The following is a 57,098-nucleotide window of genomic DNA, read 5'->3' on the forward strand; positions in this document are numbered from 1 at the left end:
AGGTTTGATCCTCCGGGCTTGCCACCGCATAGTTGATATCCGTAAAAGACCATGTCTTGCTGTATTCGGTTGCGCCTACCTGCCAGAGTGCGTCCGGGTATACCCGCTGGATGGGTACGATCTGCTGCACACTCTTCGGCAGGCGCACGGGGCGCGTTGGCAGCTGCACCTTGACCTTATCCTGCTTTTTTCTGAACATTCTTCATCTTCCCCTTTCCGGTATTTACAGGCTTTTTCTTTTTCTTCTTATCGCGTTCCCGCTCCTCTGCAGCCGCGCGGTGCAGCGTTTCGTACAGGCATACCGCCCTGTATACATACCAGCCGTTATGCCGGAATGTGGTGCGCAGCCACGCGCAGGCAAGCTGCTCAAAACACAGGCCATGATAGGACAGGAACCCTACCGCCGCCGGCAGTGCGGCGAGCAGGATGCACAGCACGCTCGCCGTTTCCTTGCCAATGAATGGGCGCAGCCCAAAATTCGCTGCGCCTGCAACCACCAAAGCTACAAAGCCCCATATCGTCTGGCGCATGCTCAGCCCCATGAACACGCCCTCGCGGTAGTTCCGTATTTCTTTATTAACCGGGCATTCCATGCCGTTTCAACCTCCTTCTTCTTTTCTTTACAATGCCAGCATATCTTTCACAACACGGTCCGCCGCGCTGACGATACCCAGCAAAATCAGCATCTGGAATATCACGCCGGCCATGTAACCCACCATCATACCGATGCTGCCATCACCAAAATCGACCGATGGCAGTTCGTTGCTTGATATAAAAGCGGAATACACGATACACGCCAGCACAACAACAGCAGCTTCCAGGCAAACACCGATAAAGCTCTGGATAAAGGTGCGCCCGTGCCGGCTGGTCAGTTCGCCGCCAAACGCGGAAAGCGGCAGCGGCGCCAGCGCGACATACAGGTATACGCGGAAAAACCGCCCATATACTTTTGTCAGCATCATCATGGACAGGCAGATAACAATGCCGGTAAAAACCAGCCCTACGACCCCTGAAATCACACTCTGGATGATGTTGGCGTCTTCCGCCGCCGTCCGTATTTCATCCGGCAGTGTGGCAGCTACTTCATGCAGGCTGCCAAGGCTCGCTGCTATGGAAGAAGTGATCCCGCCGGTGACCTCGAATATAAAATTGATAATTTCCAGCCCATAGGTGATCGCCGCCTGCGCGAGGACAAAGCGCAGGAACAGGCGGAACACCTGTTCCGGGTGCCGGAGCTCCCGGAACGAGGTGGACTGCTTAAAGAAGGACATCGCAAAGAACAGGATGAGCAGGCCATACCCGATACCTTGCAGCACAGAGAATATCTGCTCGATGGCAGGCCATATCGCGCCGCCCATAAATTCTTTGGGCGACTGCGTGACAATATCCCAGATTTGTGCCATGTAGCTGTTCCATGTCCCGAGCGCGCCCTCCAGTACATCTAACGCCCACATAGTTTTTCTTCAACTCCATTCTTGCTGTCAGCCGCCGGTGATAAGGTCCAGGATGTCCTTTGCGAACATGATCAGCAGGCCGCCTACCAGACACAGGATACCCTGTGTGCGCTGGGACGGGTCGTGCGACTGGATCGACATACCGACCTGCAGCACGCCCCAGCCGGATACCATCAGGCCAACCGCCTTGATGAGCGCAAAGATGAAATCCGAAAGCTGGTTGATCGCGCTCAGCGGGTCGGCGGCGAACGCGGGGATTACGGCAAAGCAGGCAACAGACGCAGCCAAAACGCCTTTGCGGTACAGGCTGCGCGTGCGGTCATATGCTTTTTTGCTTGCGAGAAGCATCGCCAGTTTTTTCATACGGTTTTTCATAGCAAAATTCTCCTTTTTGTTTCAGATGGAAAAATACTCAAATTCAATGCCGTCTACCATTTCTTTCCCCGCTTTCCATCCATCTGTCTGTGCGGATGGGCGGATTGGGTGACGCAGCGGCGGTATATAGGGTTTTGCTTTGCCGTCCGCAGTCAGCGCCAGCGCAGGGTGGCGCGTCAGGTCATACTTGAAATCGCATACCGGATGCTCGCCGCGGATAAAGAGCAGCGCGAATTTGTTGTCCAGCCCGCGCACCTCGTCTGGGGTCATCAGGTCATGGCCGGTCTGCTGGTAATTCCGCGTAAACGAACCGTGGCTCCCGCGCGTTTCACCGGTTGTGCGCGTATCAATGGTTTCTTTGCCAAGCAGTTCTGACACATATTTGTGGGTCACCTGCTCGTTGCCGCCCAAATAGAGGAAGGTATCGCAGTTGCCTGTGACGTTCTCCCATGTATCCTTATACATCCCCTTGAGCTGCGCGATGTTTTGCAGGATGATCGTGCAGGAAATGTTGTATTTCCGGCAGGTGGAAAGCGTCTGCTCAAAATCCTCCGGCAGCGGCACGTTTGCGAACTCGTCCATCAGGAACCGGACGTGTACCGGCAGTCTGCCGCCGTGCTTCTTTTCCGCACATTCGTACAGCTCCTGGAATGCCTGCATATATAGCATGCTGACCAGATAATTAAACGACTTGTCATTGACCGGCGTGATAACAAAGATCGCGCGTTTGCGTTCGCCAAGGGATGCGAAATTCATCTCGTCTGTATCCGTGATGTCCTGCATCTCGTCCAGCAGGAAATACGCAAGACGGGAGGTTGCCATCTGGCGGATCGTATCGCGTGTCTTTTCCGGGCTGGTAAGGAACGGCTTGTAATACTGCACGGCAATATGGTTCTCGCCCTTTTCCGCTTCCAGCTGCAGGAACAACTGGTCTGTGGGGCTTTGGGGTCCTTTCTCTTCCGCAGCTTCCGCATTGTTGAGCAGGTACATGACCGTGCCGAAGTTTTTATCTTCCTCCGCGCCTTCGTGGTAAAGGTACAGCATCAGCGCGGTGATCAGCGCGGTTTCCGCCTTCTCCCAAAACGGGTCGCTGCTGTTTGCGCCCTTTGGTGTGGTGTTGCGGATCAGCAGCGTAACCAACCGGATCACATCCGCATCAGAGTGGATATAGTCAAATGGGTTATAGCAGTCTGAGCGCCGCCTGTCCGAGAGGTTGAACACCTTAATGTCATATCCGCGCTTCAGGAGCAGCGGCGCGCAGTCCCGCAGCAGCTCGCCCGCGGGGTCGCACACAATATAGGAACAGTTGGCCTGCATCAGCCCCGGCTTTGCGAGCGAACGCGACTTGCCCGCGCCCGAACCGCCTACCACACAGATGTTCAAATTGCGCTGATGGCGGTAAACATCCAGCCCGATGCACACATTCTGTGTTAAGGGGAAATTCATATCACACGGCAGGCGCAGGGCCTTTTCCGCCTGCATCTTTTCCTGTTCTTCCGGCGTGGGCCGCTTGATATGCAAGCGCACGGGGAGGGAACGGAAGAAAGCGGCAATCTTCGATATCCGCGCTTTCAGGCGCTCCATAAATTTGGCGTGATACCGGTACTTTGCGCAAACCTGTTTTGCCTTGCCCCATACCGCAGAACCGTACTCCTTTCCCGGACGGCGCTTGCCCTGCCCATCCACGAACAGCAGCACGGCCACCAGATAAACCAGTAAGGCAATGAGTACAGCCCGCAGGCTGTACTCATTGATCACAATATGGAACGGCGTATCCATACACTGTGTCAGCGCATCCAGCCATTCGCCGACTGACCGCCCCGGCGCTGCCGCGCTGCCGCATAGCAGCCCGAACCACAGCACAGGGATGCCCAGCGCCACCCATAGGGCTGCGCCCGGCGTAGTGTTCTGATCTGGACGCATGGCAGTTACCTCTGGTAGCTGGACGCGGTCATAATGTCAGCATACGCCCAGTGGCCTTGCGGCACATCCGTGTAATAGACGCCGGACAGGTCGCTGGACGCAAGCGTGCGCCCCATCACGCGGTTGACCACTGCCGCTGCTTCCGCGCGGGTGATCGGCGCATCCGGGCGGAATGTGCCGTCCGGATAGCCATTTACCCAGCCGCGGCCGGCGCAGTATGCAATGGCGTCCGCTTCCGGCGTCCCGGCGTACACGTCGTAAAACCGTGCCGTGCCTTTATAACCGCCGGTCGTGTCGAGGCGGTACATCATTTCCACAAATTCCGCACGGGTGACCGACGCATAGGGCCGGAAGTACGAGGTATCCACGTCAACGACGCCGCCGTACACAAAAGCGTCCAGCGCATCCGTGTAGTAATCATCCGTCTGCACATCGCTGAAGCCGGCAGGGGGATAATCCGCATCCGCGTCTGCGTCCGTCATACGGACGAGCAGCTGCACCGCTTCTGCGCGCGTCATATTATCCTCCGGATGGAACTGCGTGCCATACCCAATGAAAAACGGCGACCTTACAGACCGGTCAATGGAAATCTTCCCATTCGAACCGCTGCCGGAGGAAACCTTTTCCGCTTCTGCCGAAATGGTTACATCCGCACGGACATTATCCACATAGACAGTCACCGTGCCGTTATTGCTGCGCTCCATGTCATATGCGATGCCATCAACGGCAATGATAGATGCGCCCGCATAGGCCGTTTCGGATTTGGAGCCGATTTTCAGCGTCACAGTATCGACCGTATAACCGCTATCCGGCTTGATGGTGAATTTCACATCCTTGCCATGGGATACGGTCGAGCCGGTATTTTTGCTGATCGTCAAATTGTTCGACTTTTGGATTGTTACACTGTGGCTGGTATTGATTCGGCTTGCCGTCGCAGATACACGCACCGGCTTATCAATATCGGTCACATAAAGATGCGTAACACCATCCTCATCGGTGGTCATGCGGTATGTTTCGCCGCTGACGCGGATCGAAGTCTCATCTGCATCTACGGTTTGGCTGCTATCGCCAATTTGCAGCGTAATACGGTCAAGCTCGTACTTATCTTCGTCCGTGACATAAATATCAAAATCTACATCCGTGCCAACCTCTACGCTGCTGCCGCAATTCTTGTCGATCTTCACCCCGGTACCGGCAGAGGTTGTCACCAGCAGATTATCACTGTCATAGACGCTCTCTGCGCTCACGGTGATATTGCTCTGCAGATCGGTAAGGTATACCGTGCAGGCGCTGCCGCTGCCGGATACGCGGTATGCGTTTGTCCCGACAAACACCGTATTGGTGTTCGGGGTGCTGTACGCAGTTTTTCCATCCGCTTCAAGGGTCAGCGCGTCGATGGCATAGCCCCGGTTTGCGGAAAAAGACACCGTGTAATTGCTCCCTTTTTTGACGATATCCTTGGACACCTCGCTGCTGATGCCACGCCCGGCATGGACTGTAACCAGCACCTCATCACTGTCCGGCTCGCGCTCAGCTGTTTTCAGCTCGATTGCAGCCGGGCTGGTGACGCCACCGCAGTACACAGTCAGCATACCCTCAGCGTCCATGGTGAAACGGTATCCCTGCGACTGCACATCGCAACCTTTGGAAAGCGCGACGATGGTCTTGTTTTGGCCAATCGTCAGGTCTGCTCTGGTAATGCAATACAGATTGCCGTCCGGCCTGGCTGTCATGGTGTAGGCTTCGCCCTTGCCCAGCTTGGTCAAACCAGACGATACGGTTGCGCCGCTCTGTGATGTGGCTGTAACCGTGTATTCCGAGCTGACGGCTTCTGCAGATAACGTGATGTCATCCTGTGCTGCAGGAATGGAAACCGTTGCGCGGATCACGCTCGTTCCCTGTGCGTCGATCTTGCTTTCGTATCGGATGGGATAGGCCGCGCCGTTCAGGGACAGCTCCCTGTCCATTTTCCCCACATCCGCATAATCCGTGTATGTCTCGTCCGTAAGCACGAGCCGCGTCAGGTCGTACCCCTCCTGCGGCGCAAACACAAAGGTTTTGCTGCTGTCCTCCACGCCAATCACATGGCGTCCTACAGACGAGACGGTATACCCTGTGCCGTTCTGCGCGGTGACGATACGCTCCGTCTTTTCATCGGACTGCATCACGGTCAATCCCTCCGTACTGCCGCCGGGGGCCGCTGCAACGGACGCCGGCGGGGGCGTCCCATCGCCGGGGAGCGGCTGGCCTGCTGCAAACGCCGCAGCGGTCTGGCTGAGCGCCAATGCCGCGGACATCACCGTGCTGATGATCCTCTTTTTGCTCATAACGCATACTCCTTTTTTTCTGAAATAAAATATGGGCGCATAGTGAACCATGCGCCCGTATATGGGGGCTTATGCTGGCAGCATTACCAGCCTGTCTGCGGCAGGACGGGCTTTGTAACCCGGTATATTGTCGTAGTCCATGCGTCGTTGGACATGATCCACTGCTGGTTGTGCAGCCCGCCGACGTCCGCCTTATTGACAAACGCCGTGCCGGCAACGGATGAACGTACCGTGCCATAGACATGCGGGTTTTCCACGCAGCGGAAACCTGCGGGGACATTGCCGAACACAAACATGAAATCTGTTACGACCTCGCCGGACTTGAGGCCGAGCACGGTGGGGTTGGCCTGAATGGTGCGGTTCTGCGCCGTGGACAGGTTATCCGCGAGCGTACGGTAATCGCGGTCCAGGTTCGTGCGGTACACGATCTTGTAACTCAGCCGCGCGTTGTATGTGCCGGTCACGATCTTGTCCAGCGTCACCGCCTGATACGGCAGCGTGTCGCGCCAGTAGAACGACTGGAGCTGCACCGTGGAATTGTTTGCGATGTGCGACACCGTCCAGTGGATCGGCTGGCCGGGGACAACCTGCTTCGGGCCGCTCTTTGCAATAGAGACATTGGTGTACACGCTCTCATTGAGCACTTCCAGCCGCACAATCTGGCTGGGGAACTCGATTTCCGCTTCAAAGGTTTCACCGGATGCGCCATAGTACGGCGGCGCTTTTGTCTCTTTGACCGTATAGCGTCCCAGCGGCAGCAGCTTGGAAACTGCGACGCCGCGCTCGTTGCTCACAATGGTGTCCACGACGTTGCCTGCCTTATCGTAGATCTCAAAAGTCGCGCCCTGCAGGAGGGTGCCGGCTGGCAGGCCGTTGATCGGGTTATCGTCCTTGGACTTCTTTGTGATCTGGATCTGGCCCTGCTGCGGCGTGTTTTCCCATACGATTTCCGTCGTTTCGCCCTTGGACACACGGAATGTGCGTTCCTGCTCATCGCGGATGTAACCGGGAGCCGCCTGCACCTCTTCGGCATAATATTTTCCTTCTTCCAATTCCTTCTCCAACTCAATGTATCCGTCACTGTCCGTGGTGTACTCGCCGATCAGGTTCTTGTGCGCGTCTTTGATGATAAACCGCACGCCGGGGATGCCTTTTTTCGTCACCGCATCAATTTTCTTAATGCGCACACTGGACATCTTCGCATTCTCAAATTCAACCGTGGCCAGCTCCCCGGCTTTCACAATAACGTTTTTGGATGTGCTGTCTAACCGGTAGCCGTCCGGCGCTTTGATCTCGGTCACGACATACACGCCGTCCTCCAGACCGGAAATGTTGACCAGGCCGGAGGAATTGCTCGTATATTCGCCGACCAGTTCGCCCGTGGCTTTTTCCACACGGAATTTTGCACCCGGTAGTGCTTCGCCAGTGTCCTTTACGATTTTGCGAATCTGCAAACCGTATGCCTTTTTGTTGGTGAATACCAGCTCCATACTGCCGCCGTCTTTGATCTCAAAGGTCTTAGGCGTGTCCTGCAGGATGTAACCGTCCGGCGCTTTGATTTCAGTCACGATATAGCTGCCTTCCGGTAAACCGTCCAGCGTGATAACGCCGTTTGCGTCGGTTTCGGCTTCCTTAACAAACTCACCATTGGACTTAGTAATCTTGAACACGGCATTTTTTAGCGGCTGACGGGTATCCTCGTCGATCTTCTTAATGGTGAAACCGCCCTTTTTCGTGTTGGTGAACGTGACCTCATAGGTCTGTCCGGCACGGATTTCAACCGTCTTGGGTGTTTCGTCGATGGCATAGCCGTCCGGCGCGGAGATCTCTGTGATGATGTATGTGCCGGTATCCAGCTCCGGCAGATGGATTACACCGTCCGCATCGGTCGTGACGCTTTCACGCACAACCGAGCCGTCTCCGCGTGTGATCTTGAATACAGCGCCTTGCAGCGGCTTCTTCGTCTGGCTGTCGATCTTTTTGATCAGCAGACCGGGCTTTTTGGTGTTCTCCAGCGTCAGGGTATAGGTTTTACCCTCCTCCAGCGAAACAGAGTGCGGTGTATCGTCGATCAGGTAGCCGCCCGGAGCGGTGATTTCCGTTACAATGTAGTCTCCAGCTTCCAACCCTTCAACGAACGCAGTACCGTCCTCGCCGGTGATAATATCCTCCTTGACCACATCACCATTTGCCTTGGTCAGCTTGAATACCGCATCTTTCAGCGGCTTGCGTGTTTCTGCATCAATCTTCTGAATGAGCAGACCGGGCTTTTTGGTGTTCTCCACGGTAAGCTCGGTGTCCTTGACCGTCGTATGCTCGATCTCCAGCACTTCATCGTTCAGGATGTACTCTTTCAAAGTCTTGACTTCCTGCACTTTGTAAGTGCCTGCGGGCGCATTTTTGATCTCAATGCGGCCATTTTCATCCGTGGTGTAATCGCCCAGCAGCACGCTATCCCGCCAGATTTTGAACTGTACGTCTGCCAGCGGCTCTTTCGTCTCGCTGTCGATCTTTTTCACAATGAAAGATTTCTGCTCGACGTTGTCCAGCGTCAGCACCAGATCGCGGTCTGTCGTGTGTTCGCCCTCCAGCACGACCGTACTCAGTTCATACCCAGCCAACGTATGCCGTTCCACAAATTTGTATGTGCCGGGGTCTGCATAGTCAATGGTAAACGTGCCGTCCGGGCCGGTCGTGAACATACCGATGCTCTTGCCGTCCTTGAAGCCCTCAAATACAACACCCTGCATCGGTTTGCCGGTATCAAGGTCAATCTTCTTTACGATAATATCCTTTTTGCGGGTATTGGGAATCGTGAAGAACGTCGGGTATTCACTGTTATTCTCAATCGTAAACGTCTTTTCATTGATGATGTACCGTGGATCAGTTACGACCTCCTTGGCCTGATAAGTACCCGGCTCTGCATACGGAAGCCAGATACGGCCATTTTCATCCGTGGTGTAGTTGCCCAGCAGCTTACCGTCTTTCCAGATCTCAAAGGTGACGCCTTGAATCGGCTTGTGCGTTTCCTCGTCGATCTTGTAAATACCAAAGTGTTTCTTAATGGTATTCTGGAAAATCAGCGTGGGAATCTCCGCCTGATCGCGAATCAGCTCTACAGTCTGCTCCGGGGCATCCAGATTGTAGTGTTCTTTATCACCGTCTACCTCAACAACACGGTATGTACCGGGCTGCAGGTTTTCGATCATGGCTTCGCCGTTCTCGTCTGTGGTAACAGAAGTGAGCTTGGCGTCATTGTAGTACACATCGAACTTCCAGCCCTGCAGGGGGACTTTGGTATCCTTGTCCTGCTTGATGATGCGGATGGACAGTTTCTTCGTGTTCGGGACGTTGACTTCGCGGATGATCTGCGTGGGGTCTGCGGACGGGTCAATGTAAACCTCATGCTCTACTTCGTCCTTTAAGTAGCCCTGCGGCGGTTCTACCTCAACCACCTGATAGAAGCCCTTGGGAAGATTGTAGACCTTGGCATAGCCGTTGACGTCGGTCTTGACCGTCTGCAGCACCTGACCGTCGCGGCGGATCTCAAAGGTAGCGCCCGCCAGCGGCTCCTTGCTGTCCTTGTCGTACTTGTAGATCTGGATACCGGGCAGCGGCGCATTCTTGAAAGTAAGCGTTACATCACGGGTATTATCCCAGCTGAAGGTCTGAATGTCGGCACCATCCGTGGCGTAGCCTTCCGGTGCTGCGATTTCATACACTTCAAAAGAGCCGGTAGGCAGGTCGCGGCCTTGGATTGTGAACTCGCCCAGCGCGTCCGTGGTGTAAGTGTTGACAAAATCGTTGTCAATGCCCTTGACCTCGAATTTTGCGCCCATCAGGTTGCGGTTATCCGCCGAACTGGTCTTATGCACCTTGAAAACGTGGTCATCGCTGTTGGCAAAGGTGTATTCCACTGTACCGCCCTTGCTGCCCGTGTTGATGACCTTGGACGGGAGCAGCTGATAGCCCTCCGGCGCTGCGGTTTCCTTAACGGTTACATCGGTATTCAGTGGTAGCTCTGGAAACACCGCTTCGCCATTACCATCTGTTGTGGCCTCACGTGGTTTTTCAATTCCTGCGTAAGTGATCTGGAACGTGCATCCTGCCAGCGGTGCACCGTTCTCATCTGTTTTTAGCACACGAAGCCGTACTTTATCATCCGTTGTATCTTGCTCTGCAAAACCAACTGATGCACTCAATTTTTGCACCGCCGGTTCCACCATGATGACCGGCTGCACGCCCGAACTGGTAGTGCTGGCCGAATACACGTTATATCGGTCTGCGTTCATGCTGACAAAAAACTGGGTCTCCAACGGCGTGCTGGCCGCGTCCATCTGTTCAGCGGTTGCTTTGGGGATGCAGAACAGGAACGTCTCGCCATAGGCCATGTCGTTGCCGTTCTTGTATAATTCCTTATTGCTGGTAACATTGGACAGCGTGAGACGCTGCGAGCCGCTGTCATCTATGCTTTTATTGCCCTGCGCATCCATGAGGAACGCGCCAGACGGCACGTTGTCCGCGCGGACGAAAATCTGGTTGCCGCGCACGAACGTAGCAGAAGCCGCCGCCATAGGCAGTACCATGTATGTCTGGCCATCAATCTGCTTCTCCGCAAACGTACCACCAGATACGATGCTGCCGCCGATGTCGATCGTACCGGTCTTTTGTGCGGCGGGGGCGTATTCGGTATTGCCGGGCGTGTAATTGATGGTAGCACCAACCCATGGTGCATGGCCTTTACCATTTGGCCCCCAAGTGTTGTAGAACTCATTACCATACTCCAGCATTTTAATAGCGGCAAACAACGTCAGCGCTTCGGATGTGGAGCTGGCGCTGAGCGTCTTGCCGGCAGCGCGGTAGCCAAGCGATGTGGAGCTGACGTAGCTCACGCCGAAGTTATTGTTGGCCGCAATCTGCGCGTCTCCCAGTGCGCACCAGATCGCCGCCTGTGACGCGCTGAAATACATATCCGCTGTGAAGTTCTCCTTGGTAATGGGCGCACCCGCGAAGGAGATAAATGTGTCCAGCGTCATGCGGGCGTCACTGCGCACGGCTACGCCGTACACGTGCATGTCCGATACGCGGCTGGTAACGGTATACGGCATACCGCCCGTACCCGGGTTGCCCTTGCTGTGATCTGCGCAGTATGCGCGGATCTCCGTGCCGTCTGACGCGGTGGTAAACATGGGCCAGACATTGCGCGGCGCGCCGTTCTGCTGGAACCATGCTTTATGCACGCCGCGGTCTGCAATGTTGTACACTTCGCCTACGTTGATCGTAATAGCGGACGCTTTGTTATCTTCCTCCGCCAGCGGCATGATCCCGCTGTCCACTGCACCGGCCAGCGGCGCGCTGGTGAGGAGGGTAAGGGCGGACAATGCGCCTGCCGTAACCCGTTTGAATAAGTTCCGTATCATTTTTTCCTCTCCTTTGTCTGGAATAAAAAAAAGCCGCCTTTCAAGGATGAAAGGCGGCGCACGCTGATGAATATTCACTTTTTTCATGATCTGATTAAAAGAAAAGAGCGATTAGGAGAAAACCTAATCGCTCTTTATCCCTAATTTTTACTTACATTAAGCAAATACCTGACAACAATAAATGCTTCCTGTCGATCCTACTGCATATCCGATACCTATTCTGGTAAAATCCTTATCCAGCAATGTATTTCGATGGCCTTCGGAAGTCATGAAGTTATTCATATGCCGTTCTACAACATTATTAAAATCACTGCTTCCGCCTGTAATATTTTCGCCACCTGCAATATCGTTGGCAGAAACACCAATGCTGTCAGCAAATTCTTCAATTTCATCCCATGTGGTATGTCTAAACTCCGTGGTGAGATGCTTTGCCCACCACTGCGCTCGTTGCATGATATTGGGGTCAATTTCCAGCTCAGCAACACCGGCCTTGCGGCGCTCCTCATTGATGGCCTCTACCATTTTCAGTTCCCAAGCACGGAGCATTTCTTCGGTTACAGCCGGAGTATCGTTGTTATCGCTGCCGCTTGTGACTTCCTGACCCAGCGCCTTGCGCAGCTCGTTCGCCCAGAACATGTTTACCGGATTATCGTCGAACGATACTGCATCCACAGGCGCGCCGGTCATCGCGTCCAGCGCGGCGATAACGTCCTCTACCGTGCCGTTCGATTTGCCCGTGATGATCGGCGCATACTGCTTGGCGGTCGTGAGGTATTTGCTCTTATCCCAGTTGCATTTAATCATGGCCTGATTAAACTCTGCCATGGTTTTGTTCCACTTCGTGATGGCGCTGCCGCTGGCAGACGTTGTGCTTTCCGTGTACGGCGCATCCGTGTCAATGCGGACGCTTGCCGTCGCATTGTCATAGCCCACGCCGAAATTCACCTGCTTGCCGATGTCGCGCAGCTTCACATAGTTGTTGCCGTCGATCTGGTAGGCGGTCATGTTGACCTGTACGCCATCCACCGTGATACGCTGGTCGCTGATCTTAGCCACCGCGCCGCTTGCCGCCGTGTCCGAGATACCCTCGGTGCTGGGGGTGATGCGCGCTGTGCTGATCTCAACGGTCTGCGTCTCGCCGTTCCACTCCACGCCGAAGCCTACGAGCGTACCAATATCGCGCAGTTTGAAATAATTGTTGTCCGCTATATTGTAGCCCGTAGGATAGACGCGGGTGTTATCGACGTAAACCGTCTGCCCTTTTTCACGGGTGGGAACAGCTGCTACCGCATTGGCAGCACCAGCAAACGGTACTAAGCCGGCTACCATAGCCGCGCTGAGCGTCGCTGCAATAATGTTCTTTTTCATATCTGAAAACCTCCGTTCCGGTCTGGCTTTTATCTCTCTTTTGATATTTTTATTATAGCAGACGCTTGCGAAACCGTCAATGGAAGCACATATAATTAAAACAAAATATATGCTTTAACAATTGTTTTTGCGTGTTTTATCAGATATATTGAACAAATCACAGGTTGTGGATAACTTTAAAAATCCGATGCGGTTTTGCCCGTTACGGCCGCATGGTCACACCGCAGCCGCCTGTACGCACCAGCGGTAGGTCTGCGCCTGATCGGGTACGCAGGTGACAAGCGTCAGGATGTTTTCATTCGTGGGGTTGAGGACGTCAACCTCATACTTGGAGATCTTGCGCACGCTGTAAACCTCGTAGGTGCGGGTGCCATACACGGTCGTATAGGTGATTTTCGAGCCGGCAGGCAGGTTCCAGATTCCAGCGAAATAACCGTAGCTGCCTCTGTTGTGGCCGCAGAACCCAACATTGCCGTCCCATGCGCTGGTGCCTTCAAAGTGCGCCACACCCAGCCGCAGGTTGCTTACCGTTTCGCCGTCGTACACTTTCTTTGTCACACCGAGCGCAGGGATGGACAGCGTGCCGATACTGCCGTCTGCATAGGCCATACCGTCCACTGGGGTGTAGCCCGACCCAATGGCAGCATCCGCGCCGCCACCTGTATAGCCGCCCATACCGCCGGTTGTGGTATTGTCGTAAATCGGCTCGCTGCTCACCGTACTGCCCTCAACATCAGGCGGCATGACGATCGTGCCGCTGCCGCCTGTCACTGTGCCGTTTTCCGTCACACCCGGCGTAAAACCGGCCTGTGTACTGTGCGGGAACATCGGCTCTACACCTGAAATATCCGGCGTCAGCAGTTCACCTGTGCCCAGCACATCCGCAGAAGCAGACCCGAATTCGGGCGGCACAAAGGCACTGTCTTTGCTGATGTTGACATTAACCTCATCGTCACCGATTACCGTCACCGGCTCGGTTGATGTCGGCTTGCCAAAGTTGCCGCTGGATGGCGCATCGTATGTATACGAAAGATTAGCCGCCCAGGCCGGGGTACTCATCATCGCCATCGCCATCATCCCGCACAGCGCGCGGCGGACCGGCGGGTGCAGCATCCCCGTCCTGCACGGGTTCCGGAGGCGGCTGGGTTTGTCCGGCCTGTTCAGCGGCGTCCGGCTCTCCCGCCCATTCCTCCGCATCAGCCCATTCCTCTTCCGGCGGTGCAGCCAGAAGCATGGCAGCCTGCTCTGCTTTCCGCTGCCTGCGGCTGCGGATCGCGGCTTTGATCTTCTCCAAAGGTCCAAAGATGTACTGTGCCTGCCGCAGTTCTTCCTCTTCGGTCCGTTTCTGTTTTTGCCTTTCACGCAATTTCATCTCCGTTTCCTTCATCGTCTGCTGCGCTTTGTCCCGCGCCTGCGCCGCCATGGCCTGCATCTGCGCCATCATGCGCCTGCACGCAGGGGGACGGAGCGCAAAAATCATCATCAAAATACCAAACACGGCGCACAGCACCCAGCTGACCGGCACGCTTCCTGCGCCTTCCTCCAGCGGCTGCGCATCCTGTCCCTGCGGCAGAATGCCGGTCAGGTCAGGCGGCGTGAGATCCTCTTCCGGCTCAATCACAATGGGTTCGCCGCGGAAAACCGCGATATACCGCATACAGTCGTTGTTCCGGTGCGATACCTCGCCCGCATAGGTGGCCGTCACCGTATAGCCCGTCGTGCGGCTGGAGGTAGCAGTGCCGGTATAGGTCACAACTGCTGTATAGGTAGTTTCCATTGTACCGAGATTGTCTGTTTCCTCGGTTTCAGGCGTCCATTCGATATCACTGAATGTCAGCGTGTGACCGTTATCCTCAATCGTTTTGGGGATATCCGTCATATCCATTTCCGGCATATTGGGATATTCCCGCGTTGCGGATAACGGCTCGGACACGCTTTCCGTACCCGCCGCTTTTGTGGAGATACTGGAAACATCCAGATATGCCGTGCCGCTGTAGCCATCATCTGTTGTGACCGGCTTGCTTTTCGGCAGCAGCGCCATCACATCGTTGGAATTGTCCGACGTAGAGGATACTGTCACAGTTTCCGAGTGCATCTTACGGTCTATATCCGGCATTTCAATGCGTAGGATATCCTCCAGCACATAGTGCATCCCGCCGCGGTCAAATTCCTCCTGCGGAATTTGATCCGGCGATACAGTTTTAGGCACATCGTAGATCTTTTTGCAGGTAAGGCCGTCCGAACTCATCTGCACGTCTACCGGATAGTAAGCCGGCTCCGTTTGTATTTCCGCCGTGGTTTTTTCCTCGGCGGTTTTTGCATCCGTTTTTGCCATGCCGCTCTCGGCAGCAGCGACCGTTTCTGGCTGTGCAGCGGGGGCGGCATCCGCCGCGAGCGCCTGCACCGGTGATGCGCAGGCAAGCAGCAAGGCGGCGGACGCGCAAAATATCCTGATCTTCATTTTCCTCATCTCCTGTTATCTGTCCGGTGTCTTTGGCAGTTTCGGTCTCGCAATGTGTTTGCCTGGCTGCTTTAAGTGCTGCGGTTCATGGACGGCGCGCTCCCTGATCCCTGCGATTTTCTCTTTTACGGACTGTCTGCCATCGCGGCGCGGCGCAGCCTGCCTGTCCGCTGTTTTGTCCCCGCTGCGCTCCGGCATGCCGAGCGCCCGGGCAAGCTCATCCTGCACCGCGCGGAGCACCGCCCGGCATTCTTCCGGGTTTGCACCCTGCTCCATCGCGGAGCGGATGCCGGTAAGGCTGGACAGCATCCGCTCCGCCTGCGCGCGGTCAATTGTAGCAGCTGTACTCGTCCGGGGCGCGGCCTGAGCCGGCGTCCCCTGCATCATCTGCGTCATCGTTGATTCCGGTCCGTGCTGCGTCCCACTGCCGGATGTCGGCAATGCGCTTTCGGACGGACCGGTTTCCGCGTTTTTTTCACTCACCTCTGCCGTAGCACCAACTTTCTCCCGCACCATGTTTACCAGCTTTGCATCCTCTTCCCGTACAATGACGTCCACTGTATCCGGATTTTTGGGGTCTCGGACAAAAGCGCACATCACGCCATGCTCTTTTGCAGTTTTTATGAATTCCTGCATTTTTCCTGCTGCCAGCGGAAAACTGGTGGGCGTGCCGGATTGGATTATCTTCTCAATATCCGTCTTTCCCGCGATCTGCTTCTCGTTGCGGAGCACCGCCACGAGAAGCGCCGCGAGATTGACCGCGCCCTTCGCTGCGAGCTTCACTGCGGATTCGGTCACCATGAGTTCCATGCGGAGCATCTGGTCCGCCGCCGCGCTTTCTGGATTCATATTGCTTTCCTCCCATCGTTTTCGCGTGGATTGTTTTTTCTTCTTTTAACGCTGCCGCCAGCTTTGCTTCCATTGCCGGGGCGGCATTCTGTATTGCGGTGCAAATGCGCTGCTGCTTTCGCAGGTCGCGCAGCGTATTTGTGATCTGCCCGGCCATGCTGCGGATCTGCTTTTCCTCCGCCCCCGGCCTGCGTAGGTCTGCATACAGCCGTGCGCGCCGGTCTGTCAGGATATCCACTTCGTTTGCCAGTGCATCCGCATACATGGACACATCTTTTGCGGTTTGCAGATGATTGTCCCGCAGGAAATAATACTGCGCGGCATACCGGTTCAGCTTTTTGAGTTCCGCCATCAGCTCGCCGCGTACATAGCGCGGCGCTTTGCGTTTTTTCACTTTGCCCAGCATGTAGAGGTACCGCCAGTACAGCGCCCGGAAACCGCGCAGTTTTTTCCTGCTCCTGGGCGCGGGGGTATGCGGCTGCACGCGGTATTTTTTCCGCTGCCGCCCGTCCTGCCACTGCGTGCGGAGCTGCCGGATATTCCGGTCTACCACGCCGCGCTGCGCCTCGATGCGCTCTGCAATGCGCCGGGGGATGTATTCTTCCCCCAGCGACCGCAGGCGGATAAACCGCGCCGCCTGCGGGTGGCGGACTGTGATGTATTTCCGCCGGTCGTTGATGCGGATCTCATACCCGCGTGCGCGCAGCATATCCCAGAATTCGTTCAGCGTATGCGCCTGCGCGATGACAATATCAATGTCCTCCCGTATCATCCCACGGACTGTGGGGCGGTTCTCCTGTTCCGCGCGCCACTCCGCATAATGCTTCCCGGCTTTGACGCGGGGCGCATCGATCACGGACAATCCATGCGCGCGGCAGATTTCGTCCGATATGCCGCGCAGTTCATAGAGAGTCTGCGGCGTGGAACGGTACTTGCGGCCATCCACAAACGACACGGAATTGACGATGATGTGATTATGTAGATGGGGCTGGTCCGTATGCGTCCCGATCACCACTTCAAACCGTTCGCCAAAGCATCGCTCCACAAATTCCAGCCCAATTTCATGCGCCTGCTGCGGCGTTACTTCTCCCGGTTTGAAGGACTGGATAAAAAGATAACCCAGCACTTTATCTTCTTTCCCAAAATATTGTTTTGTGCGGGTCATTTGCTCATAGGCGTCATCGCAAAAGCAGTTTACTGCATCTGTCAATGTATCGGGCAGACCGTTGAGGTTAGGGAATCCCTTGCAGTAGGTTTTCTGCGGATTGAGCGTATACTTAATTCGGTCGTCCAAACGCGAACGGATCGCGTATACCTTCAGCACTGCCATTACATCAGGCGCTCCAACTGTCCTTCGATTTTTTCCTGTTCTGCCGCGAGCTTTGCCAACGCTTCCCTTGGCACGTTGCCGGAGATATGCGCCAGCTTGACGATCTGGTTTACATTCCGGCCAACGCCGCGCACCTGTTTCTGCACATCCCGCAGCACTTCCAGCGGGATAGTTTTTACCTCGGAACTGGTGAGCATCCGGCGAAAATACTCCGACATTGACAGGTGCGTTACTGCAATTTTTTCTTTTAACAATGCAAGTTCCTCACTATCCAATCGGATAATGATTTGATTTGAACGTTTCCGCATTTTGTTTTTCTCTCCGTTCCGTCCGTCTGGGGGTTTTAGGGGGCTTTGCCCCTTAACAAGCTGCATTTGGATAGCCAAATGCTATGCTTGCGAATGCACAAGTTTTTAGTTAGCTAAAGCAATTTCGCGCGTCTCGCGCGAAGGCGGCGGCTGCGCATTCTGCTGAAGCTTAACACGGAGCTGGTCGTTGAAATCCTTTTCCTGCGGCACGCAGACTTTCAGTTCAATTTCCGGATGCCGCTCCCTGAGCAGCCTGAAAATATTCTGCGACGCCTGCCGCCCCTTATCGTCGTTATCCAGCGCAAGGACGATCCGCTTAAAAGGGAAATTCTTCAGCTGCCGTTCCAACGCGGGCGGCAGTATTTCTTTGGACGCGGTAACGCCGCCCAAAGAAAGATAGCTGTCCTTCCGCCAGTCCCTGCCGCCCAGTTTACGCAGCGTTGCGACCGAGAGCGCGTCTATCGCGGCTTCGCAGACATAGAGTGTCTGCCCGCTGCCTTTCATGCAGAAGCCGCAGCTTTTATCACTGCCGGCCTGTTCAATTTTGAAACCGGAGTTTGATGCTGTGCTGCGCAGCATTGCATACCGCGCTGTGCCTGCTTCATCATGCCCTACGAACACAGCGTTGTGATGCGCTGCGTCCTCGTAGATCAGACCGCGCTTCATGCAGTGGCTGATGATCCCAGGGTCTATGCCGCGCGCACACAAATATGCAAACGCACGGCGACTGTCCCTGTTTTTCTGCGGCAGTTCGAACGGTGTACGCGGCGGCGGCTCGCGCGCTGCCGGGGCTGTCCCGGGATGCGTATGGTATGCATTGCCCGCCAGCGTCCGCACCGCTTCCTGAAAGGTCATGCCATGCACTTTTTCAAGATAACTGATCGCGTCGCCGCCGCCGACGCCCTGTGAAAACCAGTTCCACCGCCCGTCCGCTGAGATGCGCATACTGTCATGCGAACGCAGCGTCCAGGACTGCCCGATCCGTTTCAGTTCGCCGGGCTGGTACTGCTGCAAAAACGATAACAGGTCCGCGCCGCGCGCCTGCTCCAGCTGCTCATCCGTGATCCTGCTGCCCGACGCCGTCATGGCTCACACCTCCGTCCCTGTCCGCCATGCTGTTCCTTTTCTGTTCCGCTTTCAGCCGCACCAACAGCTGCTCCGCCTGCGCATAGTCCGGCGCAAGCTCGCTCAGCTGCTCCAACAGCGCACGCTCCTGCAGTTTCTTTTTCTTTTCCCCAAGCTGCACGATTTTATTTTGCAGCGCTTTGACCTTCCCCTGATACCGGGCAATATCGCTGTCTATCCGGTGCAGCTGTTCATTGGTTGTCACCCTGTTCACCTCCGTTGTCTTTGGATTTTTTTGCGATGGTGTTCAGCCGCCATCGCCCGCTGTTGCTCTTCCTATCCTCTAACGGTCTGCAACTACCCGGTGCTTGCTTCTCAGGAGCACACCCATGCTGTTCGGTTTTCAAGGTACAGCAGAGGCTTCCAAAAAGTGCGCCGGTAAAAAAGCCTCTATATATAGCTCTATAAGGGGGGTGTGTTAGGGTGGTTTTCTTCATTGTTTACAAAATGTTCACAAAATCACAGCATTATCATACACAGTGTATGATAATTTCCTGCTTCTGGGCAAAAAAGTAACGCACCGGTTTTCCGGTGCGTTGACGGTATTCAACTGGTGTTCTGGAGGGGACTTACCCGTCATACAGCGGCAGCGCCCCAAGCATCTGCGTATAGGTTGCCAATGCTTCGGCAAACTCCTCAGACTGCTCCACTTCACGCAGCAGTTTCAGCTCTGTCTCCCTGCGCGTGCTGCCGCGCTCCGTGCTGATATATGCGGCAAGGATTTTCATGTCCGGGCGCGTGTCCAGGTTCCTGATCCAAACGTCCCCGAGCATATTCCCGTTTGCGGGGTCTTTTACATACTGCACAGCGACCTCTATCCCGCTGACGCCGTATGCCTGATCCGGGCGCAGCTCATACACAAAATAGTATCCGGGCAGCATCTCCGGTATGTTCCTTTTTTCTGCATCATCATCACATTCCCTTGTTCTTTTTTAGTTCCTGCTGCTATTACATCAGATAAGACGGCGGCTGTCAAGGCGGCGGCTGTTTTTTCCTTTTGTAATTCTTCACAAGAATTTCATTGCATTTTTACGATATAATCTATTAAAGCGATAAAGCGTTTTTGCTGTTTTTATGATATAATCCTAAATGCACAACATACCGTGGAGGGATACATAGTGAAGCACAACAAAAAGGGGAATTCAATGCGGCGGTGGCATAAGGGGCAGCACCTGAAATGGGACCACCGGCTGATTATAGAACGGATGCGGCTGCGCGGCGCAACAACGCGGGAAATTGCGGGCGTCATTGGGTGCAGCCATGTGACCATTGTGAAGGAACTGAAGCGCGGGCAGTATGTCCATACCAACTCCGACCTCACCACGGAAGTGCGGTACTCGCCTGAGCAGGCGGAGCGCCGCTGCCGTGAAAATCTGGCGGCAAAAGGCCCCCAGTTGAAAATTGGAAACGACTTCAAACTGGCAAACGACCTTGAAACGCTGATCGTGAAAAAGCATTTTTCTCCCGCTGCGGCGCTTGCAGCGGTCCGCGCAAGCGGCAAGCCGTACACGGCTTCCATTTCCACGGTCACGCTTTACAGTTACATCAAGGGCAGCGTACTGAATATTTTGCCGAAGCACCTGCCGTTTCAGAAAGGCTACCGGATAAGGGGCGGCAAGAAAAACAAGAAGCAGAAACGCACGTCTGCCGGCACCAGCATCGAGCACCGTCCTGCGGAAGTTGATCTCCGCAATTCTTTCGGGCATTGGGAAATGGATACGGTCTATACCTCGAAGTCCAAAAAGGCAAAGCTCACGCCGACGCTGCTTGTGCTGACCGAACGGCTGACCCGCAAGGAGATCATCATGCTTATGCGCGACCGCACCGCCGCCAGCGTAGTCCGTGCCCTGAATGTGCTGGAGCGCAGCATGGGGGCTGAGAAATTTTCCAAGGTGTTCCGGACGATCACGGTGGACAACGGCATGGAATTTTCCGACTTTTGCGGCATGGAAAAGTCTGTGCTGCGCAAGCGCAAGTCACGGACTAAGGTCTACTACTGCCATGCCCATCGCAGCTGCGAGCGCGGCAGCAACGAGAATGCAAACAAGCTGATCCGCCGCCACCTGCCCAAGGGGACTGACCTGTCCAAGGTGACGCAGAAGCAGGTAGCGGAGATAGAGGAGTGGATCAACAACTACCCGCGCAGGATTCTGAACTGGAAAACAGCGAATATGCTGTTCCGGTTCTTCATGGATCGGCTTTGATATAACGGCTTATATTGGCGTTGGGGACAGTCTTGGAGGGCTGCCCCTGTTTCCCATGCCTGCATTTCTGTCATAGCGCCTGTTTTTCATCTGCACCCGCCTTTTCTCAGCATGATAGAATTGCGCAAATTAAATAATTATTTATGACAAACTTTGGTAACTTTAACCTTGAAATTTACGAAGTGAACATCGAAGTTATGTAGGTTTGGCAAACATATTGGACAGAAAACTCTAAAGGAGAAAGCCAACCCAGGGACCTCATGGGAAAGTTGTTGGAGCGGCGGTTATGGACGGCAAGCTGTCTTGTGAAGTCTTGGAGGTAGTAAAAGCAGTGGGAAGAATAGAAACGCTTTTGATCCTCCCGGTGGCTACGCTCCACCTTACCGTTGTGTCGTGGGGTGTAGGGACGGATGAGCTTATGCCGGATGCCCAGCTCGGCAGCGGTGACCTCAAACAGGGTGGGCAGATCCCGCCTGCTGTTGGAAAAGCGGTTAGTGAACTCAAAACCGTTGTCCGTCTGGACGCATTCCACCCGAATGCCTCGGCGAGCGTACCACTTGAACAACTTTTTCAGGAAATCCGAGGAAGAAAAGGTGGTTTGCTCTGGATAGGCAGCCAGAAATCGCAGGCGGGTAAACTCGTCAATGGCAGTATACTGGTAGAGGCGGAGTTGCGAGTCTGCAATACATTTGCGGGACACCACCTTTACGTCCACCTGGACCCGCTGGCCGGGATAGGTCATCTGCTCATAAGCCTTTTGTTTATACACTTTTTTCTTTGAAGCATCAGGAAATAGCCCCAATTTGCGCATGACTCGGAACAAGCTCTCCGGACGGCGGGTATAGCCTCGCAGCCGCAGTCGATGCCACAACTCCACCATGCCCAGATCTGGATTGCGGCGGCGCATATTGCGGATTAGTTTCAGTTCTGCATCTGTGTGCTGATTGGGATGGCCGTGCGGCCGCCGGGACTGACAGGCCAGCGATCCCACGGTTCCATCCCAACGGGCCTTCCAGAAGTAGATATATGACCGGCTTTTGTTGTACTTCCGGCTGGCGCGACTGACGCCGTATTTCTCTGTGTACTTTATTAGAGATTACCGATACGCCATGTCCTGTGTTATACTCTTGCTCATGAAGGATTTGGCCCCCTCTCGTTGAGTTGTTGTCCGCAACTTCAACTTTAACCGATGAGGCCCTATCCTTCATCCTTTTTTATTCAACTGTTTAAGATGTATTGTACTCCTACATCTTCCAAAGTGAACAGCAAAGTTATTTATTGCAAAATCAAAATCGTAAAAAAACCGTCTGTTCTTTCAAACAAGCGGCTTTTATGGTACGCCCGATGCGATTCGAACGCACGGCCTTTGGAGTCGGAGGGGTTGTCGCGACCATTTCCCCATTGATTACTGCTTTGAAAGTACAGTTTGCGACCGTTTTTCCGCGTTATATTACCTGTTTTTCAGGAGACGCAAGTCGCCAAAAACAGGCTGCGGACGCCAAAAATGGACGCCAAGCCAGCACATCGCGACGCGGCTTCTCCGGCCCTATAACGCCTGAATACGCAGCGAAACCTGAAGCTGCTGCGCCTTGGTCAGTGCGTTATGAAACACGTCAAGGAAATCCTCACCGCTGCTGGTTACAAAGTAATTGCTGAGGTCTGTGATCGAGTCGCTGATCTGATCGCCCCATGGCGGCATCAGCGAACGATCCTCGATATCCCAGATCACCTGATCGGGCGCAAACCGAGCAAGGCCCCGCTTGATCTGCGCCAACTCTTCTGCCGCCTGCTGCAAATGTTCCGCAGGCAATTCGCCCTGATATAACTCCTGCATGATATGGGGATATTTGCTGCCCCACTGTTCGTTCTCCAGCCGTCCACATACGGTCGAGAAAAACGCATGGAGAAAATCACCGCCACCGATCGTGTACAAATACCGCTTTACCGTAAATCCTACTGCCATATCGCACCTCCTATTGCACTTTAAAATAAATATTGGGTCCATACGATGTTCGTACCATAATTATATCATATAGTTCATTTAAAACGGAATCCCCTATAGCCTGTCCTCGAATATCAATTACGAATGTTTGAATAGTTCCTGAAGGCAACTCTGCTACTCTACGGAAATACTGATTTGTAATATTGCGAACCAGATTGTTACGTTTTACCGCTGTGCTGATATCATAGTTTTTATAATCAATACTACTCCCTTTACAATAGAAATCCGGACGAACGCTTCCTTTTGTTCCGTACGGTACAAGTTTCCCTTGTAAAAATGATTGTTGCGGCAAATGATCCGGATAATCCAGTGCTCCATCCAGCTCGGATTGTCTCCAACTTGGACGGGATCCTGCCTGGGATAATGCATTTTCATTTCTTGCATGCAATCCATTGCTATTGTGCGTTTCTAAGCGAATAGACGAGTGTGGTTGCAGCGCAGCATATCATCTACCCAGACAACCAGTGCAACAGACATCACATCTGCAAGAAGTATAAAGACGCGGGCATCCGCATCCGGCTTGAAAAGGTCGCGGATAGCAAAGATCATCCCAAGCATTTCGTTCGTATGATCGTGAATCCCCGCGAACTGATCTACCCGCAAAGCGGTTATCTGGGCATCTTGCCACCCGAGGAGGGCAGTATTGAGCTGCTGGAAAAGACATTTCAACATTTGTTCCGCAAATCGCCATTTGAGAAAGACATTCATAAGTATTACCTCTCCCGTGTTGATCTGTGTACCAATATTCGATGTGATAACAAGAAAGTATTCCGTGAGTTGGTACGCCTGCTGCGCAAGACGGCTACACCCAAGAAATATGAGCGTAAGTTCTATCAGCATAAGGATAAGAAGAAAGCCAATCGGTACAATAAGCACTACATCCGCATCGGCTGTGACTCTCAGGAACTGGTCATCTACGATAAGACCTATCAGATGAACGAGAACGATCTGGTCGTGGCTTATGACAACTTGCCTGCCGGTGTTCTGCGCATTGAGGTGCGTTACGGACGGGACAAGCTACGCCACATCGAAAAGCAGTACAACACAGACGACCCGCTCGACCTACTGTGGTTACTGATGCAGGAAAGCAAGCCGCGCATTTGCAAACTGGTCGAAAAGTGTTATCCAGATTTGGAATACCGCAGTTACGAAGCATGTCTGGATGCGATCGAACACTCGCGTTTCTCCGGACAGACCCAATCGAACATGCGAACGCTGGTGACACAGATGCAGCGCAAGCAAACAATTGACGCGGTGCTGGGCTGGATGGAAGATCATGGCATCCAAACGGACGGTCTGCTGCAAAAGTTTTCAAAGCTCGGCGTCAGCCCGATCCCACTGCGTCAAGGCTACGCCGCCGAACGCATGCCTAGTTTGCCGGAGATTTTGCAGACCATCGGTGAAAAACCGGTCAGAGTAGCACTCAGTTGGTGGAAGCGGAAGTAATGGTACACTCTTAGCTTTTTTACGCTTGCCTTTCACGTGAAAAAAGGCTCTTTTTAAAATGATTTCATTAACATAACAATAAGATAGAGTGAAATGCGGTGCGCTGCATTACAAGGACTGTCCAATACCATTATCAAAGGAGTGTTTTGAATATGGCAGAAATTCCGTACATTGACTACAACAAACTGGACGAATTCTATACTATTTCCGCACTTTGCAACCTGTTTCAGATGGAAAAGCAGGCTCTCAGAGCCAAGTGCGAGCAGTACAAGGTAAAGCCTCGCCGCAATGAGATCGGCGAGTATGGCTTCGTCAAATACGACGTCCGCAAGCTGCACAACCTGCTATACTGTGAAGATCGTGAACGTTCCGGCAAAGCCGTCGCAAAGGTGGACGACCCATGGGCATGAGCGAGATTCTGACGGTCAAAGAAACCGCCGAACAGCTGAAAACCACCCGACAGCAGATCCGCAAAATGATCGCAAACGGAGAACTCCCGGCCGTCAAGGTCGGCCGGGAGTGGCGTATCCCGCTCGCAAGCGTGCGGGAGTATTTCGAGGAGAATCTGTCGGGGTGACATACATTTATTATGCAACGTGATTACTGCGCCTCCATTATCTACTGCTTTTACAGATCATAGCAGCAGATATATCGCAACGCTGAGTGCAATCGCGAAGGGCAGACTCAGCAAAAACGCCGGTGCGCGCAAACCGGTTTTTGGATTCTCTCGCGTCAGTGCAATATGAATTGCTTTTTCCTTTACCGTTAATGTCTCCCACGCGCTTTGCAATAACAAATACCGTATTGAAAAAATGACGGCAGTTGCCAGCGCGATTCCACCAACCCAAGCACCGGCGTTCAGCAATATGATATTGAGCAGAAAAAGCAGCAGTCCGGTCCATGCAACCGTCGCATACCACTTGGGAACAATACCGCGCCGGTACTTTCTTGCGATATTGATATCGTTTTTCGTGCACATTTTCAGTGCCTCGATATATGGCTCATGCGCCTTGGTCCTGCTTTTCTCCTTGATATGGCGAATGGCCTTCTGTACATCGGTATCCGAAAGAATATCTGTATTTAAATAGACGGTTTTGCATGCTAGATCGTCCTCGACAGACCAAATGATATCCAACCGCTTGTTGATCTCATCCCGAAACATCTGTTTGTTTTTCTCTTGAGCATCATAAAAGTTCACCGCATCCAGATACGCATTGCAGGTCTGCTCATCAGCCAACGCGATATCCGGGCAGAGACGGCGCAATCAGTCTTGCTCTAACTGATCGAGCGCACCGCTTGTCTGCAACTTGTAGGTATACATCAACGATAGTATTCTCTTTTTTACAATGAGTGCCTGCGCCTCGGTCGATGTATCGCCTTGTTTGTATTCTTGCCACAACAGCTTTTCAACGCAATGTCCCAACCCCTTTCCGAATCGCTTGGCCGCATCAAAAATCGCTTCTCTTTCTTCCGGGCAATTCATGAAAATATACTCTTGCAGCGCTTCGTTCCACGGACACAACCGAAACGACTCTTTTAGCAATTCAGCCCGTTTATTGGGATATTGCTTTGCATTCCGAAACAAAGTGTCCGCGCGTTCCACATCAAATGACGACCGAATATAATTTGCTCTATAAGAATTAATAAGCTCCATATGATTGCGATAAAACCGTCCCACATCCTTTATAATTCCATTTAGAATTTGATTTCTTGTGCGTTCAGACTGAAACAGCTTTGCTTTGGACTCTGCTGCCTCTGCGGATGAAACGATATTGCCTGCACCGTTGATTACACTGTGTCCAATACCGGATACAGCGTTTAAAGCACCTGCCTGCGCCGCACCCTTAATTGCGCCGCTTAAACCGAAACCGCCGCCTTGCCATCTTGCACGCATAGCTTTTCGGTTGGCCCGGTATTGCTCTTCAGCATTTTGCTTATCGATGATCGCAGTATATCGCTCATCGAGTTCTTGCCATACATCGTATGACGTCTCCAGCGACAGACATCTCTCGCAGTATCTTTCCAGAGAAAGGTCATAGATTTCCAGCTCGTGCACCTGTGGAAACAGCCGTACAATAACGTAATTTTGCATGATTTGACTGACAAAGCGAGAATAGTTCTGCAAAACATGTTCTATCGTACCCTGCTGCTTATACCACGACAAAAACTGTTTTTCTACATCACCGATAACCGTTTGACATTGTACCTGCATATCATAAAACCGCTCCGCAGCATCGTCAAACGTTATTTTTTCTCCAAACAAAGTATACATTTTCATCGATCATACCCCTTTTCTTGCCCTATCAAGCGATCTGACAATTTTATTATATTTGGTATTGCCAAAATTAGCAATAATAAAATTACCTATACTGTAGAAAACAAGTTTCGCAGGTGATGGGCATGAACAAACGCAAGCTGGCGCTGGGCAACCGCAATCTGGTCGGCGCGCGCGTAACCGAGACACGCACGGCACAGGGCATTCTGCAAAAAGACCTGCTTGCGCGTTTGCAAGTTAAAGGCGTGGACATCAGCCTGCCCGCGCTCTCGCTGCTCGAGGGGCAGAAGCGCCCAGTGTCGGACATCGAGCTCAAAGCGTTGGCCGAGGTGCTGCAGGTAGACGTCCGCTGGCTGCTCGGCATGATCTGAACGACAGAGAAATTCAAACATATACTATAATAATAGAAGCTGCTGGAGCGTTTGCTCCAGCAGCTATTTTTCTGCCCAAAGGAGAATTGCTTATGTTTCAAACCCCCAAATATCTGACCCGCGGCATTCAATGTACCTTACCCGCTTGGCTGGTGATCCTGCTCTGGAACTTGATTGACTGCATCCCGAACGAGCAGCGGGACTACTTACAAGTATTTCGGTTAACGCGCATCGGCACTGGCCAGCACATCGCCCATTCTCAGGAGCAGCCGCCCTATTCCTATGAAATGAAGGTGCCATGCAACGACGCGGTGAACGCCAAGATTTTCGTCATCGACGACCAGACCCACAGCACGATGCTTCTTGCCGAGGAATATTAAGAAGGAGGATTGAAAAATGCAAACCACCCACGCCTGTGACCACTGCGGCGACGCCTATCCGCTCGACGAGATGTTCCGCGTCGGCGACGACCTGCTCTGCGCGGACTGCGCTGGAGAGCTGACCATCCTATGCGACGAATGCAGCACGCGCATCTACATGGACGATGACGAGGGCGACGATACGCACGTCCTCTGTCATGCCTGCCGCAACCGCTACTGCATCACCTGCGACCACTGTGGCGCATTGATCCCAAACGGCGAAATCTACCAACTTGGCGGTGAATCGCTGTGCAGGGATTGCTACGATGACAACTGCGACTGGGGTCCGATCCACGATTACAACTACACACCTGATCTCGTGTTCCACGGCAAAGGATTGCGCAAGTTCGGTGTGGAGCTCGAAATCGACGAGGGCGGCGAAAGTACCGCCCACGCCCAGCGCTTTCTGGACATTACCAACCGCAACACCGAAAACCTGTACATCAAAACGGACGGCAGTCTGGACGATGGGCTGGAGCTTGTCACCCATCCGATGACGCTCGAATATCACCTGAACGAAATGCCGTGGGAGGACATCCTGCACGAAGCCAAGCAACTTGATTATCGCAGCCACGGCGCAGGCACCTGTGGGCTGCACGTTCATGTTTCGCGCATGGCGTTCGGCTGTACTTACGAGACACAGGAATCCTGTATCGCGCGGCTGGTGTACTTCGTCGAAAAGTTCTGGCCGGAGTTGCTGCGATTCAGCCGGAGGACACAGGCACAGCTCAACCGCTGGGCAGTACGTTACGGCATGAAACTATGCCCACGAGAACAACTCAACCACGCGAAGGACTCCTGTGCCGGACGGTACACCGCCGTTAACCTTACCAATGCGGACACGATCGAGTTTCGCCTGTTCCGCGGCACGCTGAAACTGAACACTTTAATCGCCACTTTGCAGATGGTCAACCACCTCTGCGAGGTGGCGATTTCGCTTTCCGACACAGAATTGCAGGACATGAGTTGGTTCGATTTTCTCGACCGTATCGACGAACCCGAGCTGATCCAATACCTGAAAGAACGTCGGCTCTATGTCAACGAGCCGGTAAACACCAACACGGAGAATGAGGAGGCCTGCTGATGTGCAGTTTATTCGGAATAATTGACCACCAAAACAAACTCACCACACGTGAAAAGAACCGCATTTTGAACACTCTTGCCCGCGAATGCGAGGTACGCGGCACGGATGCGACCGGTATCGCCTATCACTTCGGCGGACGGCTGCGCATCTTCAAGCGCCCGCTGCCAGCCTGCAAGCTGCGCTTGCGCGTGCCGAGTGATGTGAACGTCATCATGGGGCACACCCGTATGACGACACAGGGCAACGAAAAGTTCAATCAAAACAACCATCCATTCCCTGGCAGCATCCATGGCAAAACCTTTGCCCTCGCGCATAACGGCATCCTGTGGAACGATAAGCTGCTGCGACAACAGGCAAACCTGCCGCAGACCAGCGTCGAAACCGATAGCTTCATTGCCGTGCAGCTCTTGGAACAACAAAACGCCCTCGACTTCGCCAGTCTAAAAGCCATGGCCGAGAAAGTCGAGGGCTCTTTTGTATTTACTGTGCTGGATAGTGAGGACGCAATCTGGTTTATCAAAGGCGACAATCCACTGTGCCTGTTCCACTACGACGGCTTTACACTGTACGCCTCGACACAGGAAATTCTCGTGAAAGCAACCAAGCGCCTGCGGCTGGGCAAGCCGCAGACCATTCAGCAGCCGGAGGAGGGGGAGATTTTGCGCATCAACAAACACGGCAACCAAACGAGCGGCAGCTTTATCCCACGCACCAGCTACGCCCATTGGTGGCGTCATTCCCCGTACTACGGCTATCCTTGGGACGAGGACGACGGCCTGCACGACGAGCTGCTTGCCGCCGCGAAGGCCATGGGCGTAAGCGAAGCCGAAGTGCAGGCTCTTCTCGACTACGGCTGCGACCCGGACGAGATCGAGGAACTGCTCTATGACCCGGCGCTGCTGCATGAGATGACCGGCGAACTGCTGCACGCGTATTATTAAAAGAAAGGGGGCGAGAAAATGGACTGGGGCACGATTATCCTCGGCGCAGTTATGATCCTCGGCGAGCTGCTGGGCGACGACGAAGATGAACAAAAGCTGTGTCAGTTGGGTATACCCATCTGACACACACGAAAAGTATGGCAATAGGGTCGGTTTCGGGGTTTTGCAATATGTCAAAACGGAACCCGACCCTATTGCAACACTTCGACCTGATTCGACAGCATCTTGCTTTACGGGCAGAGCGATTTTTGTTATAATGAGGACAATCCAACTAGGAGGGATGGTATGCTGCCCGAATCGACCGGCATCCGCGATGTCGTTTTGAAACAGATCTGCGATCTTGCGGCACAATATGGATTGTGCAAGGTGATCTTGTTTGGTTCCCGCGCGCGTGGCGACTTCAAAGAACGCAGCGACATCGACCTTGCGGTCAGCGGCGATGATATTTCCGGCTTCGCGCTTGCGGTAGACGAAGAGACTGATACCCTGCTACAATATGACGTGGTCAATCTGGATAGCCCCGTGGACGAGGCGTTGCTTGAAAATATTGAGAAGGACGGAAAAGTGCTTTATGAAAAAGTTTGAGAATTTCTGCAAGGCGCTGCACAATCTGGAGGATATCCAAAATTATAAGCCGCCCTATGACAATGTTGTACTGACCGGACTGGTTTCGCTCTATCAAATTTGCTTCGAGCAGGCTTGGAAGGCAATGAAAGAGGCGATGGAGAACGAAGGCGTCAACACCGCTGTGACCGGCTCGCCGCGCAGCATTATCAAGGAAGCCTATCGCCTGCATATGATCGACGATGAGGCTGCTTGGCTAAATGTATTGCAGGCGCGCAATCTCGCGTCACACGCGTACAACCAGCAAACCGCCCTTGAGATCATTTCGCAGATCAGCAGCACCTATCTACCGCTGTTCCGCGCATTGCAAACATCCATTGAGCAAAACTGGGTGCATTAACGGAAATCATGCTATGATCAAGGGGGGTCTACTATGAAAAAGAAACTTCTTTCTGCTCTGCTTGCGCTGACAATGCTGTTGCCGAGCACCTTTGCTGTTGACCTGTATGTAGACGGCGGCGCGCTGCAAACCGATGTGCCGCCGACCATCCTGAACGGTCGTACACTGGTACCACTGCGCGCAATTTTTGAAGCGCTGGACGCTGATGTGACTTGGGACAACGCTACGCAGACCGCTTCGGCTCAAAAGGCCGGCACGACTGTACAGGTTACCATCGACAACACGACCGCCTATGTCAATGGGCGCGCGCAGACGCTGGACGTTCCCGCTAAGCTGATCGGTGGTCGCACCATGGTTCCGGCGCGCTTTGTCTCCGAGTCATTGGACGCACGCGTGCTATGGGACGGCAATACGGAAAGTGTATACGTTATCACGTCCGATCATGAATCGCTTGTTGTGGAGTATCTGGATGTCGGGCAGGCGGACAGCATCTTGTTGTCGAGCGACGGCGAATATATGCTGATCGACGCGGGCAACAACGAGAACGGCGACGATATTGTCAGCTATCTGCGTGATGTAGGCGCGGATGAATTGAAGTATGTGGTTGGCACCCACCCGCATGCCGATCACATCGGCGGCATGGATGACGTCATCCTTGCACTTGATGTGGACAATGTACTGCTGCCAGCCGCGACCACCAACACGCAGACATACACGGATGTGCTGGATGCAATTGAGACGAAAAACGTCCCGCTGATCGTGCCGGTCGGGGGTCAGACCTTCCAGCTTGGCAATGCTGCCGTTTCTGTTATCACTGCGCAGCAGGCGGATGATCTGAACAATACCTCGATCGTCCTTAAGGCGACCTATGAGAATACGTCGTTCCTGTTCATGGGCGACGCAGAAACAGAAGTCGAAAGTGCCATCCTATCGGCGGACACAAATGTTAAGAGCAATGTGCTCAAGGTTGGCCACCATGGGTCAAGCACATCCACGAGCAGCGCGTTCCTTGCTGCGGTTTCGCCGGATGCCGCGGTAATTAGCTGCGGCGCGGGCAACAGCTATGGACATCCGAGCGCCACGACGCTGCAAAAGCTGACCGGCGTGCCGGTCTGGCGTACCGATTTGAACGGCACAATTATTGCCATGACCGATGGCCAGACCTGCCGCCTGACAGCGGAAAAGGGAACGGCCGCGCTCAAACCGCCTGCAACAACGCCTTCCACTCCGTCCGAACCGTCCGTGCCCAGCACCTCGGTCAATGCAGACGGACAGGAGGACAGCATCCCGTCCACCGTATACATCACGCCCAGTGGCAAACGCTATCATTATGAGGCCAGCTGCGCGGGCAAGAATGCCACGCCGACCACGCTGTCGAACGCCAAGTCGCGCGGTCTGACGCCATGCCAGAAGTGCGCAAGTTGAGATACTCCCAAAATGTATATGCAATAAGGTAAAGCCTGCCGGATTTTTCGGCAGGCTTTTTCTGTCTGTTGTACAAAACCAAAAGGAGGCAGTCATTTGAACATCGGCTATGTCCGCGTCAGCACGAAGGAGCAGAACCCCGCCCGGCAGCAGGCGCTGCTACGCGAGCTGGGCGTGGATGATATATTTATCGATAAGGCAAGTGGAAAGAATACCGATCGCCCGGAACTGCAGCGCATGATGAACTACGCCCGAAAAGGGGACACGGTGATCGTAGAGTCGATCAGCCGCTTTGCACGCAATACCCGCGACCTGCTTGAGCTGGTCGAACAACTGACTGCCAAGGAGGTCGAGTTCGTCTCCAAAAAGGAAGCCATTGACACGACCACCCCGACTGGAAAATTCATGCTGACCGTGTTCGCGGCTGTGGCCGAGCTCGAGCGCGAGTATATCCTGCAACGCCAGCGCGAGGGCATCGCGATCGCTAAGGCGCAGGGCAAGTATACCGGCCGCGTGCCATTGCCCACACCAGATAACTTTGACGACATTGTCGCCCGCTGGCAGCGCGGCGAGATCACAGCCAGAGAAGCCATGCGGCGCACTGGGATCAAGTGTAACACGTTTTATCAGCGAGTTGACATTTACAAAAGCTAACATGGTGGGAACGGTGGGATTTCCCACCGTTCCCACCTAGCTTTAGATGCAAAAATCTAAGAGCTTTTGATATTGCTCATCAGAATAATCTTCATAAAAATACATCTTTTTAGAGAGTAATGCCAATTTCTCAACGAGGTCATCACGCACAGCTTTACTGTAAAGAAGCGCAGAGGTATGAAAGTAGAAGTTGCATTGGTCTCTATATAATTGCTCCCTGATATATTCTTCCGCTTCAGGAGTGAGCCTTTTGATCTCGGTCTTGCCAGTAATTTTAATCTGAAAATCAAATTTAACCTCTTCATACCAATCCGCAAACCAATCGTGAAATTGGTTCGCCCATTCCGTTTCCTCTTGGTGCCAAGAACCGTAAGCTGTTGGATTCAAAAACATAATTCGCTTGAAATCTTCCAGCATGGGTTTTTTCTTAAACACTTGATAGGCTTTCTTGAGAAATTCTTTTCGATTCGTCTGGATTTTTATTTTAGAGTTAGAAATAGTACGAATTCTATCTTCTGATTCCTGAAAGCACCAATCATACATTTTCTGCAAAAAATCGGTATATTGTTCGTCCGTCTTAATGTTACTAACGTCATTTAGAATTTGGGAATTCACATTAAGTTCGAGCGGATATGCATCCAGTTCTAACTGGAGCATGGTATTAAAAACAGACAATATTCTTTGCAGTAGATCATTTGAGAAAACCGCTGTATCGTATTGGACAAAGTCATGCGACATAGCAGATTCTGATGGGAGCATATCCGCTTTCATAAAATCAGAGTAATACGGTATTTGTGCATCCCGCTCACTGAGCTTATGAAAGAGGGCAATAAAAATGAAAAAGACCGAGCATGACATCAAACAGACTTTCTTCGACACCGCCTCTATCGCTGAAACGCACCGCCGCCTGCTGGCCGAAGGGCACCACGTTTCGGAGAGTGCGCTACGCGGCTGGGTGCGGCAAGGCATATTGCCAGCTGCCCGCATTGGCCGCACATGCCTGCTATTCTATCCGAATGTCCTAAAGCTACTCCACGAAGGCACTGGTGGACCGCCTACAACAGCAGAAACCCGACCGTCACACATCCCGCCACGCATTCCGGTTTAATCACACGCGGGCACGTCCTCAGGACGTGCCCCTTTTGTTTCTAAGAGGAGGCCCACCATGGCAACCATTACAAAAATCCACGGCAAAACCGGTCTTAGCTTTAAGATCACGGTGCACTGCGGCTATGATGAATACTATCGCAAGCGGCGTCACTACAAAACCTACCGTCCTCCAGCAACTTGGTCAGAACAATATGCCGAGCGGGAGGCGCAGCGCATAGCCGTCGAATTTGAAAACAGCATACGACAGGGTTTTCGGCTGGATAACCGCAAAATCTTTGCGGAATATGCCGCCTATGTCATCCAGCTCAAAGAACATACCGGTACAAAGCACAGTACTATCGAGTTGTACAAGCATTTGTGCGAACGGATCAATCCGGCGATCGGTCATTTCAAACTGACTGAAATTCGCCCCCAACACCTCAATCGGCTGTACATCAGTCTGGCGGAAGACTGCATCAAACATTCGGCAGACAACGCCCGCGCCAAGGTAGATCTTGGTGCATTGCTAAAAAAGCAAAAGATCTCCCGCGCTGCGTTATCCCGTCAGGCCCAACTCAGCCCGTCCACAATTACCGCTGCCTGCCGCAGGCAAACCATCCGGCAAGCATCGGCGGCGGCGATTGCTTCTGCTCTCGGTATACCACCGCAGGAACTTTTTGACTACTTTCACAGCGAAGAAAAGCTGGCGGTCAAAACCATCCTGCAACACCATCGGTTCATCTCGGCTGTACTGAGGCAGGCCGAAAAAGAGATGCTGGTCACCTATAACGCAGCCAGCCGCGCTACCCTCCCCAAAGCAAAGCGCAGTAAGGTCAACTATTTTCAACCGGAACAAATCGCCGCCATCGTGCAGACACTTGAAGGGGAACCGCTGAAATGGAAACTAATCACCCATTTATTGCTCGTCACCGGATGCCGTCGCGGCGAAATCATGGGTCTAAAATGGGATCGTGTGCACTTAGAGCAGCGTTATCTGACGATCGACAATAACTTGCGATACTCCAAAGCATGCGGTATCTACGAAGAGACACCCAAAACCGGAGAAACGCGATATATCTCTATCCCAGCGGAAACGGTTGATTTGCTGCGTCAACATCAGGAAGAGCAGGAAAAGCTTCGTTATCTCAACGGCGACCGTTGGAAAGGAACCGGTTTCGTCTTCACCCGGGACGATGGCCGTCCCATGCATCCGGACAGCATTACCGCTTGGCTGGCCAAATTCAGCGAACGCCATGACCTGCCACATATCAACCCGCACGCGTTTCGCCACACCGTGGCCAGCGTATTGATCGCCAACCACACCGATGTTGTCACAGTAGCACGGCAGCTCGGGCATTCCAGCGCAACAACCACCGAAACCTACTATGCACATCTTATCGAAGGATCCAAGGTGCAGGCGAGCGAGTGCATTGCCGATGTGATGCTGCGCCAAATCAGGAAAGCGAAGTAGTGCTTCACTTTCTTTCTGTTTGGTGTCCTATTCAGCAGTTCCTTGTTTGCGGCGTTTATACGGAGAATCATCGACAGCCCCTTTGATGATTCTCCGTTTTTTATATGCCCAAAACTTTTCTTTTCCTTTGTCTATATCTCCAATCGCAAATACACACATAATTTTCTCTTCCAAACTCAGACGCCTATTTCCATATACCCTACACGACTTGATCAGAAAAAATAGCTACTGGAATTCGTCTATGAACAGGAGAAACATCTGTGCCTGAATTGTTTTCTCATAGTGATGAAACCTGAACAGCATTTTCTCGAACCTGATTGATTATTTTCATCAAAGCGGTTCTGGTTTTAGCATCAAATAATTTGATAAAACTGATTGGCTTGTCAAATGGCGGCTTGGTAAGTTCCGCGACATTATCCATATACCCATTCAGTTCAATATGATGGATGATTTTGTTGACAAAGGCAATCTGCTTCTGGTTTAAGGATTGGTCATTGATAAAGGCAGAAAACGCCTGCATGGCGGCTTCATGGTCCAGCTTGGCGATTTTACGAATGAGCAAGCCAAAAGGCGTATCCCCAAACTCACGTTGATAATCTTCCTTGCTTCCCAGTTCGCTGGTCAGCACCCGCTCCAGTTCCTGATAATCGCCCATCGCCAGCGGGATATTGTGCGTCAGCTTATAAATTGCCAGTGTGTCCCCATGCTCATTGACATAGCGGTTGACCTTGGCACGGTAGTCCTCGAAGTCATAGGCGACATCCATCTTAACACCTTCCTGACTGTCAATGATCGGGTCGGTAAGTTTGGTGACAATCAGCCGCTGGGCTCCGCCGCCCTCATCCAAAAATCGGATTAGATCGCGCAGCTCTTTTCGAACCTTCTCGAACAGCAAAATGTCGCACGCATCCCAGAAGGCATCGGTATGGATCTCCTTTAGTACTGGTAGCTTTGCTTTGATCTGCGGAATGTTGGCCTTATCTGCGAAAGCGGGCATAATATATACCAGATCTGAATCATCCAAATAGTTTTCTTTAATATTTTGATTCCGAAGTAACACAATCCCTTCATCAGTATAGGCATGCGTGGCAGAGTTCGCTATTCCAACTGTTACCATTTCAGCAATCGCTTCAATAGTAGTTGTATTGCAGTGGTTCTCCGCTTTTCCAAACATCTCCACAAACCTTGACTTGACCATCTCATCCAGCTTGTCCAGTTGCTGGCGGCGTTTTGCAATTAGGTCACTGACCTTGTCCAATACCGCTGCAATTCTGCGTTGTTCATCGAGCGGCGGGAGCGGAATTTCAACCTTTAACAAGTTTGCTTTTGTCAAGCTGGGAATTGTTACGGTTGTGTTTAACTGCTCAAAGTCAAACTTTTCGCAGAAAAAGTAAAGATATTTCGGATGTAATTTAGTGGGATCAGCACATAAACCAAAAGCTGTATCAACATTCCAAAATCGTGTTTCTACAAAAATGGGATTGTTTATACTCCCTTTTCGACCTATTATGGTCAGCGGCGCGTTGTATAGGGAAGCCAGAAGGTACTGCTTGATGTTCCGCACCTTGCTGGCGTTCTCCTTGAAGGAACTCAGCACATACTCGATATGTGTGCAGTTGAGCTTGAGAAACTGGCTCTTGACTACCTCGCGGGGCTTATCGTCCCCGGCGATCCGGATGTACTGGCGTTTGGAGCAGATGGTATCGAGAAGAAGCTCCATGATCTCTGCGATGGTGTCCCGGTCATACGGGTTGTTCTCCAGGAGAATGTCGTACTCCAGATTTTCTTCAAGAATTAATCGATATTGTTCCCGCTCATCCATATCCCGTCCCATCTTATCCACAGGAGCCTGACCGTGACCGCCACCTTGACCGGAAGGGAAAGGATAGGTTTCAGTCTCACTCAAATCAGTATAATTTGAATCAGTATTACTTCCTCGTGATTTTCGGGATTCCGGAGTCGTGAAATTCACGTCTGCTGAATCGTGATTTTCACGAGTCTTGATTCGTGATTCCGGTGCGGACGGGATGCTGCCGGCGGAGTTATCCACAAAGTTCTTGACGAAGATGAGATTGGGCTTGCCCAGCCCCTGACGCTTGCGCTCTATGAGCCCGACTTTGCTGTCCAGCTCGTTCAGCAGCTTGGTGGCCTTCTGATCGGCACAGCCGATAGCCTCCATGACCTCCTCCAGCGTGAAGATGATAAACACGCGCCCCTGTTCGTCCATCCAACCGTTTTTACGGCTCAGGCTCATCCGATCCAGCAGAATGCCGTAGAGGATTTTGGCCTCGGCAGAGATGGACTTGAAGCGTTCATCGGTAAACAGTGCCTTGGGGATGCGGTAAAAGGCAAACTGATCCGCCTGGGCACCGTAGAAATAATCCAGCGTCACTTGGCGCGCCCCCTCTCAAGCGAGCGAAGAATCTCCTTCGTACACCAGCCGATGCACGGTCCGCACTTGCCATACGGGCAGTCATCGCATTCGCTCACGGGTTTCGTTTCCGGCTTTGGCCGGTCATAATAGCAGACTTTCAGCATACAGCCGTGTCTGCCGTAGTAGTAACAGTACCGGCAGTCCTTCGGCTTGCCGTTCTCACAGTAATCTGTCATGACGTTCATCCTCCTGAAAATGGGTACAAAAAAAGCGCGTCTGTCCAGCCGTAAAGGCATTCTCCCCGGAGGGAGAGACAGACGCGCAAGGCGTGTTCATATTCAATTATGGCAATAAAAAATGGGCTAAGCATCCATCGCTTACTCCCAGTATAACATCAGCTATTCAGTTTCGGCACTGCCCAAATGCAAGGGCTTATGCCGCAAATTCCTTGATATTACAGGCTTTTTCGGGTGTTAGTCCACAAATAACAGCCTCATTCGCCAGACACATCGTGAACTGGTCGCTGAGCTGGTTCTGCTTGGACACGCTGTCCTTGTAGTCGATTTCCGGGTGGCTGATGGAGTGCAGCATCAGGTTCATCGCAGAAATGCGCAGCATGGTGCGGTCGGTGTCGAAGCCGGTGAGGGCGTCCCCAGCAAAGTGCTCCCACTGCTCCGCAGTCATGGTGTCCTCGTAGTATTTGCGGATATACTCCGAAGCGGAAACCAGAAAGCCCGCCGTACCGCAGGCCGGGTCGCAGATGGTGTCGTCCGGCGTGGGCTGCAACAGCTCCACCATCATTTCACGGATGTGCTTCGGGGTGCGGAACTGGCCGTTCTGCCCCGCGGTGGCCAGCTTGCCCAGCATGTACTCGTACAGGTCGCCCTGCATATCCAGATCGGCAATGTCATGCTCATATAGGTCATCCAGCCCGGTGATGATCTTTTGTAGCACCTGCGGCGTGGGGATCAGGAACATGGCGTCGCTCATGTAGCGGGCAAAAGCTGTCTCATTCCGCGCATCACTGCCGGAATCGTCGGCAATTTCCATGAGTTCGCCCTGCTCGTTGAAGTCCGGTAAGCGGCCGTACTTCATATTTTTGATGGCCGGAAAAACCCTCTGAGAAATCACATCGTAGATCTCGCGGGGATCGTTGTTTTTGAACTTGCTCCAGCGCATGGACTGCCCCACAGCGGACTGAGGGAAAATCTTATCCATCTTCTCGCCGGTCATGTTTTCAAACTCTTCCGTTTCCAGCTCTTTTTCGTCCAGCGAGCGGATGAACATGAGATAGGTCAGCTGCTCGATGACGGTTAGGGGGTTGGTGATACCGCCCGCCCAGATGTCCGTCCATATTTTATCCACTTTATTTTTAATCGCACCTGTGATCATGCGTCTGTTCCTCCGTTTTCTGTATCGGAAATTAAGTCCACCATCCCATACGTAGCTTCTTTTTTCAGCAAAAAGGTTTTCTCATTCCCACGCGCCCATGTGACACTTTCTTAGAAATATTTTACACTCTTTTCTACGGTATATAAAGACTTTCTTTTGCGGTTCACTGATAATGCAGTTCAATTGTTACGAACATCAGAAAACCTAATCTCTCAAAAACTTGCGAATTGCTTTTTGAGCATTCCCCTGCAGGAAGCACTCAGAGTATCCACCAGCCATTTGCCTTTCCCGCAGACTTTGGCTCCTGTCATGGACACCAAGACGGACGCCAAATTCGTCATCCCTATTTCATCCGCTCCAAAAAGTGACAAAAAAGCCGCCTGTTCTTACGAACAAGCGGCTTTTATGGTACGCCCGATGCGATTCGAACGCACGGCCTTTGGAGTCGGAGCGGGTCTCTCCATTGAATCGCTTTGTCTTTTTCACAGAGAAAGCGCTCAATTCGATCGAAATCAGGCCATTTCACGCCGTTTTCCCTCAACTTAATACCGTGCGTCAAGGATGGTGTGGACGCCAGACGGACGCTAAATCACACACGTCACACCAGCCCCCTCATTCTACTTGCATGTTACGAAAATATCGTACCAACGCGTCGAACTGCTCCATATATTCCGTCCGGATATGATTAAAAATTTCGTTGGCCGTCTGTTTTTATAGACACGTGATGTCAGATTCCGGTCAGTCAAAATCCGGATCCATGCCTCACCGTCTGCTACCATGCCATGTGCAAATGCTTCCCGCATCACAGTCTTGGGGCCATTTACCTCAGCATATCCCAAATCCGAAAGATATTCCCGGCAGGCTTTCCACGCAAGTTCTGTAGCGAACTCAAACCACTGAATGACGCCATCACGCATCGTTTCAGAAGAGTGCCCTCCGTATTCCTTCAACGCTTCGTGCAGACACGCCACCGCCTTACAGTAATTTTCGCGTTTATTATCCCGTTCCAAAACCACAATAGCATGGTTTGCAGCATAATAAAATGCTTGTGCCCGAAGTTATTCATTGCAATCTCCTATTGAATACCCATTGAACACCCAACATCTCCTACATATCCCCTGCCCTCTGGTATTTTAACACTATCCTATAACCATGTTAAGCGCAAATCAGGGGGCATACTTTTTCACGAGCCTTTTGACATTGGAATAAATCCAATTTGTCAGGAGGCTTTTCCTATGCCTAAAACCAAAAAAATTCGGAAGCATAAGCAGGCGAAAATCATCCTGGAACCGGACGGTTTCTCCATCCATACCTTTGAACTATCTATGAAACTCAGTAAATCAGAGTGGAAACAGATCAAGCATGCTCTGTACAATGAAAGACAGGGGGAAGGCGGTAACTGGATCTATCAGGATAAACAGAGCGGCCATTATATCTGCACGCGGTATACAGACGCGGGAATCCGGATCCGGTTGGAGCATAACGACACAGGCAAAGGTGAAAGCACCCATTTTATCCGCATGATCGTCAACCCGCGTAAGCTCATCTACCCTCAAAGCGAATACCTTGGTATCCTCCCGCCGGACGAAGACAGCATCGAGCTGCTCGAAAAGGCATTCCAGCATCTGTTCCGGCATACCCCATTCGATAACAACATACACCGCTACTATCTCTCCCGCGTAGACCTTTGCACCAATATCCGCTGCAGCAACAAGAAGGTATTCCGCGAACTGGTCCGCTTGCTGCGAAAGACCGCCACACCGAAAAAGTACGAGCGCAAGTTCTATCAGCACCAGGATAAGAAAAAGGCAAACCGATACAACAAGCACTATATCCGGATTGCCTGTGGCTCACAGGAGCTGGTCATCTATGATAAAACCTATCAGATGGATGAGAATGGCCTTGCAGTTGCTTATGAAAATCTGCCGGATAGCGTGCTGCGGATCGAAGTGCATTATAGCCGCGGGAAACTCAAATCGATTGAAGACGATGCCAGGACAGATGATCCCCTGGATGTCCTGTGGCTGCTGATACGGGAAAGCAAACCGCGGATCATAAAGCTGGTGGAGAAATGTTATCCGGATGTGCCCTATCTTTCTTATGATGAAGCGCAGGAGCAGATCAGGCAGTCTTGCTTCCAATCTGCGACCCGTGAACGGATGCTGTTTCTGTTAAACCAGATGCAGCGCAAGCAGACGGTAGACGCAGCCTTTGCACAGATGGAAAAGCAAGGGCTCGCCACCAAGGGCCTGCTCAGTAAATTCGAAAAACTTGGCTTCAGCCCCATCCCGTTGCGGAAAGGCTATGCTGCTGCCCGTATGCCCAGCCTGACAGAGATCCTCCGTTCGATTGACAAACAGCCAGCTACAATCGATTTATATGAGTGGAAATGGAAATAACAGCGGCTTTTCATTCTTCCCTCAGCCGGAAAAAAGCGTGATTTGAATTGAAATAACCAACATGAAAATAAGGTAGCGTGAAATATGGTGCGCTGCATCCGGTTCTGCTGCCAAATCTGAATTCACCTCAAGGAGGGTTATCTCATGAAATACATAGACTACAAGAATATGAAGGATTTTTACACGACAGCAGAGGTCTGCCGTCTGTTCGAGATGGATATGGAAACGCTGCGGCACTACTCGGAGAAGTACCAAATCACACCGCAGGAGGACCAATACGGCAACTGGGGTTTCCGCAAGCAAATGGTGCGCAAGCTGCACAATTTTATCTATAAAGAACAGAAAGAGCAGAATAATGGTTGTGAAAATGACCATTGGGCAGGCACGAATGATCACAAACGCGGTCCGTGGGATGCAGGGGCAGAGGAAAGAAGGCGCGGCCCATGGGATTAAACGAGATACTTACCGTGAAAGAAACCGCACAGTTACTCAAGACCACATGTCAGCAGATCCGCAAAATGATCGCAAACCAAGAGCTCCCGGCTGTCAAGGTCGGCCGGGAGTGGCGGATACCGATGGAAAGTATTTGCCTGTTTTTGAACGAGAATTTGTAAGGGAGGACAAAACCTTGGCATTTATCACAATTGAGCTCCGTTCCGACCACGGGAATGGTGAACCGCTGATCTTACAGCTTCCGGTGCCGGACTATGAGCCGCCGGTACTGGATAAGCCCTATCCGGACATGAAACCGCTGCCGGCCTGCAAGCTCATCTTATACCACAGCTGTAGGACCGGCCTCTCGCACCAGTTTGATAATTCGCTGTTTCAGGAGCGGTCTGCGACCCTGGAGCAAGCCTGCTTTGACGCGATCGAAGAGACGCCGTATGACGGCCTGGATGACCACCAGAACTTCAAGAAAGTGCGCCGGAAACACCGCAAGGAGGATGTCATCGGCCTGACGATGGACAATCAACTGATCTGGCTTCAGATTAAAACCAATAAGATGCGTGAGGTGCCCCGCGTGATGGAGAAATGGACAATACCGGATGATGCGAAGTACATCTACATCGGTTCAGTGGAAGAGCCATCATCTGCGTTCCTAAGCCGTTTCCTGTTCGATACAGAAGAGGCCCGTCTGCACCAGCGGCTGCTGCGCATGGCAAAGGGCGAAGAGACCTTCGAATTTACGAAGATCTCCACACAGTACGCACATACTGCAGGCTGTCTTTTCGACGCGGTCTATTACAGGGGAGACTACATCTCACCCGAAGACCAGGCAGTGATCGACCACTTGAATGCATTCCCCAAGGACGACCCGCTCGCCTTCTACGACGAATGTATGAAGCACGTTCCGTATGAACAGTATACGGTAGACCGGGAGGGCAACCGCACCGGCTCCTATTGGGCGACCGGGCACTATCTGGGCAAGGGACTGGCAGACTTCCTGAACCCGGAGACCTATCAAGAAATGAACCGGTTCACCAATGTTTACGAGTGGGAACGGTATTCCAGCGGGATGGACGACGATATTGATTTCGGGAATGTTTACGACGGTTGAAGTAATTGCTCATGCGCATCGCGCCAACGTTTGTAGATAGGGATATGGGCTGGTGAAACAAGAAAAATGCCTCGAAAATATCCGAGGCATTTTTCTGTTTGGGTATGGTGGGCTCAGGCGACTGTTCCGGAGCACGCAAAATCAATGCTGTAATCAGGTGTAGTGCTGCCGTTAATATAGATATTCAGATGGATATTGTGATTGGAAAACGTGAGTTCATAGGTCACCGGATTTCGATTGTCCGGCTGATCGGCATAATAAGTTGTTCCACTCGCCACAGCTGTCGTTGCACTGGTAAAGCGGGCGTTTTCAGCAGAAAATGCGACGGCATGTCCCGGCTTCTCATAGCTGAAGTCAAACTGGATGGTGGAATTATTCATGCTGGAAATGGTCAGATGATAGCCAATCCACGGTCTGTTTGGGTCATTTAGCGATGCAAAATACGAACCTTCATACCCGTTCAGCACTGCCTCCGGTTTTTCTTCCAATGTAAAGGTTTTCCGCTGCGCCGGATCGATCATGCGTGCAATAATTGCAGCGACCTCGGCACGGGTGATATTCGTATCCGGATGGAACGTACCATATTCATCATTGCCGGTCACGATACCAGCTCGATACAGCGTATAAATCCGTTCATCAGCATCCATAAAGACAATATCGTCTACATCCGGCAGCGAACCGTCTGGGATCGTATTGATCTGCGCATATTCACTGGACGGAAGCGCCGCATACATCAGATAGGCAAAATAGGTGCGGGAGGCGGGCTGATCCGCTGTTACAACATCCCCATCCAGCATATAGGCCATCGAACAGATCTCACGGTCGATGTGCTCCATGCAATATTCCACATACGGCGCATACCAGGCGCCTTCAGCCGGCGCGATCGTGTTGCTATGATAGGTCGCGTGGATGCGGGCCACGATCGTCTGCACTTCCGCGACGGTGATATTGTCATCCGGCGCGTATGTCGTGTCGCTTGAACCGTTTACCAGACCCAGCTCATAGGCCGTCTTGACATTGTCGTAATACCAAGCGCTTGCAGGCACATCTGCAAACTGGCCGGTATAGCTGCGCTCTGCTGTAAAGTCGCTGAGCGCTGCGAAGGCCGCCGGCGTAGTGCTCACAAGAAGCGCACATGCTGTCAGTAAAGAAAACATTCGCTTTTTCATAATTTCTTCTCCTTCCGCATTATTTGTCTGCCGTAAAGTACTGGACAATTCCATCGCGCATACCCTGCGCCAATTTCTGTTGATATTCTCTCGTTTCCATAAGCGCATCCTCGTCTGGATTGCTCATAAAACCCATCTCGATCAATATCGTCGGAACTTCAGCAAAATTGAATCCTGTCAAATCAGATCGCTGCACGATCCCATTATTTTTGGCTCCTGTTGCGGCGATGGTAGCCTCAAGTACAAATTCACCTGCCTTTCGGCTCGGAGCCACAATTTGCTGCGTAGCGAGCTGCTGACCATACGGGACCAACATGGACATTCCATACACTGACGGATCCATGGAACCATCTGCATGTATCCGAATACATAGGTCGACGTTTCTCTCATTTGCCAGTTGTGCGCGTTTCAAGCTGGTCATGTCACTTTCATGTGTGGTGCGGGTCATGATGACGTTTGCGCCGTTCTCTTCCAAAAGCGCTTTCAGTTGCAAGCCTACCGACAAATTCAGTTGTTCTTCTGTCTGATTGCGCCCTGTTGTACCGCCGACAAACGCTTCCTTTGTTTCGCTGCTGTAAGGATTGACCGGCTCCTGAACGCGCAGATCGGTTACTTCATGACCCGGATCAACACAGATAGTTTTCCCTTCAAGCGGCAGTTTCGGCACAGTTTCAACTGGTTCAGCCTGCTGTGTTTCTATGGGCCGATTTGGCGTATGATTCTCTTCTGACGACTCGGCCAGTCCTGCTTCTGCCGTCTGATTCGCACTGCATGCGCTAAGACAAAGGCATAGCAGCAGTAAACATATCCGCCGAATCATTGATTCCATCCTCGCGCTTGTTCATAAGCGGTGATCGTATCGACATTCTGCTTTTCCGTAGAATTTAACATATCGTTTGAAAAACTCTCATTGGGATAATACCAGGATGCCGTGTTAAAGAAACCCGCCCATTCCTGGGAAGAAAAGATGTAGCCGTGACGAGCAAAAATCTCATTGCGGATGGCTGCAACTTCTATACGGGTCAGCTCATTGAGGTCTCCGTCCGTGATCGTCAAGGTATCGGTCGGCCAAAGATAGTCATCGCCGATCGTATAGCCGCTCAAGCTATTCAACGCACTCGAATATGTGTGGCTGTCGTAATAGAACCTATATCCCTGCTGTTCCTGCATAATTTCAGGCTCATATACTTCTTCCTCTTCCGCGATATCCTCACGGGAACAGTGTTCATGCTCCATGCGGAAGCTGTAGTCTCCGGATCCCTCTGCTGTAATTGTCAGGTACAACTCGCCACTTTCAAAATCAAGTATCACATCGCCAGTATCGCCGTTGCTATCTTCATAGCTTCCGCCAGCCTGTGTTCCTTCATAATTAAGTTCGAGCCGCGTATAGTCGATACGGTTTGCGCGATCATCTTGGTTCCACGCTCCATTGGCCGAGAAATAGAACTGGTCATTGTTGTTTTCGATAAAAAAGCTTACATATCCATCCATGTAGCTATTATAGCGGTCTACCGACCACGCTCCGACATAATCATTCAGATTGACGGCTACAGTGCTGGGCTCCACACTGTTCCCTGGCTCTGGCTCCTGCGGAATAGTCGGTTCGACAATTGATTCGTCTGGCAACATGTCTTCGTAATATGTATCATCCAGATCGCTGAATGCTGTCAGCATACTACCTAGCATAGCCGCAGAGAGGATTGCGCCGACAATTGTCCAAACAGCCATGGAAATCAGATATGCAACGACAACACGAATTCCCGACGGATCAGCATTGGAACTATTTTGCGCCAGTTTCATTTCAACATGCTCCATATAAAGCCCATTGAAATGCTTTGCAAATAAAATCTGCGCAACAATCTGCCAAACGCCAAGCGCTAATGCAACAAAAACCAGTACAATACTGACAACTGGCTGTACAAATAGCAGCACACCGCACAGCGCCCATGCGCAAATGCTCATAATCAAGGGCAATCGCACGGCTCGCAGCCACTCGCGCCACATATCACGGTAACTTGCGTGCCAAAGGCTGAGGAAGAATGACGCCCAGTTCATTTTGCTTTTTGCCCCATGCTGCATCTGGCCGAATTGATCCAGATAATAGTCTGTGCGCTTGCCGATTATCTGACGCACAGCAGCCATTGCATCTGCATCGCTTGATTTAGAGCCCTCTGGTTCAGCCGCCGGAGCGGACGCATCCGACTGTTGCCGCGAACGCTCTTCTGGTTTCTTTTCGCAAACTGATGCTGGCGGTTCCGACCGAACCTCCGTCTTTTCCTGCGCGGATCCAGCCGGCTCCTGCGCCGACCGTTCTTCTGCTGCAACCTTTTCTTTCTTTGGAACTGCTGATGCAATCTTTGCCCCACAGTTAGTGCAGAAGGCACTGCCATCTTTTATTTCTTTACCACAATTTGTACAGAACATATTGCTGGCACCTACCGTTTCTTTTCTTCGAAGTTAAAAACTGAATTTCTCTTCGCAACGTTTTTATTGCTGACCTTATTTTGTCGTATCCTCCTGCAAATCAGCTCCGCAACTACCGCAAAACTTGGCATCCTCGTCAACTGCTCCCCCGCAATGCGGGCAGAATTTCTTGCCCTCCGCACGTTGGCGAGCTTGCGCGTCCTTGAAAGCCTTGGAGAACTCACTTGCCTTCTCCTTGGCCATGAACGCTGCAGTTTTAGCTGCATCGGTTGCTTTGTTTGCCACGTCATTTGCAACGTTGGCTGCCTTAGCCGCCGTCTCAGCTGCACGTTCAGTATTCGATTTGTTATTGGCTTCTTCCTGAGCCTGAGCGTTTTCGTTCACGTTTTCTGCACCAACAGCTACAGTTTTCCTGTTGCGACCTCTTATGAAATATGCGCCACATGCAACGACTAGGATGACTACGATTACGCCAACAATGAGAGATGCAGAACCGCCATTCGGACCAGGGGATGGAATATCAGCATTCCGAATAATTTCGCGAAGCGTATACGGCGTATATGCATGCGAAACTCCATTCATAGCATCACTTTCTGCCTGATTCATTTGAGCGACTTCATCTTCATACGACGGAATGCTGAAATCTGCAGAATGAATTACTTTTTGATTATCAATATGAAAAACAGTGTTTGCAACAGCATAGGACAACCAGAAATTGTTTTTTTCATCTTTCCAAACATACCAATTCCCAATGTAATCATTTATATCAGCAATTACTGGTTCCAGCACGGGTAAATTTTGATTAACGTCAAGAGGCTCCCAATTCATAGGTACAAATTCGTTAAAGTTTCCATCGACAAAAACATTATAATCGTCATAATAGATAGCTTCATTTGTCTCCTTATTTAAGCCATAATACATGGTAATACCATCATAAATCGTCCAATTCGCAGTCCCAGAGGAAAAACCAATGTACTGACCTTCCTCACTAAATGGCCATTCGCTTGTCCATTCTGCATACGAATCTGCAGCAAATGCAGATATCGTTAATGACATCATCACGAATAAAACCGCTACGAATAATCTAATTTTTTTCATTTTTATCCTTCTTTCTTTTATCCTGCAAGATCATACAATGTAGACAACACTGCAAAATTGGCTAACTCCGACAATTCCGCAAAAAGTCCATCTGCTGTGACATATACGTTTGTTTGCGTTGGGTCAGTTTGTAATGTTATCGTAAACTGTCCGCCGCTTTCGCGGGCATATTCGCCAGTAATACTTACGACAGCCGCTCCATCGCTGCGTTCTGTGCAATCCCATACCACATTTCTGGCTCCGCGATCTATTGCGTCACCGAAAGATAACGTCCGGCTGTACGCATCAAAATAGCAATTCTTAATTTGATTAACTAATCGACGCGCACTGAGCGTATCCATGCTGCCGGTTATTGTATCTTGAGAAAACAAGGACAATATCGACTGCTGTATGCCACTATTCTCCGATATAAGAGTTTTTCCGAACAATATCGTTACAGCAACAAGCATGACGGCAAACAAACCTGTATGCCTTCTCTTATATAATGCGGCACCACACTGTGGACAAAAAAGCTCAGTCTCCTGTACGGGGTTCCCGCATTTCATACAATGTTTCATCGACTATTCCCTTGATCCTAAAATCGATAAAAGGCGAACGAAAATGTTAATCAAATCCAAATAGAGATCAATAGCAAATGCAATCGCATTTCCTGCTGTGCGGTATGCTTTGTTCGCCTCGATAAAATCGTATCCAACGAAACCGGCCATAATGACAATGACGGCAACATCAATGAAAGTGCTGCTCCGGCCAAAGAAAATCAGAAGAATCGTTTCGACGACAATAACCGAAATCAGGCTCAGCAGCAATACCGAACCCAACCCCTCAAACATCTGAGGCCGCACCAATGCCGCGACCAGCATAACTCCTGCAATCAATGCAGTACCAAGCACAGCATAAAGCACAGTTTCAAAATGATAATATGGCAGGCAGGCTGCAACAATCGCTCCTGATGGGGCAACAATCAGATTAAATCCAATAAATCGAACTGCCGTGCTACGCGATCTATTGGCCATATATCCACCAATAAATGCACAGACTAAGTACACCACAGCGAGTACTATCGGATTTGACATCATCAGATCAATCGCAAATGCATGACAGATTACTGTGCATAGCGCAAATCCATATAGCAGCAATCCAGCTAATAAAGCATTATATTGCTGTATTGTCAGCTGTTCCCCTGCAGAATCTTTAGGTATTTGCCAATCAAACTTCTTCTTTTGCGGTGCAATCGGTTGCTCAACGGTCATGGCCTCAGTCTGCGAACTTGCGTACATATCGGTTTCCGGTTGTCGTGCGCCGCATCGATCGCAAAAACGAGCACTCTCCTCCAATCGATTTCCACACATCATACAGTACTTCATCAGTGCACCCCCATCCATTCTTATTGGTATTATTATATAATACCAATCGGCGTTTTCGCAATACTTATTGTCAAGATATTCTAATATCCAAGGGCAGGTGGCATTATGTATCGTGCAATCAACGTTGGTGAACGCATCCGCTATTTCCGTCAGCTGCGAGGCTGGAGTCAGGAGACTCTTGCGCTGCAGGCCGAAATCAATCCCGCCTTTCTGGGACATCTGGAGCGCGGGCTGAAGAGCCCGACGGTCAAAACGCTGGAAAAAATCGTTGCTGCGCTCAATATATCACTTGCCGAACTTTTTGCCGAGCCTCAACCGACAACCGAGGCGAAAGAGCAGATTTTAACCCAAATCCAAAACCAAATCAAAGATTTATCTGAGGAAAATTTGCAAAAGATTATGGTTATCCTCCAAAATATCCTCTCCATGGAAAAGTGAATCTGCGGCGAACCGAACGATATATTATAATAGTAGAAGCCTCCGGAGCGATCCGGAGGCTTTTGCTATTTCTATATAGAAAGAAGGATTGCCCATGTTCAACAACCCAAAGTATCTGACCCGTGGGGTTCAGGATACCATACCCGTCTGGCTGATCCGCCTGATGTGGTTTATGGTTTCCGCGATGGAGGTGCAGCAGCAGAGCTATCTGCAGGTCTTTCGCCTGCAAAAGAACGCCGCCGGCCAGCACATCACCCACTCGCAGGAGCAGCCGCCGTATCATCAAGAGCTGGATGTTCCCTGCTCGGATGCGGTAGACGCCAAGATCTTCGTGATCGACGACACGACACACAGCACCATGCTTTTGGCTGAGGAGTATTGACAAAGGAGGAGCAACATGCAAAACCTGTACACCTGCGACCACTGTAACGAACAATTCCCGCTCGAAGAGATGGTCGAAATATCCGGCAATTATCTCTGTCCGGACTGCGCGGCCGACCTGACCATCCTCTGCGATGAATGCGGCCGCCACATCTACCGTGCGGACGACGAGGGAGACGAATGCCATGCCCTGTGCCATAGCTGCCGAGAACGCCACTACACCACCTGTGACCGCTGCGGCGCGCTCATCCACGTTGAAAACGTCTACGAATACGACGGCGAGGACCTTTGCAGGGATTGCTATGATGACGTCTGCGCCGACGGGCCGATCCACGAATACGACTATACACCCGACCTGATCTTCCATGGCAAAGGTCTGCGCAAGTTTGGTGTCGAGTTGGAGATCGACGAGGGCGGCAAGTCCCGCTCGAATGCCAACCGTCTGCTGGAGGTCGCCAACCGTAATGCCCCCAACCTGTATATCAAATCGGACGGCAGCCTGGATGACGGCTTGGAACTCGTAACCCACCCGATGACGCTGGACTATCACCTGCACGAAATGCCGTGGGCGGCAGTGCTCGACGAGGCAAAACGGTTGGATTACCGTAGTCACAGTACGAACACCTGCGGTCTTCACGTCCATATCTCCCGTATGGCCTTCGGATGTACTTATGAAACACAGGAGGAATGTATTGCCCGCTTGGTATTCTTCGTGGAAAAATTCTGGCCGGAATTGTTGCGGTTCAGCCGCCGAACACAGGGACAGCTCAACCGATGGGCTGCGCGTTACGGCATGAAGCTCAATCCGAAAGACCAGATGTATCACGCGAAGAACTCCTGCGCTGGACGATATACCGCGGTGAATCTGACCAACGCAGATACAGTGGAAATCCGGTTGTTTCGTGGGACGCTCAAACTCAATACGCTGATAGCCACTTTGCAGCTGGTAGACCACCTCTGCGAAGTGGCTGTTTCCATGTCCGACCAGGAGCTTCAGGATATGAGCTGGTTTGACTTCCTCGACCAGATCACCGAACCGGAGCTCATCCAGTACTTAAAAGAACGCCGGCTCTATGTGAATGAGCCTGTACAGATTGCGGATGAAGAAATGGAGGCTTGCTGATGTGCAGCTTATTTGGAATGATCGATTACGATAAGAAGCTTACGGCCAGGCAAAAGAGTAGAATTCTGAACACGCTCGCACGGGAATGCGAAGTGCGCGGCACCGACGCGACCGGCATCGCCTACAACTTTGGCAGCCGGATGCAAATATACAAGCGCCCGCTGCCTGCCCACAAACTTTGGCTGCATGTGCCGAACGGTGTAAACGTCGTGATGGGGCATACCCGTATGACGACCCAAGGCCACGCGAAGCATAACCAGAACAACCATCCATTTGTCGGGGAAATCGATGGAGAATCCTTTGCCCTTGCTCACAACGGCGTGCTCTGGAATGATAAGATGCTGAAGCTGACAAATAATCTTCCGCAGACCAGCGTTGAGACGGACAGCTATGTTGCCGTGCAGCTCATTGAAAAGCAGAAAGCCCTCGACTTTGACAGCCTGAAAACAATGGCTGAAACGGTCGAGGGTTCTTTTGTGTTTACGGTGTTGGACAGCGAGGACAGCATTTGGTTTGTCGTGGGGGACAACCCGCTGTGCATCTTTTACTATAACGGCTTCCTGCTGTATGCGTCCACCGAGAAAATTCTGTGTAACACAGCAAACAAACTGCATCTCAGCGCACCTGTGAGCGTTCAGCATCCGGAAGAAGGTGAGATTTTGAAAATCGACCGGAGTGGACAGCTAACCACAGGCAGCTTCACGCCGCAGACCAGCTATCTGCACTGGTGGCGGTATCGTCCGTATTACGGCTCGTTCCTGCTGGACGAGGAGGAACAGAAATCCGTCTACGGCGATCTGTTTGACGCCGCCAAAAGCATGGGCGTAAGCGAGGACGAGGTACAGGCTCTCCTGGACTACGGCTGCGACCCGGATGAAATCGAAGAATTACTCTATGATCCTGCTCTGCTGCATGAGATGACAGGAGAACTTCTGTATGCATACTGAGAGGAGGGATGCGAGTGATTCCACTAAGTCCGCTTTTTCAGGCTTTGGGTGCACTGGTAGATTTGATTATCGAAGCAATCGAAAGCGCATCGAAAGATGGCGGCCAAAAGTAGCATTTCAATGGGGTGTACCCATGTGACATAGCTGAAAAGTGTAGCAATAGGGCCGGTTTTACGGTTTTGACATATGTCACAACCCGTACCGACCCTATTGAAACGTTTACTCTAATATTTCTCCAAAAACCTGATACAAATCATCCATTACGCCTGTCGAAGCACGAATCGTGGCAATCATCATGCGGTCGCTGTCTACTGCGGCAAAATTCAGGCTATGGTCAATCCACTGCGCAAGCCGCCGGAAGTAAAGCCTCTGTACGCGGCCATTCCCCTCGCGGAATGGATGCAGATAGTTAATGGAGTTATAAAGATCGACCAGCTCACAGACCAACTCGTTTCGCGGCAGTCCGCGAAAATAGTGGTTTGCTTGCAGCCTCTCAAAAATAGCTTTTGCTGTCTCCTCAATTTGATTTGCAGGACAGAAGGCTGTACGCATCTTACTGATGTTAATCGTGCGTATTTCTCCGGCCCAACTGTATAATTCATCAAACAGAACAAGATGCAAATGTTTTAGATATGCAAAATCCGGCTCAACCGCCACTGGCTGCATCTCAATTTGAAGGGTTTTGACTGATGTGATCAGTGTCTCATTTTCGTCAAGCTGATTCTGATCCCGAATCCCCAGCTTATTAATCAGCACGCTGGTTCCCGGATAACAATCATCTGAAGACGGTGTAATACTGTAGGCCATGATACCCCCTGCTTAACTGTATTTTGTGTTCAGTTGATACAGACTGTCCTCTAAGCTCGCGTTTCCGCTGAGCACAGATAGGCATAGTGCTCGTATTTCGGGCGTCAGCTCCAGCCCTTCCATCTGGCAGGACATTGCAATGTTATCCAATGCTTCGGAAAGGGTATCTTGCTGTATCGATCTCATTTTCCTCACATCCTTATATTATTAGTATATCATCATTCCCGGCAGAAAGGAAGAATCGAATGAAAATCGGCTATATCCGCGTCAGTACGGAGGAACAAAACATCGCACGGCAAGAAGTGCTGCTGCGCGAGTTGAGTGTTGATGAAGTTTTCATCGACAAAGCCAGTGGTAAGAATACTGACCGGCCAGAACTGAAACGGATGATGGAATACGTTCGCAAAGGCGACACGGTAATCGTCGAATCGATCAGCCGCTTTGCCCGCAACACGCGCGACCTGCTGGATCTGGTCGAAAAGCTGGCGGTTAAAGGAGTTGAGTTCGTCTCAAAGAAGGAGGCGATCGATACGACAACGCCGACTGGCAAGTTTATGCTGACTGTGTTCGCAGCCGTTGCCGAGCTCGAACGCGAGTACATCTTACAGCGACAGCGCGAGGGCATCGCGATCGCGAAGCAGCAGGGGAAGTACACCGGCCGTAAGCCGCTGCCGATGCCGGATAACTTTAAGTCTGTTGTTACCCTTTGGCAACACGGACAGATCACCGCAACCGAAGCTATGCGGTGGACAGGGCTCAAGCCAAATACGTTTTATCGGCGTGCACAACGAACGCTATCTACTTAGTGTTTTACACAGTGCTGGGGTATCTGGGGGATTCCCCCAGATACCCCAGCTACAATTGCAGTTAGTTACAAATTTGCACATCATCTTTTCTGTTTGGATCGTGCCATAGTGCATTGCAGCGTAATAATAAAATTGCGCTATAATGCCCAAGTATTTTACATGCCTGTTGCAGTAAAAATTGGTAGAGGAAGAGAGTTGCACCTTCTACTTGCCTTAAATAGTAATTCACATTCCCTGTATCATCAATTTGCAACGTCTTCAAAAATCCTCGAACATATTTTTCCAACGCCTTAATGTTTGTATGCTTATGTAGTCTCTCATGATCCTCGATTAATTTAATAGCTTGTTTTGTTGTCAAAGCTTCATTGATTTGACGTTTTAAAAATCTTGGTACAGACGAAGCTGTTGTATCATCCATAATTTTGGTTGATATTCCGAGATGCTTGTTTAGCGCATCTTCATCATAAAGTTCGCATTCAGCATTCATGTTCCAATCAAGAATTAAATCACTGTAGTATTTAGGAAACATACCTTTACTCCCACAAAGCGGTAAATTGGGAGAAGCTTGCGCCATAATTCTTTTAGAGAAATTGACATTATAAAAATATTTCTTCATCAGCTTATATGCATATTCTTCTTGAGAAGACCCAGTAGCGAAAAATGGTTTCGCATTTTTAGCGTTTTTACTTATTACATTGAACAAAATCTCGTTCCATTTACCACCAGATGAATAGACTTCAGCTCTCGATAATTCTTTAAACACATTTATGATTTCGAAAGCCTGTTCGCCGTATTCATCCACCAATTTGGCATTAGATTCATCTTGTAAAATCAAATATTTTGGAAGATTTCCACGAAGTTGAATCATCTTCTCATAGGACAGACCACAATAAAGCGCCATATCAGTAGCTAATACATCCGTCTTACAGATCAATATGCCAAACTCCTTGCATCTTTTCCACTTCTGTTCTTGTTTCTTCTGTAAAGTTTTCTCTCTCCCCATCTCATCATCCCAATATACATTATTATATGGAAATGGCCGTAACTGCGACTTAGAGTGCACTTTACAAACAGAAATTGGCCTATAAATAACTTCTAGCGCTTGCGATAATGCCACCCGCACTTCCTTTATCAATTGAAGCTCTTGATCGCACAGATAATTGATCTGCTTCATGTTTTGTTGGAGTTCTGGCAATGTCGAAACAGGTCTGATCAGATTCTTCTTCGCCTCTTTTCTTTCTGAAAAGCACTGTTTAATTGCATCTAGCGCAAACAATGCCGGAAGAAGTGGATAAGCGCGGTAGTCAGAAAAAACCGTCTTAACAATTTGATCCCTACATTCTACCCGTGTAGAGATATTTCCACATTTGTTAGCAAAAGTGTTATAGCTCTTTTGAACCAGGATTTTCACTTCATCAATAATTTGATCCCGATCCACTTCAACTTTAATTTCAATATTCTCCGCTGTGCGATTGAGTGTCCTAATAATATATTTCACTGCTATACTTTCATTTCGCTCAAGGCTATCATTTTCCCGAGCTTTCTTGAGCACTTTGATATAAGTATCCACAGCATCTTCATCTATTTTTCTTAGCTCATCAGCGCTAAAGCTCATAAAAAGCGGAACAATTTCTCGAATTTCCTGCGCATGCTCCTCCCGAAATGCCTTATCCTGTGCGTCTTGAATCAGTTTTGACAAAACCATCCATGGCTTGAGCGGCGTTTCAATATCAGGGAACAAATTTTTGACGCGTCGTATCGATTCCCGAAAACGATCCCAATATTGCATTTTTCGTTCTTTTCTCGATATATAGCTCACATTCGTACAACTTTTCTCAATTTTTCCGTTGCTTTTCAAATCTTTTTCATTCACAAAAATCATCTTCCTTTTCCGGCTCCATGTCAAATTTTCTATAAATCTCGCAGAAAAAAACCGCATTTTTGCGTGGATTTTTCCAACTTTTTCGACGATAATTATATCAGATCCGATGTGATTCTTGCATATAATGCACATTTCATCGGTTAATTGAACTTAGCCGGCTTCACCCGCTCGTGGACAGGACGCTGAAAACGAGCATGATTTTTGGAGGATTCTGCCATGCGTATCAATATTCCGAGAGATCATTTCCGCTATATGAAGCCGGTCCGCGAACCGGCTAAACAACGGCCATACCGCGATTCATTTACTGTCAATGAATTCAACACGCTCGTCGTCACGCCCGAACTGCTAGCGCAACCGCGGCTGAAACCAGAGCCGCCAGCAGATGTGGTTCGTGTGATCGACAATACGACCGAAGGGGGTGAGTCTCATGAATGAGTTCCTCGGTCACCCATTGGACGGTCTGTCGAATGCGCTGCTTGAGGTGAGGCGGGCGTTTCTCCCACCCGAGGCCTTTCCTGATGGCGAACCGGCATTCGTTGAAGTTCTGCTCGTCTTCGACGATGGGACCGACGCAAACGCGATCCTGCCGATTGCGCAGGTGAATGCGACCGGACTACGCAAGGCGGTGCCGCGTTTCCTCGTTCCACGCAAGCACCGCGACGCCTTCGATGTCGCACTTCTGGAAGAAGTGCACCGGCTTATCGAGCTTTCATCGGCTCACCTCCTACAAGCTCCAGATAGTAGCGAGCCGTGTATTGGGTATGCCTTCACGCAGTCAGGTATGCACCAATTGCCGAACGGCCAGTATGTTTTCGTATGGGGCGATCATGTGCTGGGCGACTGCGATTTGCCATACGTTGTACGTTGCGACGAACACTATATTATGCGCACGCTGCCGATTTCTGATCCGCTTCCTCGGCTCTTCGCTGAGCTCGCCTACGCAGATCCACTGGTCACGCTTGGCATGGTATTCACCTGCGCCACGCTGCTTCGATCCTGGATCACACAGTGCACCGATTCTTGGCAGGCAGTCTTGACAATCGTTGGTGGGCAAAACCTCGGCAAAACCAAGCTCGCGCGGCGGCTGACCGACTGGATCACGGATGCTGAAGATGATCCCGCGCTGCTGTACAGCGCCGGAAGCACCGCGTCCGCAATCCGCGACGCGATGGTGTCTGCGCGCGATCTGCCGGTCGTTATTGACGATCTTTGCCTATCTGCCAGCCCGCAGTTGCAGCGAAAGTACCGGGACTTGGGCGCGCAGCTTGTCCGCGAAGGCGCGAATGCCGCGCCGATCGTGAAAAAGCTCCCGGGTGGAAAGTTGGCCAAGCTCAAATGCGCCGCAGGCGTCATTTTGACTGCCGAATTCGCGCTGGAAAATGCGTCGGATATTACGCGGTGCGTATTCCTGCCGATCGATCACCCCCTTCGCATGGACGAAAGTCTATCTTGCGGTCTGGTCGGGGCGTCGTGCGCATCCTTCGTTTCGTGGTGTTTGCGACATCCTGCCGTTTTTGAAGGTTGCCTCGACCGTTCCCTGCACAAAAAGCTGATTTCCGGCCTTCCGCAGCGAACTTCTCTGAACTTTTTCGTGCTCGACGCTGTTGCAGAATTGTTCTGCCGCGCAGCACGTGATGCAGGATCAGACGAA

At 51.5% G+C, this 57,098-nt stretch carries 58 protein-coding genes and 2 pseudogenes (2 of these 60 cut by a window edge); 24 read left to right on the top strand and 36 right to left on the bottom strand.

The window, feature by feature from the left end; all coding sequences use genetic code 11:
• From ACTQ3V_RS02930 to ACTQ3V_RS03005, 16 genes are all read right to left on the bottom strand, one after another.
• Positions 1-199, bottom strand: the 5' end (the start) of a protein-coding gene (locus tag ACTQ3V_RS02930; RefSeq protein WP_441466177.1) for a VirB4-like conjugal transfer ATPase, CD1110 family. It extends 2,138 nt beyond the left edge of the window; the window shows 199 of its 2,337 coding nt (coding positions 1-199); it begins with the start codon at positions 197-199; its stop codon lies off the left edge, out of view.
• Positions 177-593 carry a PrgI family protein gene (locus ACTQ3V_RS02935; RefSeq protein WP_441363883.1) on the bottom strand — a complete coding sequence of 139 codons (417 nt, stop codon included), beginning with the start codon at positions 591-593 and terminating at the stop codon, positions 177-179. Before ACTQ3V_RS02935 ends, ACTQ3V_RS02930 begins: the two co-directional genes overlap by 23 nt.
• Before the next feature lie 27 nt (positions 594-620).
• Positions 621-1,454, bottom strand: coding sequence for a VirB6/TrbL-like conjugal transfer protein, CD1112 family (locus ACTQ3V_RS02940; RefSeq protein ID WP_441466178.1), 834 nt, complete (start codon positions 1,452-1,454; stop codon positions 621-623).
• Between the two features lie 27 nt (positions 1,455-1,481).
• Positions 1,482-1,829 carry a hypothetical protein gene (locus ACTQ3V_RS02945; RefSeq protein ID WP_441466179.1) on the bottom strand — a complete coding sequence of 116 codons (348 nt, stop codon included), beginning with the start codon at positions 1,827-1,829 and terminating at the stop codon, positions 1,482-1,484.
• A gap of 21 nt (positions 1,830-1,850) precedes the next feature.
• Positions 1,851-3,752, bottom strand: a complete 1,902-nt coding sequence (locus tag ACTQ3V_RS02950) for a VirD4-like conjugal transfer protein, CD1115 family (RefSeq protein ID WP_441363880.1) — start codon at positions 3,750-3,752, stop codon at positions 1,851-1,853.
• A gap of 5 nt (positions 3,753-3,757) precedes the next feature.
• Positions 3,758-6,079, bottom strand: a complete 2,322-nt coding sequence (locus tag ACTQ3V_RS02955; protein WP_441466180.1) for an S-layer homology domain-containing protein — start codon at positions 6,077-6,079, stop codon at positions 3,758-3,760.
• Positions 6,080-6,162: 83 nt separating this feature from the next.
• Positions 6,163-11,499 carry a SpaA isopeptide-forming pilin-related protein gene (locus ACTQ3V_RS02960; RefSeq protein ID WP_441466181.1) on the bottom strand — a complete coding sequence of 1,779 codons (5,337 nt, stop codon included), beginning with the start codon at positions 11,497-11,499 and terminating at the stop codon, positions 6,163-6,165.
• A 156-nt stretch (positions 11,500-11,655) separates the two neighbouring features.
• A complete protein-coding gene (locus ACTQ3V_RS02965) occupies positions 11,656-12,867 on the bottom strand; it encodes a CAP domain-containing protein (protein ID WP_441466182.1) in 1,212 nt (403 codons plus the stop codon).
• Between the two features lie 216 nt (positions 12,868-13,083).
• A complete protein-coding gene (locus ACTQ3V_RS02970) occupies positions 13,084-13,935 on the bottom strand; it encodes a class D sortase (protein ID WP_441466183.1) in 852 nt (283 codons plus the stop codon).
• Entirely contained in the window at positions 13,901-15,328 is a 1,428-nt protein-coding gene (locus tag ACTQ3V_RS02975) for a hypothetical protein (protein ID WP_441466184.1), read from the bottom strand. Before ACTQ3V_RS02975 ends, ACTQ3V_RS02970 begins: the two co-directional genes overlap by 35 nt.
• A gap of 15 nt (positions 15,329-15,343) precedes the next feature.
• Positions 15,344-16,129: a DUF3801 domain-containing protein gene (locus ACTQ3V_RS02980; RefSeq protein ID WP_441466231.1), complete on the bottom strand. Its 786-nt coding sequence runs from the start codon at positions 16,127-16,129 to the stop codon at positions 15,344-15,346.
• Complete coding sequence (locus ACTQ3V_RS02985; RefSeq protein ID WP_441466185.1) at positions 16,017-17,507, bottom strand: relaxase/mobilization nuclease domain-containing protein; 1,491 nt, start codon at positions 17,505-17,507, stop codon at positions 16,017-16,019. Before ACTQ3V_RS02985 ends, ACTQ3V_RS02980 begins: the two co-directional genes overlap by 113 nt.
• Positions 17,507-17,815: a plasmid mobilization protein gene (locus tag ACTQ3V_RS02990; RefSeq protein ID WP_441363873.1), complete on the bottom strand. Its 309-nt coding sequence runs from the start codon at positions 17,813-17,815 to the stop codon at positions 17,507-17,509. Before ACTQ3V_RS02990 ends, ACTQ3V_RS02985 begins: the two co-directional genes overlap by 1 nt.
• A gap of 105 nt (positions 17,816-17,920) precedes the next feature.
• Positions 17,921-18,901, bottom strand: a complete 981-nt coding sequence (locus ACTQ3V_RS02995) for a DUF3991 and toprim domain-containing protein (RefSeq protein ID WP_441466186.1) — start codon at positions 18,899-18,901, stop codon at positions 17,921-17,923.
• The gene (locus tag ACTQ3V_RS03000) at positions 18,870-19,145 is read right to left on the bottom strand and encodes a hypothetical protein (RefSeq protein WP_441466187.1); all 276 of its coding nucleotides are present in this window, start codon (positions 19,143-19,145) and stop codon (positions 18,870-18,872) included. Before ACTQ3V_RS03000 ends, ACTQ3V_RS02995 begins: the two co-directional genes overlap by 32 nt.
• Before the next feature lie 364 nt (positions 19,146-19,509).
• Positions 19,510-19,821: a hypothetical protein gene (locus ACTQ3V_RS03005; protein ID WP_441466188.1), complete on the bottom strand. Its 312-nt coding sequence runs from the start codon at positions 19,819-19,821 to the stop codon at positions 19,510-19,512.
• Positions 19,822-20,085: 264 nt separating this feature from the next.
• On the opposite strand from ACTQ3V_RS03005, the gene ACTQ3V_RS03010 reads away from it, so the two are divergent.
• Positions 20,086-21,144, top strand: coding sequence for an IS30 family transposase (locus ACTQ3V_RS03010; protein ID WP_441363894.1), 1,059 nt, complete (start codon positions 20,086-20,088; stop codon positions 21,142-21,144).
• Positions 21,145-21,319: 175 nt separating this feature from the next.
• Here the strand turns inward: ACTQ3V_RS03010 and ACTQ3V_RS03015 are convergent, their stop codons facing one another.
• Positions 21,320-22,135 (bottom strand): DDE-type integrase/transposase/recombinase, encoded by an 816-nt coding sequence (locus ACTQ3V_RS03015; protein ID WP_441466189.1) that lies wholly within the window; start codon positions 22,133-22,135, stop codon positions 21,320-21,322.
• A gap of 555 nt (positions 22,136-22,690) precedes the next feature.
• The gene (locus ACTQ3V_RS03020; protein ID WP_441466190.1) at positions 22,691-23,107 is read right to left on the bottom strand and encodes an immunity 70 family protein; all 417 of its coding nucleotides are present in this window, start codon (positions 23,105-23,107) and stop codon (positions 22,691-22,693) included.
• A 465-nt stretch (positions 23,108-23,572) separates the two neighbouring features.
• Between ACTQ3V_RS03020 and ACTQ3V_RS03025 the strand changes: the two genes are divergently transcribed.
• From ACTQ3V_RS03025 to ACTQ3V_RS03035, 3 genes are all read left to right on the top strand, one after another.
• On the top strand, positions 23,573-24,592 hold the full coding sequence (locus ACTQ3V_RS03025) for a hypothetical protein (protein ID WP_441466191.1): 1,020 nt from the start codon (positions 23,573-23,575) through the stop codon (positions 24,590-24,592).
• 152 nt (positions 24,593-24,744) lie between these two features.
• Positions 24,745-25,002 (top strand): hypothetical protein, encoded by a 258-nt coding sequence (locus tag ACTQ3V_RS03030; protein WP_441466192.1) that lies wholly within the window; start codon positions 24,745-24,747, stop codon positions 25,000-25,002.
• Positions 24,993-25,169 carry a helix-turn-helix domain-containing protein gene (locus tag ACTQ3V_RS03035; protein ID WP_441466193.1) on the top strand — a complete coding sequence of 59 codons (177 nt, stop codon included), beginning with the start codon at positions 24,993-24,995 and terminating at the stop codon, positions 25,167-25,169. The genes ACTQ3V_RS03030 and ACTQ3V_RS03035 overlap by 10 nt, the downstream gene beginning before the upstream one ends.
• Positions 25,170-25,226: 57 nt before the next feature.
• Here the strand turns inward: ACTQ3V_RS03035 and ACTQ3V_RS03040 are convergent, their stop codons facing one another.
• Positions 25,227-25,856 carry a hypothetical protein gene (locus tag ACTQ3V_RS03040; protein ID WP_441466194.1) on the bottom strand — a complete coding sequence of 210 codons (630 nt, stop codon included), beginning with the start codon at positions 25,854-25,856 and terminating at the stop codon, positions 25,227-25,229.
• The gene (locus ACTQ3V_RS03045; protein ID WP_441466195.1) at positions 25,857-26,648 is read right to left on the bottom strand and encodes a hypothetical protein; all 792 of its coding nucleotides are present in this window, start codon (positions 26,646-26,648) and stop codon (positions 25,857-25,859) included.
• Between the two features lie 344 nt (positions 26,649-26,992).
• On the opposite strand from ACTQ3V_RS03045, the gene ACTQ3V_RS03050 reads away from it, so the two are divergent.
• From ACTQ3V_RS03050 to ACTQ3V_RS03085, 8 genes are all read left to right on the top strand, one after another.
• Positions 26,993-27,238, top strand: a complete 246-nt coding sequence (locus ACTQ3V_RS03050) for a helix-turn-helix domain-containing protein (protein ID WP_441466196.1) — start codon at positions 26,993-26,995, stop codon at positions 27,236-27,238.
• A 92-nt stretch (positions 27,239-27,330) separates the two neighbouring features.
• Positions 27,331-27,618 (top strand): DUF960 family protein, encoded by a 288-nt coding sequence (locus ACTQ3V_RS03055; protein WP_441466197.1) that lies wholly within the window; start codon positions 27,331-27,333, stop codon positions 27,616-27,618.
• Positions 27,619-27,634: 16 nt separating this feature from the next.
• Positions 27,635-28,741 carry an amidoligase family protein gene (locus ACTQ3V_RS03060; RefSeq protein WP_441466198.1) on the top strand — a complete coding sequence of 369 codons (1,107 nt, stop codon included), beginning with the start codon at positions 27,635-27,637 and terminating at the stop codon, positions 28,739-28,741.
• Entirely contained in the window at positions 28,741-29,682 is a 942-nt protein-coding gene (locus ACTQ3V_RS03065) for a class II glutamine amidotransferase (RefSeq protein WP_441466199.1), read from the top strand. Before ACTQ3V_RS03060 ends, ACTQ3V_RS03065 begins: the two co-directional genes overlap by 1 nt.
• Before the next feature lie 285 nt (positions 29,683-29,967).
• Positions 29,968-30,267 (top strand): nucleotidyltransferase family protein, encoded by a 300-nt coding sequence (locus tag ACTQ3V_RS03070; RefSeq protein ID WP_441466200.1) that lies wholly within the window; start codon positions 29,968-29,970, stop codon positions 30,265-30,267.
• Positions 30,254-30,646, top strand: a complete 393-nt coding sequence (locus tag ACTQ3V_RS03075) for an HI0074 family nucleotidyltransferase substrate-binding subunit (RefSeq protein WP_441466201.1) — start codon at positions 30,254-30,256, stop codon at positions 30,644-30,646. The genes ACTQ3V_RS03070 and ACTQ3V_RS03075 overlap by 14 nt, the downstream gene beginning before the upstream one ends.
• Positions 30,647-30,679: 33 nt before the next feature.
• Positions 30,680-32,071 carry a stalk domain-containing protein gene (locus ACTQ3V_RS03080; protein ID WP_441466202.1) on the top strand — a complete coding sequence of 464 codons (1,392 nt, stop codon included), beginning with the start codon at positions 30,680-30,682 and terminating at the stop codon, positions 32,069-32,071.
• 96 nt (positions 32,072-32,167) lie between these two features.
• Positions 32,168-32,725, top strand: a complete 558-nt coding sequence (locus tag ACTQ3V_RS03085; RefSeq protein WP_441466203.1) for a recombinase family protein — start codon at positions 32,168-32,170, stop codon at positions 32,723-32,725.
• Between the two features lie 42 nt (positions 32,726-32,767).
• Here ACTQ3V_RS03085 and ACTQ3V_RS03090 read toward each other — a convergent pair whose 3' ends face one another.
• Complete coding sequence (locus ACTQ3V_RS03090; RefSeq protein WP_441466204.1) at positions 32,768-33,712, bottom strand: hypothetical protein; 945 nt, start codon at positions 33,710-33,712, stop codon at positions 32,768-32,770.
• Positions 33,713-33,890: 178 nt separating this feature from the next.
• On the opposite strand from ACTQ3V_RS03090, the gene ACTQ3V_RS03095 reads away from it, so the two are divergent.
• Entirely contained in the window at positions 33,891-35,285 is a 1,395-nt protein-coding gene (locus tag ACTQ3V_RS03095) for a tyrosine-type recombinase/integrase (protein ID WP_441466205.1), read from the top strand.
• Between the two features lie 27 nt (positions 35,286-35,312).
• Here the strand turns inward: ACTQ3V_RS03095 and ACTQ3V_RS03100 are convergent, their stop codons facing one another.
• The 5 genes and pseudogenes from ACTQ3V_RS03100 to ACTQ3V_RS03120 all read right to left on the bottom strand — a co-directional run bounded on the left by ACTQ3V_RS03100 (position 35,313) and on the right by ACTQ3V_RS03120 (position 40,067).
• Complete coding sequence (locus ACTQ3V_RS03100; protein WP_441466206.1) at positions 35,313-35,459, bottom strand: hypothetical protein; 147 nt, start codon at positions 35,457-35,459, stop codon at positions 35,313-35,315.
• A gap of 103 nt (positions 35,460-35,562) precedes the next feature.
• Positions 35,563-37,677 carry a replication initiator protein A gene (locus tag ACTQ3V_RS03105; protein WP_441466207.1) on the bottom strand — a complete coding sequence of 705 codons (2,115 nt, stop codon included), beginning with the start codon at positions 37,675-37,677 and terminating at the stop codon, positions 35,563-35,565.
• Positions 37,674-37,895 carry a hypothetical protein gene (locus ACTQ3V_RS03110; protein ID WP_117445205.1) on the bottom strand — a complete coding sequence of 74 codons (222 nt, stop codon included), beginning with the start codon at positions 37,893-37,895 and terminating at the stop codon, positions 37,674-37,676. The genes ACTQ3V_RS03105 and ACTQ3V_RS03110 overlap by 4 nt, the downstream gene beginning before the upstream one ends.
• 259 nt (positions 37,896-38,154) lie before the next feature.
• Positions 38,155-39,051 (bottom strand): annotated as a pseudogene (locus ACTQ3V_RS03115) (type I restriction-modification system subunit M); the annotation flags it as partial.
• Between the two features lie 617 nt (positions 39,052-39,668).
• On the bottom strand, positions 39,669-40,067 hold the full coding sequence (locus tag ACTQ3V_RS03120) for an HI0074 family nucleotidyltransferase substrate-binding subunit (protein WP_441466208.1): 399 nt from the start codon (positions 40,065-40,067) through the stop codon (positions 39,669-39,671).
• 219 nt (positions 40,068-40,286) lie between these two features.
• Here ACTQ3V_RS03120 and ACTQ3V_RS03125 point away from each other — a divergent pair, with 219 nt between their 5' ends.
• From ACTQ3V_RS03125 to ACTQ3V_RS03140, 4 genes are all read left to right on the top strand, one after another.
• Positions 40,287-41,450 carry a hypothetical protein gene (locus ACTQ3V_RS03125; RefSeq protein WP_441466209.1) on the top strand — a complete coding sequence of 388 codons (1,164 nt, stop codon included), beginning with the start codon at positions 40,287-40,289 and terminating at the stop codon, positions 41,448-41,450.
• 144 nt (positions 41,451-41,594) lie between these two features.
• The gene (locus tag ACTQ3V_RS03130; protein ID WP_441466210.1) at positions 41,595-41,903 is read left to right on the top strand and encodes a hypothetical protein; all 309 of its coding nucleotides are present in this window, start codon (positions 41,595-41,597) and stop codon (positions 41,901-41,903) included.
• Positions 41,894-42,064 (top strand): helix-turn-helix domain-containing protein, encoded by a 171-nt coding sequence (locus ACTQ3V_RS03135; RefSeq protein ID WP_441466211.1) that lies wholly within the window; start codon positions 41,894-41,896, stop codon positions 42,062-42,064. Before ACTQ3V_RS03130 ends, ACTQ3V_RS03135 begins: the two co-directional genes overlap by 10 nt.
• Before the next feature lie 14 nt (positions 42,065-42,078).
• The gene (locus tag ACTQ3V_RS03140) at positions 42,079-43,008 is read left to right on the top strand and encodes a hypothetical protein (protein ID WP_441466212.1); all 930 of its coding nucleotides are present in this window, start codon (positions 42,079-42,081) and stop codon (positions 43,006-43,008) included.
• 113 nt (positions 43,009-43,121) lie between these two features.
• Here ACTQ3V_RS03140 and ACTQ3V_RS03145 read toward each other — a convergent pair whose 3' ends face one another.
• From ACTQ3V_RS03145 to ACTQ3V_RS03175, 7 genes and pseudogenes are all read right to left on the bottom strand, one after another.
• Entirely contained in the window at positions 43,122-44,177 is a 1,056-nt protein-coding gene (locus tag ACTQ3V_RS03145; RefSeq protein WP_441466213.1) for an S-layer homology domain-containing protein, read from the bottom strand.
• A gap of 19 nt (positions 44,178-44,196) precedes the next feature.
• On the bottom strand, positions 44,197-44,997 hold the full coding sequence (locus ACTQ3V_RS03150; protein ID WP_441466214.1) for an N-acetylmuramoyl-L-alanine amidase family protein: 801 nt from the start codon (positions 44,995-44,997) through the stop codon (positions 44,197-44,199).
• Entirely contained in the window at positions 44,994-46,601 is a 1,608-nt protein-coding gene (locus ACTQ3V_RS03155) for a YARHG domain-containing protein (RefSeq protein WP_441466215.1), read from the bottom strand. The genes ACTQ3V_RS03150 and ACTQ3V_RS03155 overlap by 4 nt, the downstream gene beginning before the upstream one ends.
• 75 nt (positions 46,602-46,676) lie before the next feature.
• Positions 46,677-47,699 (bottom strand): zinc-ribbon domain-containing protein, encoded by a 1,023-nt coding sequence (locus ACTQ3V_RS03160; RefSeq protein ID WP_441466216.1) that lies wholly within the window; start codon positions 47,697-47,699, stop codon positions 46,677-46,679.
• A gap of 17 nt (positions 47,700-47,716) precedes the next feature.
• Positions 47,717-48,160: a hypothetical protein gene (locus tag ACTQ3V_RS03165; RefSeq protein WP_441466232.1), complete on the bottom strand. Its 444-nt coding sequence runs from the start codon at positions 48,158-48,160 to the stop codon at positions 47,717-47,719.
• A gap of 27 nt (positions 48,161-48,187) precedes the next feature.
• Positions 48,188-48,256, bottom strand: a pseudogene (locus ACTQ3V_RS03170) (zinc-ribbon domain-containing protein); the annotation flags it as partial.
• Positions 48,257-48,259: 3 nt separating this feature from the next.
• Entirely contained in the window at positions 48,260-49,063 is an 804-nt protein-coding gene (locus ACTQ3V_RS03175) for a Bax inhibitor-1 family protein (RefSeq protein WP_441466217.1), read from the bottom strand.
• A gap of 105 nt (positions 49,064-49,168) precedes the next feature.
• Here ACTQ3V_RS03175 and ACTQ3V_RS03180 point away from each other — a divergent pair, with 105 nt between their 5' ends.
• The 4 genes from ACTQ3V_RS03180 (at position 49,169) to ACTQ3V_RS03195 (ending at position 51,952) form a co-directional block, all read left to right on the top strand.
• A complete protein-coding gene (locus ACTQ3V_RS03180) occupies positions 49,169-49,501 on the top strand; it encodes a helix-turn-helix domain-containing protein (protein ID WP_441466218.1) in 333 nt (110 codons plus the stop codon).
• Between the two features lie 94 nt (positions 49,502-49,595).
• Positions 49,596-49,883: a DUF960 family protein gene (locus ACTQ3V_RS03185; protein ID WP_441466219.1), complete on the top strand. Its 288-nt coding sequence runs from the start codon at positions 49,596-49,598 to the stop codon at positions 49,881-49,883.
• A gap of 15 nt (positions 49,884-49,898) precedes the next feature.
• Positions 49,899-51,005, top strand: coding sequence for an amidoligase family protein (locus ACTQ3V_RS03190; protein WP_441466220.1), 1,107 nt, complete (start codon positions 49,899-49,901; stop codon positions 51,003-51,005).
• A complete protein-coding gene (locus ACTQ3V_RS03195) occupies positions 51,005-51,952 on the top strand; it encodes a class II glutamine amidotransferase (protein ID WP_441466221.1) in 948 nt (315 codons plus the stop codon). The genes ACTQ3V_RS03190 and ACTQ3V_RS03195 overlap by 1 nt, the downstream gene beginning before the upstream one ends.
• Before the next feature lie 219 nt (positions 51,953-52,171).
• Here the strand turns inward: ACTQ3V_RS03195 and ACTQ3V_RS03200 are convergent, their stop codons facing one another.
• On the bottom strand, positions 52,172-52,759 hold the full coding sequence (locus tag ACTQ3V_RS03200; RefSeq protein ID WP_441466222.1) for a Fic/DOC family protein: 588 nt from the start codon (positions 52,757-52,759) through the stop codon (positions 52,172-52,174).
• Positions 52,760-52,771: 12 nt separating this feature from the next.
• Complete coding sequence (locus ACTQ3V_RS03205; protein WP_441466223.1) at positions 52,772-52,945, bottom strand: hypothetical protein; 174 nt, start codon at positions 52,943-52,945, stop codon at positions 52,772-52,774.
• Between the two features lie 59 nt (positions 52,946-53,004).
• Between ACTQ3V_RS03205 and ACTQ3V_RS03210 the strand changes: the two genes are divergently transcribed.
• A complete protein-coding gene (locus ACTQ3V_RS03210) occupies positions 53,005-53,565 on the top strand; it encodes a recombinase family protein (protein WP_441466224.1) in 561 nt (186 codons plus the stop codon).
• Between the two features lie 61 nt (positions 53,566-53,626).
• On the opposite strand, the gene ACTQ3V_RS03215 is transcribed toward ACTQ3V_RS03210, so the two are convergent.
• Entirely contained in the window at positions 53,627-55,438 is a 1,812-nt protein-coding gene (locus ACTQ3V_RS03215) for a hypothetical protein (protein WP_441466225.1), read from the bottom strand.
• A gap of 225 nt (positions 55,439-55,663) precedes the next feature.
• Here ACTQ3V_RS03215 and ACTQ3V_RS03220 point away from each other — a divergent pair, with 225 nt between their 5' ends.
• Positions 55,664-55,882 carry a hypothetical protein gene (locus ACTQ3V_RS03220; protein WP_441466226.1) on the top strand — a complete coding sequence of 73 codons (219 nt, stop codon included), beginning with the start codon at positions 55,664-55,666 and terminating at the stop codon, positions 55,880-55,882.
• Positions 55,875-57,098, top strand: the 5' portion of a protein-coding gene (locus ACTQ3V_RS03225) for a hypothetical protein (RefSeq protein ID WP_441466227.1). It continues 423 nt past the right edge of the window; only the first 1,224 of its 1,647 coding nucleotides appear in the window; it begins with the start codon at positions 55,875-55,877; its stop codon lies off the right edge, out of view. The genes ACTQ3V_RS03220 and ACTQ3V_RS03225 overlap by 8 nt, the downstream gene beginning before the upstream one ends.

Origin of the sequence: Candidatus Agathobaculum pullicola (assembly GCF_052117205.1) — a bacterium.
Lineage (GTDB): Bacteria > Bacillota > Clostridia > Oscillospirales > Butyricicoccaceae > Agathobaculum > Agathobaculum pullicola.

Bases quoted from the DNA above. Each gene is read 5' to 3' on its own strand.
- ACTQ3V_RS02935 (WP_441363883.1), bottom strand. From the start codon at position 593: ATGGAATGCCCGGTTAATAAAGAAATACGGAACTACCGCGAGGGCGTG.
- ACTQ3V_RS02940 (WP_441466178.1), bottom strand. From the start codon at position 1,454: ATGTGGGCGTTAGATGTACTGGAGGGCGCGCTCGGGACATGGAACAGC.
- ACTQ3V_RS02945 (WP_441466179.1), bottom strand. From the start codon at position 1,829: ATGAAAAACCGTATGAAAAAACTGGCGATGCTTCTCGCAAGCAAAAAA.
- ACTQ3V_RS02950 (WP_441363880.1), bottom strand. From the start codon at position 3,752: ATGCGTCCAGATCAGAACACTACGCCGGGCGCAGCCCTATGGGTGGCG.
- ACTQ3V_RS02955 (WP_441466180.1), bottom strand. From the start codon at position 6,079: ATGAGCAAAAAGAGGATCATCAGCACGGTGATGTCCGCGGCATTGGCG.
- ACTQ3V_RS02960 (WP_441466181.1), bottom strand. From the start codon at position 11,499: ATGATACGGAACTTATTCAAACGGGTTACGGCAGGCGCATTGTCCGCC.
- ACTQ3V_RS02965 (WP_441466182.1), bottom strand. From the start codon at position 12,867: ATGAAAAAGAACATTATTGCAGCGACGCTCAGCGCGGCTATGGTAGCC.
- ACTQ3V_RS02970 (WP_441466183.1), bottom strand. From the start codon at position 13,935: ATGGCGATGATGAGTACCCCGGCCTGGGCGGCTAATCTTTCGTATACA.
- ACTQ3V_RS02975 (WP_441466184.1), bottom strand. From the start codon at position 15,328: ATGAAGATCAGGATATTTTGCGCGTCCGCCGCCTTGCTGCTTGCCTGC.
- ACTQ3V_RS02980 (WP_441466231.1), bottom strand. From the start codon at position 16,129: ATGGTGACCGAATCCGCAGTGAAGCTCGCAGCGAAGGGCGCGGTCAAT.
- ACTQ3V_RS02985 (WP_441466185.1), bottom strand. From the start codon at position 17,507: ATGGCAGTGCTGAAGGTATACGCGATCCGTTCGCGTTTGGACGACCGA.
- ACTQ3V_RS02990 (WP_441363873.1), bottom strand. From the start codon at position 17,815: ATGCGGAAACGTTCAAATCAAATCATTATCCGATTGGATAGTGAGGAA.
- ACTQ3V_RS02995 (WP_441466186.1), bottom strand. From the start codon at position 18,901: ATGACGGCGTCGGGCAGCAGGATCACGGATGAGCAGCTGGAGCAGGCG.
- ACTQ3V_RS03005 (WP_441466188.1), bottom strand. From the start codon at position 19,821: ATGCTGCCCGGATACTATTTTGTGTATGAGCTGCGCCCGGATCAGGCA.
- ACTQ3V_RS03010 (WP_441363894.1), top strand. From the start codon at position 20,086: ATGCGGCGGTGGCATAAGGGGCAGCACCTGAAATGGGACCACCGGCTG.
- ACTQ3V_RS03020 (WP_441466190.1), bottom strand. From the start codon at position 23,107: ATGGCAGTAGGATTTACGGTAAAGCGGTATTTGTACACGATCGGTGGC.
- ACTQ3V_RS03030 (WP_441466192.1), top strand. From the start codon at position 24,745: ATGGCAGAAATTCCGTACATTGACTACAACAAACTGGACGAATTCTAT.
- ACTQ3V_RS03035 (WP_441466193.1), top strand. From the start codon at position 24,993: ATGGGCATGAGCGAGATTCTGACGGTCAAAGAAACCGCCGAACAGCTG.
- ACTQ3V_RS03050 (WP_441466196.1), top strand. From the start codon at position 26,993: ATGAACAAACGCAAGCTGGCGCTGGGCAACCGCAATCTGGTCGGCGCG.
- ACTQ3V_RS03055 (WP_441466197.1), top strand. From the start codon at position 27,331: ATGTTTCAAACCCCCAAATATCTGACCCGCGGCATTCAATGTACCTTA.
- ACTQ3V_RS03060 (WP_441466198.1), top strand. From the start codon at position 27,635: ATGCAAACCACCCACGCCTGTGACCACTGCGGCGACGCCTATCCGCTC.
- ACTQ3V_RS03065 (WP_441466199.1), top strand. From the start codon at position 28,741: ATGTGCAGTTTATTCGGAATAATTGACCACCAAAACAAACTCACCACA.
- ACTQ3V_RS03070 (WP_441466200.1), top strand. From the start codon at position 29,968: ATGCTGCCCGAATCGACCGGCATCCGCGATGTCGTTTTGAAACAGATC.
- ACTQ3V_RS03075 (WP_441466201.1), top strand. From the start codon at position 30,254: ATGAAAAAGTTTGAGAATTTCTGCAAGGCGCTGCACAATCTGGAGGAT.
- ACTQ3V_RS03080 (WP_441466202.1), top strand. From the start codon at position 30,680: ATGAAAAAGAAACTTCTTTCTGCTCTGCTTGCGCTGACAATGCTGTTG.
- ACTQ3V_RS03090 (WP_441466204.1), bottom strand. From the start codon at position 33,712: ATGCGGGCAGCTGGCAATATGCCTTGCCGCACCCAGCCGCGTAGCGCA.
- ACTQ3V_RS03095 (WP_441466205.1), top strand. From the start codon at position 33,891: ATGGCAACCATTACAAAAATCCACGGCAAAACCGGTCTTAGCTTTAAG.
- ACTQ3V_RS03110 (WP_117445205.1), bottom strand. From the start codon at position 37,895: ATGACAGATTACTGTGAGAACGGCAAGCCGAAGGACTGCCGGTACTGT.
- ACTQ3V_RS03125 (WP_441466209.1), top strand. From the start codon at position 40,287: ATGCCTAAAACCAAAAAAATTCGGAAGCATAAGCAGGCGAAAATCATC.
- ACTQ3V_RS03130 (WP_441466210.1), top strand. From the start codon at position 41,595: ATGAAATACATAGACTACAAGAATATGAAGGATTTTTACACGACAGCA.
- ACTQ3V_RS03135 (WP_441466211.1), top strand. From the start codon at position 41,894: ATGGGATTAAACGAGATACTTACCGTGAAAGAAACCGCACAGTTACTC.
- ACTQ3V_RS03145 (WP_441466213.1), bottom strand. From the start codon at position 44,177: ATGAAAAAGCGAATGTTTTCTTTACTGACAGCATGTGCGCTTCTTGTG.
- ACTQ3V_RS03150 (WP_441466214.1), bottom strand. From the start codon at position 44,997: ATGATTCGGCGGATATGTTTACTGCTGCTATGCCTTTGTCTTAGCGCA.
- ACTQ3V_RS03155 (WP_441466215.1), bottom strand. From the start codon at position 46,601: ATGTTCTGTACAAATTGTGGTAAAGAAATAAAAGATGGCAGTGCCTTC.
- ACTQ3V_RS03160 (WP_441466216.1), bottom strand. From the start codon at position 47,699: ATGAAAAAAATTAGATTATTCGTAGCGGTTTTATTCGTGATGATGTCA.
- ACTQ3V_RS03175 (WP_441466217.1), bottom strand. From the start codon at position 49,063: ATGAAGTACTGTATGATGTGTGGAAATCGATTGGAGGAGAGTGCTCGT.
- ACTQ3V_RS03180 (WP_441466218.1), top strand. From the start codon at position 49,169: ATGTATCGTGCAATCAACGTTGGTGAACGCATCCGCTATTTCCGTCAG.
- ACTQ3V_RS03185 (WP_441466219.1), top strand. From the start codon at position 49,596: ATGTTCAACAACCCAAAGTATCTGACCCGTGGGGTTCAGGATACCATA.
- ACTQ3V_RS03190 (WP_441466220.1), top strand. From the start codon at position 49,899: ATGCAAAACCTGTACACCTGCGACCACTGTAACGAACAATTCCCGCTC.
- ACTQ3V_RS03195 (WP_441466221.1), top strand. From the start codon at position 51,005: ATGTGCAGCTTATTTGGAATGATCGATTACGATAAGAAGCTTACGGCC.
- ACTQ3V_RS03200 (WP_441466222.1), bottom strand. From the start codon at position 52,759: ATGGCCTACAGTATTACACCGTCTTCAGATGATTGTTATCCGGGAACC.
- ACTQ3V_RS03205 (WP_441466223.1), bottom strand. From the start codon at position 52,945: ATGAGATCGATACAGCAAGATACCCTTTCCGAAGCATTGGATAACATT.
- ACTQ3V_RS03210 (WP_441466224.1), top strand. From the start codon at position 53,005: ATGAAAATCGGCTATATCCGCGTCAGTACGGAGGAACAAAACATCGCA.
- ACTQ3V_RS03220 (WP_441466226.1), top strand. From the start codon at position 55,664: ATGCGTATCAATATTCCGAGAGATCATTTCCGCTATATGAAGCCGGTC.